The organism is Veillonella parvula (assembly GCF_018366295.1).
Lineage (GTDB): Bacteria > Bacillota > Negativicutes > Veillonellales > Veillonellaceae > Veillonella > Veillonella parvula_P.
Map to the genome: position 1 here is coordinate 115343 of NZ_JAGZIJ010000002.1, position 57671 is coordinate 173013.

Annotated in this window: 59 protein-coding genes, 1 tRNA gene and 1 riboswitch (2 of these 61 running past the window's edge); of the genes, 8 read left to right on the plus strand and 52 right to left on the minus strand. The window is 38.3% G+C overall.

The annotated features are described in order from the left end of the window. The 7 genes from KHY58_RS03525 to KHY58_RS03555 all read right to left on the minus strand — a co-directional run. A protein-coding gene (locus KHY58_RS03525) for a DUF438 domain-containing protein (protein ID WP_278472032.1) crosses the window boundary here: on the minus strand, positions 1 to 95 show its beginning. It extends 1561 nt beyond the left edge of the window; the window shows 95 of its 1656 coding nt (coding positions 1–95); the start codon lies at positions 93 to 95; the stop codon falls past the left edge of the window. Positions 96 to 433: 338 nt separating this feature from the next. Further along, on the minus strand, positions 434 to 1063 hold the full coding sequence (locus KHY58_RS03530) for a superoxide dismutase (protein WP_004694615.1): 630 nt from the start codon (positions 1061 to 1063) through the stop codon (positions 434 to 436). A gap of 369 nt (positions 1064 to 1432) precedes the next feature. Further along, positions 1433 to 1972 carry a cysteine hydrolase family protein gene (locus tag KHY58_RS03535; protein ID WP_024061509.1) on the minus strand — a complete coding sequence of 180 codons (540 nt, stop codon included), beginning with the start codon at positions 1970 to 1972 and terminating at the stop codon, positions 1433 to 1435. 214 nt (positions 1973 to 2186) lie between these two features. Further along, positions 2187 to 2699: a phosphatidylglycerophosphatase A family protein gene (locus KHY58_RS03540; RefSeq protein ID WP_008714720.1), complete on the minus strand. Its 513-nt coding sequence runs from the start codon at positions 2697 to 2699 to the stop codon at positions 2187 to 2189. Positions 2700 to 2709: 10 nt separating this feature from the next. Next, positions 2710 to 3105: a hypothetical protein gene (locus KHY58_RS03545; RefSeq protein WP_278472038.1), complete on the minus strand. Its 396-nt coding sequence runs from the start codon at positions 3103 to 3105 to the stop codon at positions 2710 to 2712. Positions 3106 to 3265: 160 nt separating this feature from the next. Further along, complete coding sequence (locus KHY58_RS03550; protein ID WP_004694608.1) at positions 3266 to 3637, minus strand: pyridoxamine 5'-phosphate oxidase family protein; 372 nt, start codon at positions 3635 to 3637, stop codon at positions 3266 to 3268. A 185-nt stretch (positions 3638 to 3822) separates the two neighbouring features. Further along, entirely contained in the window at positions 3823 to 4167 is a 345-nt protein-coding gene (locus KHY58_RS03555) for a zinc ribbon domain-containing protein YjdM (RefSeq protein ID WP_155085812.1), read from the minus strand. A 614-nt stretch (positions 4168 to 4781) separates the two neighbouring features. Between KHY58_RS03555 and KHY58_RS10025 the strand changes: the two genes are divergently transcribed. Continuing rightward, positions 4782 to 4853: a putative holin-like toxin gene (locus KHY58_RS10025; protein ID WP_219565824.1), complete on the plus strand. Its 72-nt coding sequence runs from the start codon at positions 4782 to 4784 to the stop codon at positions 4851 to 4853. Positions 4854 to 5020: 167 nt separating this feature from the next. Here the strand turns inward: KHY58_RS10025 and KHY58_RS03560 are convergent, their stop codons facing one another. Continuing rightward, positions 5021 to 5407, minus strand: a complete 387-nt coding sequence (locus KHY58_RS03560) for a hypothetical protein (protein ID WP_042986556.1) — start codon at positions 5405 to 5407, stop codon at positions 5021 to 5023. 243 nt (positions 5408 to 5650) lie between these two features. Then, positions 5651 to 6148: an ECF transporter S component gene (locus tag KHY58_RS03565; protein WP_008602085.1), complete on the minus strand. Its 498-nt coding sequence runs from the start codon at positions 6146 to 6148 to the stop codon at positions 5651 to 5653. A gap of 235 nt (positions 6149 to 6383) precedes the next feature. Here KHY58_RS03565 and KHY58_RS03570 point away from each other — a divergent pair, with 235 nt between their 5' ends. Further along, positions 6384 to 6950: an NAD(P)H-dependent oxidoreductase gene (locus tag KHY58_RS03570; protein WP_105087236.1), complete on the plus strand. Its 567-nt coding sequence runs from the start codon at positions 6384 to 6386 to the stop codon at positions 6948 to 6950. Positions 6951 to 7087: 137 nt separating this feature from the next. Here KHY58_RS03570 and KHY58_RS03575 read toward each other — a convergent pair whose 3' ends face one another. The 9 genes from KHY58_RS03575 to KHY58_RS03615 form a co-directional block, all read right to left on the minus strand. Beyond that, complete coding sequence (locus tag KHY58_RS03575) at positions 7088 to 7375, minus strand: DUF2695 domain-containing protein (protein ID WP_105087237.1); 288 nt, start codon at positions 7373 to 7375, stop codon at positions 7088 to 7090. Positions 7376 to 7398: 23 nt separating this feature from the next. Then, positions 7399 to 7905 (minus strand): YfbM family protein, encoded by a 507-nt coding sequence (locus KHY58_RS03580; RefSeq protein ID WP_105087238.1) that lies wholly within the window; start codon positions 7903 to 7905, stop codon positions 7399 to 7401. Positions 7906 to 7989: 84 nt separating this feature from the next. After that, on the minus strand, positions 7990 to 8583 hold the full coding sequence (locus KHY58_RS03585) for a hypothetical protein (RefSeq protein ID WP_038125659.1): 594 nt from the start codon (positions 8581 to 8583) through the stop codon (positions 7990 to 7992). Between the two features lie 57 nt (positions 8584 to 8640). Beyond that, complete coding sequence (locus KHY58_RS03590; protein WP_278472042.1) at positions 8641 to 9447, minus strand: hypothetical protein; 807 nt, start codon at positions 9445 to 9447, stop codon at positions 8641 to 8643. A gap of 25 nt (positions 9448 to 9472) precedes the next feature. After that, positions 9473 to 10015: a hypothetical protein gene (locus tag KHY58_RS03595; protein ID WP_120055055.1), complete on the minus strand. Its 543-nt coding sequence runs from the start codon at positions 10013 to 10015 to the stop codon at positions 9473 to 9475. Between the two features lie 36 nt (positions 10016 to 10051). After that, on the minus strand, positions 10052 to 10558 hold the full coding sequence (locus tag KHY58_RS03600) for a hypothetical protein (protein ID WP_278472044.1): 507 nt from the start codon (positions 10556 to 10558) through the stop codon (positions 10052 to 10054). A gap of 85 nt (positions 10559 to 10643) precedes the next feature. Beyond that, the gene (locus tag KHY58_RS03605; protein ID WP_278472047.1) at positions 10644 to 11075 is read right to left on the minus strand and encodes a hypothetical protein; all 432 of its coding nucleotides are present in this window, start codon (positions 11073 to 11075) and stop codon (positions 10644 to 10646) included. A gap of 20 nt (positions 11076 to 11095) precedes the next feature. Continuing rightward, positions 11096 to 11911: a DUF2262 domain-containing protein gene (locus KHY58_RS03610; protein ID WP_278472050.1), complete on the minus strand. Its 816-nt coding sequence runs from the start codon at positions 11909 to 11911 to the stop codon at positions 11096 to 11098. Positions 11912 to 11963: 52 nt separating this feature from the next. Continuing rightward, a complete protein-coding gene (locus KHY58_RS03615) occupies positions 11964 to 12794 on the minus strand; it encodes a DUF6630 family protein (protein WP_278472051.1) in 831 nt (276 codons plus the stop codon). Between the two features lie 470 nt (positions 12795 to 13264). Between KHY58_RS03615 and KHY58_RS03620 the strand changes: the two genes are divergently transcribed. After that, positions 13265 to 14020, plus strand: coding sequence for a type II toxin-antitoxin system PemK/MazF family toxin (locus tag KHY58_RS03620; RefSeq protein ID WP_278472054.1), 756 nt, complete (start codon positions 13265 to 13267; stop codon positions 14018 to 14020). 183 nt (positions 14021 to 14203) lie between these two features. Here KHY58_RS03620 and KHY58_RS03625 read toward each other — a convergent pair whose 3' ends face one another. From KHY58_RS03625 to KHY58_RS03655, 7 genes are all read right to left on the minus strand, one after another. Next, on the minus strand, positions 14204 to 14749 hold the full coding sequence (locus KHY58_RS03625) for a hypothetical protein (RefSeq protein ID WP_278472057.1): 546 nt from the start codon (positions 14747 to 14749) through the stop codon (positions 14204 to 14206). Between the two features lie 144 nt (positions 14750 to 14893). Continuing rightward, positions 14894 to 16375 carry an LlaJI family restriction endonuclease gene (locus KHY58_RS03630; RefSeq protein WP_278472059.1) on the minus strand — a complete coding sequence of 494 codons (1482 nt, stop codon included), beginning with the start codon at positions 16373 to 16375 and terminating at the stop codon, positions 14894 to 14896. Continuing rightward, positions 16372 to 18570 carry an AAA family ATPase gene (locus tag KHY58_RS03635; RefSeq protein WP_077707800.1) on the minus strand — a complete coding sequence of 733 codons (2199 nt, stop codon included), beginning with the start codon at positions 18568 to 18570 and terminating at the stop codon, positions 16372 to 16374. Before KHY58_RS03635 ends, KHY58_RS03630 begins: the two co-directional genes overlap by 4 nt. After that, positions 18563 to 19633, minus strand: a complete 1071-nt coding sequence (locus tag KHY58_RS03640; protein WP_024062607.1) for a DNA cytosine methyltransferase — start codon at positions 19631 to 19633, stop codon at positions 18563 to 18565. Before KHY58_RS03640 ends, KHY58_RS03635 begins: the two co-directional genes overlap by 8 nt. 3 nt (positions 19634 to 19636) lie before the next feature. Continuing rightward, entirely contained in the window at positions 19637 to 20353 is a 717-nt protein-coding gene (locus KHY58_RS03645; protein WP_077708639.1) for a DNA-methyltransferase, read from the minus strand. Positions 20354 to 20555: 202 nt separating this feature from the next. Next, positions 20556 to 20632, minus strand: a tRNA-Arg gene (locus tag KHY58_RS03650). A 48-nt stretch (positions 20633 to 20680) separates the two neighbouring features. Then, positions 20681 to 21673 (minus strand): 5'-nucleotidase, lipoprotein e(P4) family, encoded by a 993-nt coding sequence (locus KHY58_RS03655; protein WP_278472066.1) that lies wholly within the window; start codon positions 21671 to 21673, stop codon positions 20681 to 20683. A 270-nt stretch (positions 21674 to 21943) separates the two neighbouring features. On the opposite strand from KHY58_RS03655, the gene KHY58_RS03660 reads away from it, so the two are divergent. After that, a complete protein-coding gene (locus KHY58_RS03660) occupies positions 21944 to 22825 on the plus strand; it encodes a hypothetical protein (RefSeq protein WP_278472068.1) in 882 nt (293 codons plus the stop codon). Positions 22826 to 22978: 153 nt separating this feature from the next. Here the strand turns inward: KHY58_RS03660 and KHY58_RS03665 are convergent, their stop codons facing one another. From KHY58_RS03665 to KHY58_RS03710, 10 genes are all read right to left on the minus strand, one after another. Continuing rightward, a complete protein-coding gene (locus KHY58_RS03665) occupies positions 22979 to 24442 on the minus strand; it encodes a catalase (RefSeq protein WP_012864949.1) in 1464 nt (487 codons plus the stop codon). Positions 24443 to 24758: 316 nt separating this feature from the next. Further along, positions 24759 to 25043 carry a hypothetical protein gene (locus KHY58_RS03670; RefSeq protein WP_004694573.1) on the minus strand — a complete coding sequence of 95 codons (285 nt, stop codon included), beginning with the start codon at positions 25041 to 25043 and terminating at the stop codon, positions 24759 to 24761. Positions 25044 to 25131: 88 nt separating this feature from the next. Next, positions 25132 to 26664: a DNA polymerase IV gene (gene dinB, locus KHY58_RS03675; RefSeq protein ID WP_278472070.1), complete on the minus strand. Its 1533-nt coding sequence runs from the start codon at positions 26662 to 26664 to the stop codon at positions 25132 to 25134. Between the two features lie 2 nt (positions 26665 to 26666). After that, a complete protein-coding gene (locus tag KHY58_RS03680) occupies positions 26667 to 27011 on the minus strand; it encodes an ArsR/SmtB family transcription factor (RefSeq protein WP_004694570.1) in 345 nt (114 codons plus the stop codon). A 539-nt stretch (positions 27012 to 27550) separates the two neighbouring features. Beyond that, complete coding sequence (locus tag KHY58_RS03685; protein ID WP_278457822.1) at positions 27551 to 28834, minus strand: adenylosuccinate synthase; 1284 nt, start codon at positions 28832 to 28834, stop codon at positions 27551 to 27553. A 74-nt stretch (positions 28835 to 28908) separates the two neighbouring features. Further along, positions 28909 to 29181: a helix-turn-helix domain-containing protein gene (locus tag KHY58_RS03690; protein ID WP_012864952.1), complete on the minus strand. Its 273-nt coding sequence runs from the start codon at positions 29179 to 29181 to the stop codon at positions 28909 to 28911. Between the two features lies 1 nt (position 29182). Next, positions 29183 to 29533, minus strand: coding sequence for a type II toxin-antitoxin system RelE/ParE family toxin (locus KHY58_RS03695; RefSeq protein ID WP_278457824.1), 351 nt, complete (start codon positions 29531 to 29533; stop codon positions 29183 to 29185). Positions 29534 to 29800: 267 nt separating this feature from the next. Further along, positions 29801 to 30964, minus strand: a complete 1164-nt coding sequence (locus KHY58_RS03700; RefSeq protein ID WP_278472072.1) for an MFS transporter — start codon at positions 30962 to 30964, stop codon at positions 29801 to 29803. 230 nt (positions 30965 to 31194) lie between these two features. Continuing rightward, entirely contained in the window at positions 31195 to 32490 is a 1296-nt protein-coding gene (purB, locus tag KHY58_RS03705; protein ID WP_278467436.1) for an adenylosuccinate lyase, read from the minus strand. Positions 32491 to 32636: 146 nt separating this feature from the next. Next, a complete protein-coding gene (locus tag KHY58_RS03710; RefSeq protein WP_004698199.1) occupies positions 32637 to 33584 on the minus strand; it encodes a zinc metalloprotease HtpX in 948 nt (315 codons plus the stop codon). Positions 33585 to 33764: 180 nt separating this feature from the next. Between KHY58_RS03710 and KHY58_RS03715 the strand changes: the two genes are divergently transcribed. After that, positions 33765 to 34175 (plus strand): CAAX protease, encoded by a 411-nt coding sequence (locus KHY58_RS03715; protein ID WP_278472074.1) that lies wholly within the window; start codon positions 33765 to 33767, stop codon positions 34173 to 34175. 67 nt (positions 34176 to 34242) lie between these two features. Here the strand turns inward: KHY58_RS03715 and KHY58_RS03720 are convergent, their stop codons facing one another. The 7 genes from KHY58_RS03720 to KHY58_RS03750 all read right to left on the minus strand — a co-directional run bounded on the left by KHY58_RS03720 (position 34243) and on the right by KHY58_RS03750 (position 42606). Beyond that, positions 34243 to 35073, minus strand: a complete 831-nt coding sequence (locus KHY58_RS03720; protein ID WP_278472077.1) for a hypothetical protein — start codon at positions 35071 to 35073, stop codon at positions 34243 to 34245. 4 nt (positions 35074 to 35077) lie between these two features. Then, positions 35078 to 35482: an ExbD/TolR family protein gene (locus KHY58_RS03725; RefSeq protein ID WP_008602049.1), complete on the minus strand. Its 405-nt coding sequence runs from the start codon at positions 35480 to 35482 to the stop codon at positions 35078 to 35080. Continuing rightward, on the minus strand, positions 35479 to 36084 hold the full coding sequence (locus KHY58_RS03730; protein ID WP_278472079.1) for a MotA/TolQ/ExbB proton channel family protein: 606 nt from the start codon (positions 36082 to 36084) through the stop codon (positions 35479 to 35481). The genes KHY58_RS03725 and KHY58_RS03730 overlap by 4 nt, the downstream gene beginning before the upstream one ends. Before the next feature lie 301 nt (positions 36085 to 36385). After that, positions 36386 to 36643: a hypothetical protein gene (locus tag KHY58_RS03735; protein WP_004698152.1), complete on the minus strand. Its 258-nt coding sequence runs from the start codon at positions 36641 to 36643 to the stop codon at positions 36386 to 36388. A gap of 360 nt (positions 36644 to 37003) precedes the next feature. Next, complete coding sequence (gene meaB, locus KHY58_RS03740; RefSeq protein WP_004694551.1) at positions 37004 to 38257, minus strand: methylmalonyl Co-A mutase-associated GTPase MeaB; 1254 nt, start codon at positions 38255 to 38257, stop codon at positions 37004 to 37006. Continuing rightward, positions 38250 to 40439: a methylmalonyl-CoA mutase gene (gene scpA, locus KHY58_RS03745; protein WP_004694550.1), complete on the minus strand. Its 2190-nt coding sequence runs from the start codon at positions 40437 to 40439 to the stop codon at positions 38250 to 38252. The genes meaB and scpA overlap by 8 nt, the downstream gene beginning before the upstream one ends. Before the next feature lie 4 nt (positions 40440 to 40443). Beyond that, positions 40444 to 42606 carry a methylmalonyl-CoA mutase family protein gene (locus KHY58_RS03750; protein ID WP_278472081.1) on the minus strand — a complete coding sequence of 721 codons (2163 nt, stop codon included), beginning with the start codon at positions 42604 to 42606 and terminating at the stop codon, positions 40444 to 40446. 290 nt (positions 42607 to 42896) lie between these two features. Beyond that, positions 42897 to 43072: riboswitch (cobalamin riboswitch) on the minus strand. Between the two features lie 160 nt (positions 43073 to 43232). Between KHY58_RS03750 and rarD the strand changes: the two genes are divergently transcribed. Continuing rightward, on the plus strand, positions 43233 to 44129 hold the full coding sequence (rarD, locus tag KHY58_RS03755) for an EamA family transporter RarD (protein WP_105087261.1): 897 nt from the start codon (positions 43233 to 43235) through the stop codon (positions 44127 to 44129). Positions 44130 to 44275: 146 nt separating this feature from the next. Here rarD and KHY58_RS03760 read toward each other — a convergent pair whose 3' ends face one another. Next, complete coding sequence (locus KHY58_RS03760) at positions 44276 to 45175, minus strand: DUF3829 domain-containing protein (RefSeq protein ID WP_278472084.1); 900 nt, start codon at positions 45173 to 45175, stop codon at positions 44276 to 44278. Between the two features lie 280 nt (positions 45176 to 45455). Between KHY58_RS03760 and KHY58_RS03765 the strand changes: the two genes are divergently transcribed. Further along, positions 45456 to 45833, plus strand: a complete 378-nt coding sequence (locus KHY58_RS03765) for a type II toxin-antitoxin system HicB family antitoxin (protein ID WP_278472086.1) — start codon at positions 45456 to 45458, stop codon at positions 45831 to 45833. Between the two features lie 425 nt (positions 45834 to 46258). Here the strand turns inward: KHY58_RS03765 and KHY58_RS03770 are convergent, their stop codons facing one another. After that, positions 46259 to 46906, minus strand: a complete 648-nt coding sequence (locus KHY58_RS03770) for a tetratricopeptide repeat protein (protein WP_278472089.1) — start codon at positions 46904 to 46906, stop codon at positions 46259 to 46261. A gap of 118 nt (positions 46907 to 47024) precedes the next feature. Here KHY58_RS03770 and KHY58_RS03775 point away from each other — a divergent pair, with 118 nt between their 5' ends. Beyond that, positions 47025 to 47099, plus strand: a complete 75-nt coding sequence (locus KHY58_RS03775) for a type I toxin-antitoxin system Fst family toxin (protein ID WP_229039624.1) — start codon at positions 47025 to 47027, stop codon at positions 47097 to 47099. 283 nt (positions 47100 to 47382) lie between these two features. Here the strand turns inward: KHY58_RS03775 and KHY58_RS03780 are convergent, their stop codons facing one another. The 8 genes from KHY58_RS03780 to KHY58_RS03815 all read right to left on the minus strand — a co-directional run. Continuing rightward, positions 47383 to 50205: an FAD-binding and (Fe-S)-binding domain-containing protein gene (locus KHY58_RS03780; RefSeq protein ID WP_278472092.1), complete on the minus strand. Its 2823-nt coding sequence runs from the start codon at positions 50203 to 50205 to the stop codon at positions 47383 to 47385. 468 nt (positions 50206 to 50673) lie between these two features. Then, the gene (locus KHY58_RS03785) at positions 50674 to 51468 is read right to left on the minus strand and encodes a sulfite exporter TauE/SafE family protein (RefSeq protein ID WP_128114253.1); all 795 of its coding nucleotides are present in this window, start codon (positions 51466 to 51468) and stop codon (positions 50674 to 50676) included. Positions 51469 to 51493: 25 nt separating this feature from the next. Next, positions 51494 to 51943, minus strand: coding sequence for a GNAT family N-acetyltransferase (locus KHY58_RS03790; protein ID WP_128114254.1), 450 nt, complete (start codon positions 51941 to 51943; stop codon positions 51494 to 51496). 52 nt (positions 51944 to 51995) lie between these two features. Beyond that, the gene (locus tag KHY58_RS03795; RefSeq protein WP_278472095.1) at positions 51996 to 53540 is read right to left on the minus strand and encodes a ClC family H(+)/Cl(-) exchange transporter; all 1545 of its coding nucleotides are present in this window, start codon (positions 53538 to 53540) and stop codon (positions 51996 to 51998) included. Between the two features lie 369 nt (positions 53541 to 53909). Continuing rightward, a complete protein-coding gene (gene fucO, locus KHY58_RS03800) occupies positions 53910 to 55061 on the minus strand; it encodes a lactaldehyde reductase (RefSeq protein WP_004694531.1) in 1152 nt (383 codons plus the stop codon). Positions 55062 to 55315: 254 nt separating this feature from the next. Continuing rightward, the gene (locus KHY58_RS03805) at positions 55316 to 56464 is read right to left on the minus strand and encodes a glycoside hydrolase family 3 N-terminal domain-containing protein (RefSeq protein ID WP_278472097.1); all 1149 of its coding nucleotides are present in this window, start codon (positions 56462 to 56464) and stop codon (positions 55316 to 55318) included. 284 nt (positions 56465 to 56748) lie between these two features. Then, positions 56749 to 56982, minus strand: coding sequence for a (2Fe-2S)-binding protein (locus KHY58_RS03810; RefSeq protein ID WP_004694527.1), 234 nt, complete (start codon positions 56980 to 56982; stop codon positions 56749 to 56751). Between the two features lie 392 nt (positions 56983 to 57374). Beyond that, a protein-coding gene (locus KHY58_RS03815) for a site-2 protease family protein (RefSeq protein WP_004698228.1) crosses the window boundary here: on the minus strand, positions 57375 to 57671 show its end. 330 nt of this gene lie beyond the right edge of the window; 297 of the gene's 627 nt are visible here — the last part of the coding sequence; its start codon lies off the right edge, out of view; its stop codon occupies positions 57375 to 57377.

Below are 57671 nucleotides of genomic sequence, written 5' to 3' on the forward strand. Positions count from 1 at the left end.
TCGCTGAATCCTAATTTCTTCATAATCTCTGTTACTTCAGGATATTCTTTTACCAAATCATATACAGATTTGGATAAATCTAATTTCTTTTCCATTTTGTTCCCCTCGTGTCAAAATCTTTATAATATACTTACTGATATTAATCAGCCCCTATACGTAAAAATCTCGTATACAAGGCTATCTATTTACTGTGAAAGGTCTGTATATAATGACCTATGGTTCTATGATAAACGATATCGATTAGAAAATCTGTATCCGTGGCTATACTTTTGAAAGTTATTTATAAGAATGAATAACAGTAATAAAACACCGGATAATCGATCATGTAGACCAACTATCCGGTATTTACGTTACATTATATTATTATGCCTGTTTCTGTTTCTGTTTCTGTTTCTGTTTCTGTTTCTGTTTCTGTTTCTAACAAGTGTACCCCTTAATCATGGTGTGGTTTCAATGCTTTTTCGTAGTTTTCAGAAACTTTGTCCCAGTTAATAACGCGGAAGAATTCCTTGATATAGTCTGGACGACGGTTTTGGTAGTGCAAGTAGTATGCATGTTCCCAAACGTCTAAACATAAAATTGCTTTTTTACCTTCCAATAAAGGATTATCTTGGTTTGCAGAGGATGTCACTTCTAGCTTGCCATCTTTGTTAACTACAAGCCAAGCCCAACCCGAGCCAAAGCGTGTAGCTGCCGCAGTAGAAAAGCTTTCAACAAACGCATCGTAGCCACCAAGTTCAGCGTCAATAGCCTCTTTCAAAGGGCCTTGCAATTTAGAAGTATCTGGTTTTGTCATAATTTCCCAGAACATGGTGTGGTTCTTGTGACCACCACCATTATTGATAACTGCTTGACGGATATCTTCTGGCACATTAGCAATATCGCCGAGAATGCAGTCTATACAACCATACGCAAGATCCGGATATTTCGCGATGGCCGCATTCAAATTATTAACATACGCTTGATGATGTTTGTCATGATGCAATTTCATTGTTTCAGCGTCGATAACAGGCTCTAGGTAATCATAAGCATACGGTAATGGTGCAAGTTCGAAAGGTTTCATAGTAGTCCTCCTTATAATTAGGGCATAGAACAATGCTAATTATTTCGTATCATCGTTCTTGTGAAAGCGATTCGATGCACCTGCATCGGTAGTATAGAATCAATCTACTAGCATAGCATATATACTTTAAGAAGAGACGTATTATCCTAACTTTAACCAGAAGTTAAGATATACTTTTCAGCCAATAAATTGATATGAATTATCATTCTTTATCTAATTGTACACATTATATAGAAAAACGTCAATATAAAAGGCTAACATAAAAAGGCCATGGGAGCTCCCACAGCCTTTCATTAGTTGATTGTTATGTGACTTTTGCTCAGCAATAACACATAGTTCTACATAAAAACATATACCAGTATATACAAATTATTCGACAATGCACTGACACATTTTCATGGTTGTTAATGCCGCTTGATGGGACTCCTCTGTTACGCCAGCACAACAGCTCGAATCGATGTGAATCGGAATCTCTGGCAAGCCTGCTTTCAACATAATCGCATTGGACACAACGCAAATATCTGTACATAAGCCGATGAGCGTAATAGACTCAATAGGATTTACTTTATCCATGCCCTCTAACCGAGTGAGCAACTCAAAAGAGGCAAAGTTTGGTTTATCTACAAAGGACACAGGACTCATAATTGATCGACCTTCTGCAGCCTCAATCAAACCATCCACAATATGCCAGCCCTCGGTATTTTTAACACAATGTGGCACTGGTAAAAGCTTTCCTTCTTGGTGTTCCAAGTAATCTCTATCATGCGTGTCACGCGTAAAGATAATAGGGCCATCAAAGCTTTCAATTTTCTTACGCACATTATCTACGATTAACTGTGCTTGCGATGAACCAAGGGCACCATCTACAAAATCATTTTGCATATCGATTACTACTAGAACCTTTTGCATAGCTCCTCCTGTATATAGGCTACAAAACAAAGTACTTATTTCCAATCAATATTATTTATACTCTTTATTCTTTATACCATCAATAGTATCTAGCAACTCTATAAATTGTTATCAAGTTGTTGTGAAAGTGTCATCAAGTTGTTGTGAAAGTGTTATTAATGAGTCATCGAAGCCCTCCTCATACTTTACCGACAAGTAGATATATAATGGACTTCTATTCTTCTGCTATAGCATGTTGCACGCGATTTGGTTCATTATGTGCCAGTTTTCCTGCCGCTGCTGCCGCTACAGCACCTACCAAATCATCGAGGAATGTATTACAGCGTCCCCCTTCTTCACTATCCAGCTTTTTGATGATACCTGGCTTTACCTTGTCTAAATAGCCATAATTTGTAAAGCCAATAGACCCATATAAATTAACGATGGAAAAGGCTAAAATTTCATCAATCCCATACAGGCTTTCATCATTAGCAACAATGCGTTGCAATGGCTGAGATAGTTTATTTTGCTCCGTTAACTTATCAAGCTCTATGCCCGTAATAATCGCATTATGCACCTCCCGTTTAGATAGTACAGAAGCCACACTTGTGCGACACTCTTCTAGTTTTAAATTCGGCATATACGGTTTTTGTACGTAAAAAACAAGCTCTGCAATGTCATCTAATGTGACACCACGCTCAGCGAGAAGATCATAAGTATATTTCTCTAAATCTTTCGTAGTTTCCATAAGCCCTCCTTTATCGTTTCTTTGAATTAGTATCAGATAACATGACTATACTAACGGGAATCGTTACAACAAGTGCTTCATCAGTATCAACATGTTTAGTATTCCAAGCCGCTTCTTTTGCAGCCTCCTCAAAGATAGGGTACGCTTCACGATCTAGTTTCCAATTATTAGGACCTGCTTCAACAGCTACAATATTACCCTTATCATCCGTCTTAACCTCTATAGGAACGATTAATGTTCCATCTGCACTCGTTTCAAAAGCCTCTGGTGGAATGATCACGTTATAAGAAATCTGTTGTTGCAATTCATAATTACGCTTGTCCGCAGGCTTTATATCTGCAGCTATAGAACTAATAGGACTCATCACAGACACTAATAAAGCCAACAATATAACACGGTTAAACATAGTTTCCTCTCATCTAAATACTCTCATACTATATGCATTATAAGTTGATTATACCACGAAAAAATCCCTACCGAACGTCTCGATAGGGATTTTTATTAGGATTCATTATATAAATATATTCTATGAAAGTCCTAAATTATTATAATTGATACGCTTTCAATTATAACAATTGTTTAGCAGATTGTACGTGTAATACTAGAACACGATTGATAAAAGGATATTCTGCGTACATTTTATCAAAGATTTCACCTTCAGTTAGGAAGGATGTAGTACATTCCAAACGGAAACCCGTACCTTGATAACCGTTAAAGCCTTCTACTTCACGAGCACCCAATGTAACGATAGCGCGATTATTCACTTTCAAATCGTTCTCTGAGCTAGTCAAACCGGCTGCAGGCACCCAAAGATCATCGCCATCAACCTTCAAATATGAATTCCATGTATTAGTAACATGCGCTTCATTATTCGCCCACGTTGTAATCGATACAACACCTTCATGCTTTAATACTTCTAATAATTTTTCTGGTAACATGGATACATTCCTCCATTATAAAATCAAATGTTATACAGTCATTACACCATCATCGTACCATAATACACTCTTAATTAATAGTGATTTTCATTACGACCAGGATTTATAGTATTGGAATATACAAAACCTCCGCCCCATGAGAGGCGGAGGTACTCATAATATACATCATATAAAACTTGGTTACATTATATCTTCTTAACCATTTCGGATTTTAATGCCATCGCACCGAAGCCATCAATTTTACAATCGATATCGTGACCATCGCTTGCATCGGTGATGAGGCGAATATTTTTTACACGCGTACCTTGTTTTAATACGCCAGCGCCTTTTACTTTGAGGTCTTTTACAACAACCACTGTATCGCCATCAGCGAGCTCATTGCCGTTAGCATCGCGAATGATACCCGCTTCAGCTGCAGCTTGCGCATCGGCCGCTGTCCATTCGTTGCCACACATAGGGCAGATAAACATATGACCGTCTTCGTATGTGTACTCGTCGCCACACTTAGGGCAGTTAGGTAAATTTACCATTTAGATCTCCTTTGTTTATTACATAATGAAAGTATTATACCATACCTTGGAAACCGGGCTCTATATTAATATGATGACCATTGACTCCAGATTGACGATATACGCCAATCTCATTATAATGTAATAAAGAGATAGTCGACGAGTGGTTCCGTCAGGCTCATCCCAAAACATTATAAAGCACGAAAAAATGGCCTTTCGTTTTCAGCTACCAGTTGGTAACGAAGGGCTATTTGTCGTTATTACGACAAATCAGCACTATCAATGCTCCAAAGGAAATAACGACAGTTAAGATCCCGAGGACAATCATGATGACTTCATAAGCATTCATAGGCTTTCACCCCCTTCAAAGAAAAAGGGTGGCCCAACCTCGTTCGACTATCTTACGTTCATTATAAACCGAACTTATGTTCTATGCAATAAAAAATCTATTAATAAATATTAGTCTATTTATAACTAACAAAGGGAGACTCTTGATAGAGTCTCCCTTTTATTCGTGTACAAGTTGTACGAAATTAATCCGTGTTTTTCAATCAATAATTTCTGCTATATACTAATAACGAAAGAGCCATTAACGTGAGTTAGGTTCATCTCCGTCTTTTGAGGGAGGTGACATTATGACTGTATACGAAGCATTATCATTAATGATTTTATTCGCTACCCTCGTAGTGTTAATTCTTAAGAAATAATCAATATATTGATTATAAAATAAGATAAACCTAACGTTTAAGACTAAGTACGGCAATACTTAGACACGTTAGGTTTATCAAATTCACAATTCTTTGATGAGCCTAACGCCTAGAACACGTTAATTGGCTCTTTTGTACTTATAGTATAGTCTGAATTCTAAAGACTGTCAATTTACATCGTCATTAGAGGATATTATAAAATTAATGGGAACATGAAAAACAAGTTCTTCTTTAACATCAATATACCCTATATTCCAAACGGTATCCTTTGCGGACTGTACTAACTCTAAATATATCTCATCATTAGAGGTACTCTCATTTGGATCTAACTCAACAGAAGTAATACGACCTTGAGTATCCGTTTTTATCTGTAAGGCAAAACTATAATCTCTATTAAGCTTCGTTTTAAGGACTTTTGCCGGAATCTTTAACTGAGACTGTATCTGCTCATTAAGAGAGCGTTGTATATCAAGCGTGTCCCTCTGATAATCAGCAAAAGCATTAATAGGACTCAAAACAACTAGCAATAAAAATAAATATAAAACTCTAACCATAAAATTTCACCAATCATAACACACAACATAAAATTATTATTGAGTTTTATATTAACAAAACAAATAAAATATGTCCATTTATCTAAGCATCAATACTTTAAGGAAAATAATGACAATTAAAAGTTCATGGATAATTATAATAAAAACAAAGAAAGCACAGCGCTACTAGCGCTGTACTTTCTTGAGTGTCATCATTAACTATACTAACATCTTTTTCTACATCGTATACCAATAAGTATACTATTACGCAAGTCGTCTCCGTAATATAGCATATAAAATCATGCTAATAATGACACTCATAACGGCTTGAATGGCGTTCGTCAATATACTAGCAATGGCTACGCCTAGGTCGAATACAAAGTATTCAGCGATAAAGTAGCCTGCTACGATGATAATACCACCTAGGATAGTTGCCGCTAAGGCAGAGGTAGTTGTCTTATTTTTATAGACAGTACCGACAAGATAGCCTTCAAGTCCTTTCACCACGAAGGTGATGGGTACAAAGACTACATAGCCGAGAAATAAATCGGCTAGCGCCGGGCCGATAGCACCAATATAGGCGCCATATTTTCGACCTAATAATAGAGCTGACGTCATAATAACGACATCTCCTACATTGAAATAGCCGCGAATGCCAGGTACTGGAATTTTCGTGTACATGGTAAACAATGTTGCGAGGGCAATCAATACGGCTGTGAGTACTAACGCAGACGTAGTACTGCGGGTTTGAACGTGTTGCATAGCGTCCTCCTTATAAAGAAAAATAGATATGCGATAAAATACACCGCATATCTATACTATATACCTTTATAACAACACCCGCAAACAGAAGGAATTAATAATACACTCTTCCCAACATTTATCGTTATTTACGTTTAGAATAGGTGCTCTTCACTAGACTTTAACTTAATATAGCTACCATTTTACTATACAGATTCTCTCAACCTGACGATGATTAAATAGAAAGGAACTAGCCATGAATATTTTAATCATTTACACCTATCCTAATCATCAAAGTTTTAATGACGCTATTCTGAAAGTAGTGCAACAGAATCTTTCAAAAGACCACAATGTGAACACCTTGGATTTATATGAGGAGCAGTTCGATCCCATATTGCGATTTGATGATACGCACAAACGTCGAGATTTAAGCACTGTGCCGGACATGGAAAAGTATCGCAACTTAATTACTTGGGCAGACCAAATCATCTTTATCTACCCAATTTGGTGGAGTGGTATGCCGGCAATGCTCAAAGGCTTTATTGATCGCGTATTTACAGCGGGCTTTGCCTATTCATATGGAAAAAGAGGGCTTATAGGTCATTTACAGGGAAAATCCGCCTGGATCATCACCACCCACAATACTCCCGCCTTTTTGACGCCGTTTATTCAGGACTATGGCAAGGTGTTAAAAAATCAAGTTCTGAAATCCTGTGGCATTAAACCGGTTACACATACCCAGTTGGCTGGCACAGAAAATAGCTCAGACGAAAAACGCCGGCGCTTCTTAGACAAAATCGCTAATATCGCCGGCAGTATTTAACATTTCTAGTATACTATGATTTTTTACCAAAGATTACTTGGTTACCAAAATCACAAATAAATTTACATTAGACTGCTTACAGTTTGCTCTAAGTCAAAAACAAGCTGTATACGAAAACCTTCCCAATTACATAGATATTACTCTTCAAATCTCTCTTCTACATTGTAGAGAACCTCGCAGTCACAACCGCCACCTTCGTTGACGATCCAGTCTAATACGATTTCTACATCTACCTTTTGTTTTTCCAAGAATTCCCTAGTGAAAGTCAAACTATGATCGCAACCGTCATTTTCCTCTAATTTCTCGTCTACATAATCAAAGAGATTCCAAAACAACTCTTCATCCATAGGTAAACTATCTTTAAACGATTGCTTTTGCTCGTCTGCATAAGCTTTCAGCAACTCTTTTTTACGTGCTTTATCCATGATAATAATTTCCTTTTATGAACTTAACAAATCGATACAAGCACATGCCTATTAGCTTCAAGCACTTGTTTATAAAAGCGTTTCATTTGCTCGAAATCATGAAGAAGTTCGTCTCTGATTTCTTCCTCTTCCTCATCGTAGTCCCAGATATTTGGATATAATTCTGCCTCTTTGCAGGCTTTCATATCAAAAGATTCCAGAGCATTTTCAATATCAAACTTCTCTAAGGCCACCACGATATTGGCTAAATGATTGTGTTCTGTATATGCTACATAGTCTGATACATCCTCCACAGCCGTTACGCCTAATACCGCTTGGCTAAGAGGGTTATTATCGTCCTTATGGTCAGTTCCTACTCCGGTAAGCACGAAATGGAGTACATCCCACATCTTGTCGATATCAAGCAATAACTCATCATTTTCTCCCCACTCTTCAACGCTATCAAGGATTCCCTCTTCTTCTGAGCCCATCGCCTTAAGTTCTTTTAAATTCGCATCGCTTAAACAGTTATAATTTGCAATTAATCCCATAGCCCATAACCTCCTAATCCTGTAATCTCAGTAGATATGTAATAATCTGCTATCCCTTTAGATATTTAGTACTCTATCTCTCATTTAGTACTCTATCTCTGTCAGTAAGTCTAGTAAATTAGCTTCTCCTTCATGAGATTTATCTAATAACGGAATAGCTAATAAAAGCACTTCCAGGGAGTAGTAATAGAAGCTAAAGAATAAATCATCAGGAAATACGTCTTCTTCCTCATATCTAAGAACATCTTCGTCTTCATCGTATTCTTCAGACCAAAGGTATTCTTCGTTAAGCATATCCACAAAATGAGGTAATGGATCTGCATGCTCTAGCACGAGACCATCTCGGATGCACTCAGCAATCACAGTAAATAGGTCTACCAATTGTTCTGCTAAATAATGAGCTACTTCATTCTGAGTTCTCTCTTCTAGGGCTTTCTTAAAAATACGAAGCAAGAAAATCATAGCAAATGGTGTAGCATGCCACAATGTCGATTGGTGCTCAATATTCATTGCTAACGCCTCACCAGCCGCATCAACAGCATCAATACTTTTCATGCTCCACAACACATCAAGCTCTGTAGGAAAATCTGTGGCACGACCGTAAGTTGTGGTTAACCGATGCCACGGTATATCACTGACTTTCACAGTTTCTATATATTGTTTCGTCACAGTATCCATTATAGTTATACCTTTAGCATTATATATACGCCACCTATTAATGCGTTTACCCCATAATTATTTCTGAATAACCTTTTTCACCAGTTCATAGGTGTCTATGAGACGCAGTTTTCCTATCCTAGGATTATCTGTAATCTCCTCATAAATATCTTCCAACGTGCCTGCTGGTGCTAGTTTCCACAATTTACACGGATATAGTTCGACGTTCCCTATGATTTCTAAATCGTCTAGCAATAGGCCTAGGTCTTTATGATTAAACCAACAATCTGTATCGATACCGAAATTTGTATTATCTTTCCGGCAGGCGATTTTACTATTTAAAAACTGCTCCATTGTAGGTTTTTCTTCTTGTAAAAGTCGCGTACAGGCTAAATGATATTCGATTTTCCGCGGTGATTGATCCACGTCAGATACAAAGACAGCACCATAGTCATTTTCAAACTTAACAGCTAATACGTCGCCCACCTTAAAATGAGGTTCTCGCTTTGTTTTAGATTTACGAACCTTTAGAGGCTTTGGATTTTCACTTTGTAGTTGTACGGCTAATGTATCTAACACCTTTTGCCGTTGTTTGAGCGCCTTACTATCAATTTCTAGCCAAAACTCATGAGCGCCCTTCGCGATTATGTCTAATGCTTTCTCTTTGATATCCTGCGGCAGATGACCTATCTTCCACAGCGAATAAGCTACGGCAGTCCAATAAATTTCTGTATAGAATTCGTCAGTACAAAAATTCTGCTCTTCAGCCAGAATTTCTGAAACAATGGTATCAATACTGATACCATCTCTATAGCGCTCAACAATCAAATTATAAATATCATGGCCATCATCACTATCTATGATTTTTACTCCATCAATAGCCATATAATTCTCCTTTTAAACAATACGTCTAGAAAAACAGATTATGTGATTCTGTAACGGTTCCATCATCTTCATGGAAATAACAAATATATAAAGGAGCTCGATGTGCAGCGTCATAGAATTTTTGTAATTCAGCAGCCACATTTGCTTCTAAAGGCATGCCTAGCACCTGAACAACGGTTTCCCATACATCCATTTCTGTATAAGAAGCGATTTGATCATGTCGCTCATTGGCATAGGCTTCAAGAGTAGATATGTCCGTATATTGGCTGGCGTCACAATAATCATGCCAGCAAATGCTATACACCAACAAATGGATTAAATCATCTACACTTTCAGCTATACGACCACATTCCCCTTCGCTACTCATATATCCGATAGAGCCATCCTCTAATTGATGATATTCGCCACCGGCACCATCACGAGCAAAAGCTACTCCGTCCACGGAAAAGGTACATCGCCCCTCTACCTCATCACGTTTTGTAGGTTCATCGAGTAAAAAGAAATCAAATAGAGCATCAAAATTTGCTGCCAAGCTAGAATCTTCACACAATAGTTTTAAATAATCCATATTCTTCCCTCTTATTGATTCTCTCATCTCTCTATTTCATCTATTATTTTCTCGTAATTCTAATAATGCAGAAACTTCATCCATGTCGAGATTAAACATATTACTTTCAAGATCAATTGGCTCAAAATAGTAGCGAACCGTATCCGCCCCAAATTCATCGTCTAATTTGGACCATTCTGCCCCTGAAAGCACGGTAAATCCGAGCGTATCATTTCCAAGGCTTTCAACAAACCAACGCACCTCATAATCAGGTTTAACGAAGTCGTTGAAGTATTTGATGGTCACATCCCGATCTTTCTCATCACCGTAAGGAATTAAGAGTTCTTTATCGCCTTTTTGTAGCATAATATCGTCACCATAGGGCTTGCCATTACTAACGGGTTGAATGTCGATAGGCTCATCCATTATGTCATTAAAATAGTTCACCACATCTTCGTCATCCTCGCGCCAGTCAATCCAGCTGATAGCTTCGGAATCAAATAAACCATATACATCAATGTCATTGGCAAAGAAACTTCTTACTTGATTATATATATCTTCCATTATCTCTCCTGTATATCGTTTATATCTTAAGCTAGGCTACTACACCCATATCGCCACTTTAAAATAACTCTATAATATTTCAACTTTATAATGCTTCATAAATCACATCTTGTTGAGCCGTAAAGTTTTCATCAAAAGAAACCAAAACATATAGATGTCCTGCTGGGGATTCACCTATATCATAACCTAGTGCAAATGCATCGTAACAACCTGACTTATCCAGCATTATATCCATTAGTGTTAGCACTTTATCCTCTTTTGGCGATATATCCTTTAGTATGACTTCCTGAGCCAATCGATCTAATTCATCTAATTGAACATATAATTGTCCCCACATTGGTAGTGAAAGCACCTCAGCCTCAGTATAATCGGTACAACTAATATTGAGATTTTGAAAGGCTTGTCCTATATTCTCTAAGCGATTAGTACCAAATCGGCGAGATACAAAGTAAACCCCATACGGTTCTACAGACCAGCTTTCAATATTCCATAATGTCATTAATTCCGATTTTCTCATTAGGATGCTCCATTAATTGATTATCCTGCAATATCTGCATCAACAGGGTTCCCATCCGCATCAATATGGGCTATGATACAGTGTCCCCAGAAGATATCATCGTCGTCATAATAGACCTCTATGGTGCCATCATTACGAAACGCCAATTCGCCCATAGTAATACGCTTGGCAAATACGTCCGCTGTAATCGGGTCTTGGTCATCGTTATCTAGCCAGTCATTAGCAAGATCTAGCAATGTCTCACTAATATATGCACTAATTCGTTGTTCAAATGCTTTGAAATTCTCGATTGTATTGAAAGCCGCCAATGCTACGGTACAGCTTTCATCAGAACCCTCATCCACATCAAGGGTGAAAGCATAATCATCAATTCTAGATGTATAGTATTGATACTCTCGATTTAACAGGAAATCGCCCCTGTCAGTATGAAGGTATTTAGGGGTTTTCAAATAAGCTGACAACACCTCCAACTCGCTATGTTTAGCATGTTCCTCTAACACCGCAAGCACATAATAGCGATTATTCCAAGAAGGGCGCATATAGCCTAAATCCTCTATAGGTTTTGCTTTCTTAACTAACAATTTGTAGACCCCATGAGGCTCAAAAGAATAACCCCATCTATCTTCAAGACCATCAATAATCCACGTCAAAATACCTTCGCTGCGGTCAAGTACTCCAGTTCGTGTATCTAGGATAGCATCGGTGGATACTAATGGTCTATGGTACTTATCCAAATAAGGACTAGCCCCATTCGCATCACTGCGCGGCAATGCATAAATTTCAAACTCTTCCGATTCAAACTCTGCTTCATATTCTGGTAGACGTACAATACTCATATGACTCTCTCCTACATTATAATCACGCTACTCATCATAATTTTCTGTTATATCACGAGCGTTCAGCTACATCGATTCTATGTAATAATTCTTTCGCTAGTTCTTGGGCTGTTTTGAATTCCTCATTTGAAAGTACCATGAGCACAAAGCTATCTGTTCCTATGTCCATATCTACTAACTTATAGTTTTTCCACGTAGAATTAAGATCTGTACTCCAATCTGTAATGCATTGCTCTTCATCTAGTGTAGCGGTATCAACAACTAAATCTTCGCCAGCATCTAAAGACTTATTACGTATTAACATCTGTACATAATAAATAAAGTCCTCTAGTTCACATTTATAGTCTAACTCTACGGCATATCCTTTAGAGACTAGTTTCTCATAGAGGTTCCACCAGCTATCTTCTAATTCTTCCATGGAGCGCAACTTAGCCTCGGTCATAAAAGATTTAGCTTGTTTAGCATCGCCTAGCAATAGCGTTGCCAGCTCTGTAAATGTCGATTTCATCTGCTCTATATCTAGATACGCTACTTCTACACACAAACTACAATCAGGTACTCTGCGTTTTTTCACAAAGGCCCGCATTATCTTCACTGCATCAGGATAACTTACATCAGCCATACGATACGTCTTACCATCTATATCTAAGAATAAATCTACTGCATCCTGCGTTTTACTTACACGTGCTTTCATGGCTGTACATCCATCGATGGCATGAGGTGGGTATACCTCCACGTACATAGAAAATCCATCATGCATAGCCTTTAAGGTATTATCTATTCCTACTATATTAAAACCATTTCGATTATAATCAGAGCACTTCAAACGCCATTCTTCGTAATCATCAAACAGTTTTTCTTGAATCCAATTGTAAAAGCTCATATACACTCTCCACTCTCCACTCTCCACTCTCCACTATACACTGCTACTTATATGTAATACATATCTTAATAAATGTCTTAATATGTATCTTAATTATATCATTATTAAGGAATACTTATAATAAAAGTACAGCCCCTTCTATACTGGTGCGCCTAACCGGAATCGAACCAGTGATATCTATTAACTATAAATAGATATACAATTTTCATCATATATCTATTTAATACGAGTGTATCTATTGATTATAATTATAACTTAATAATAAGAAGACTCTCCTTTATCTTGTATTTAATATACTCATCTTACTTTCCCTTTATATTCAAAAGTATAATTTTTAGGAATAACACCAGTATCATAAATTAGTACCCGCAAAAGATTTTAAATACATATTGAAATGTGATAAATAATCCGCTACTATAACAATATAATATTCTTAATACTATTTTCAAACTATAAAATAGGTGATGAATATGTCTATTCAAAGTATAGTTCAGAAGTTAGATTCCATCTCCCGAAATTCACATGTGCATTTTAAAAAACTCGACGATTGGCTAAATACATATCTTGATTTTATTCCTCTAGAAAACAAAAATTGTGAAACAAAGCTTCCAAATATAAAACGCGGTCAAATTCTTTATGTTAATTTTGGGTATAATGTTCTAAGTGAATTCAGATATAAACATTATTGTGTAGCACTAAATAATAGTCCCAAAAACAATCCTAAAGTAACAGTAGTTCCAATAACATCTAAATACCATCCCCATCAATTATCCATCAGTTACGAACTCGCAGATAACTTAGAAACTATAATTAGAGATAAAGAACGCTCTAACTTTTGGAAACCATTTAGAATGATATATCCCGAATTACAGACTAGAGGCTTTACAGCAATTTCACCAGCTATAGGAGCATATGATACAATACTTCCTAATTGTACTAACTTCATCAATCATGCCATGACATATTTATCAGATGAAGATATTGAATTACGAAATACTCTAAAACAAATACTAATATCACTAAAAAAATTTGATAACTTTTACAAATCCTCCCCTAAGCTTTTACAGTCTAGCTTTTTAAAAGTAGAAGATATCACGACTATTAGTAAAGCACGAATTATTTCTCCTCAGTATAAATCACACCCTTTATACCAATTAATGTTATCTACATCTACATTAGATCGACTTGATCAGGAGATTATTTCTAAATTCACAAAGCCGAATTGACGTTTGAGTAAAGCCCATTTATAATATAGATATAGACAAGGGCTAGCCCCTTACAGATATCTGTTTCTTAAAGAGTAGCTTGCCTACAAAAGTAGCTGTCATTAGACTTTCCTAATGACAGCTACTTTATTTTATAGCTTAAATACATAAATTATAATTTCAATTTAAAATTCTTAAACGCAATCATCGATTATCTATTTTATAAGGATATGGTGGAGTTATTAACTTCAATTTAGAAAGTTTTTCTTTATAACCGTCCCCCACCTTCGTTATTCCATAACTATCTCTATACCATTCATTTCCTTGAAAATCTCTAAAAAATACGCCAACCACTAAAAATTTAGACATTCCTAGTCCTCGATATTGCATCGTAAAGTATTCTCGGCACTGCCCACGTATCTCCCTAATATAGCAAGCTTTTGAAGTGCATTGCCCATTAAATATATCCATATTATTCAAGCCTTGAAGGACAATAACATCATATACTTTAAAATCAGATTTATTATGAATCATAATTAAACTTCTATTTTCATCAGGAAATATATTGTCATAGCTAGACTCTATCTTTACTGCTTCACTAAGTGATTTATAATACTGTTCTTTCAGCCAAAACTTTTCATTGTTTGTACGAGATCTCCAACTATTGTACAAGCTTACTACCGAAATAAAACAGCTAAATATTGCTATAATAAGAGTCCAATTAAAATCATAAATAATACTTTCTATCATATTAATCACCCATAATAACAATATACTCCCTCTAAAATAATTGATCATGAAATATAAATATGGCCTTTATGCACTCAGCTAAAAATCAAACTAGGAACACGTATTAAGAATAAAATATCTCAATATCAAGATATAATTTTACTTTTACAAATGCAATCTGCTAATAGCCATTTTTCTTCTTTGCAAATAATATTCAAACATTATATGCGCAGGAATTTCTCGCGCTTGAATACATTCTAAACCTATTTTATTGAGCATCTCTAACTGAGCATAGCCTATATGAGTAATATCATCTTTTTCCGTAGGCATCAAAAAACAGTTTTTTACATGTTGTATTTCATTTAACTCAATAAAATCTTTATAGGCTAATTGATATAAATATTGTTTTGTGATATCCCCAATTCCTGGTTGACCATTTATCTTATTATTTTCTAATCGTATTGTATAGTACTTAGCATCTAATATAACAAAGCTATATCCATTCCCATATTGCTCTACAGAGATCAAATCAGGTATAAGAGTATCTGAAAAAGCAATATTATTCTTTGTAGATATCCATTTGGGGCGTTCTATTAAATCCTGTAAAGTCTTAGGTTTAGTATCTAATATATTATTAGGAATCTTTACCGGTTGTGGTAAAGGTAATGATGATAAAGGTACTTTCAACTTATTATCAAAAACATCTGCACAAACACATTCCCATACTAGATTAAAACTATTAGTCCCAAATAAATTGATATTATTAGCCTCACTTACAGATGAGTATTCCATTATCAATGCTGACATGAGCTTCAGTACATACTGTTTTCTCGAATTAAATTCAATATTAAGTTCATTAGAAATACGATGAAGAAGATATTCTTTATCGCCCAAATCCTCTAACAAAAGATCTGTCAAATCAACACCTTGTATATCTAATAATTCAAGTAATGTTAGTTCTTCAAGTTCACGACTACAATGAGTAAGCAAACACTCATGAATTCGTTGAATGAAGTTTTTATCATCAATTGTATTTTTGCGTGTCCATAAATTTATATAATAAGGCTCTTCCTCTTGCCACATGGGGTGAATAAAGTTAATAGTTCGATTCCAATTAATTTCTCCAACACCATTAAATTCATGTACATTCTGTGTATTAATATAAATTCCATTTTGGAAATAATCATCTAACAAAGCTATAATTAGTGATAATCTACTAAATGATGATGCTTGGAGACCTTCACAATATAATTGTATAGACTGAGTATTTGTATTATATCGATGTAATACCTTAAGAACCTGTTTTAATAACTGCCTACATTCAGTTTTATCCTCTATCTTATCATGTGAAAGTAGATACTTGGGATAACAACATAACAAATACCCATCAACAATTATAATTCCTACATAGTTAAAGATATAACAAGAACTATCTTGATTATCACTTTCCCAAAATAAATAATCATCTAAAATAACAAGATTAGATAATTCTAAATGCTTAGATATTCCTTTAACCAGCTTTAAAATCCCATAAGCCTTAAGATTACTTATAAATATATTTAATTGATTAGCATCTAACTCAGAAAACAACTCCATCAGTTCTGACTTTGTATAAAGTTTTCTTTCGCGGATGTAAACCGACTTCATACTTCTACAACCTTCGATTCACTATTTTCAGTTATTGTTTCTTCTGTGTTCTTTAACCATTTAGAATTAACAACTCCCTCGGGGAAAATTCCAATTCCAACTTCATCAAAAGCACTACAAATAGAAGAATATCTACTACTAGTTTCACATTTAAAAAATAATCGACGTTTTTGTTTAACTACATCATCAAACAAGTACATTAACACCTTATTTTTAAAGGTTTTATTAAAGCTATCATTATCTTGTAACGCAGATTCTTTCAAAAAAAATGGCCCCATTAATTTATCTTCGTTAATGTTATAACTTTCAGTAGACAACTCATCATTAATTGCCTTACGCAACCCATTCCAAGAAATCAACTTGTCCGATTTTCCGACTTTAAATCTTGGCCGTACCCCAAGATCAGATAGCTTATCTTCTCCATCATCAAGTCCATAATAGGAAAACTCCCAACGCCGTTTAAACGCTGTATCCATAGGATATACACCTTGATCTGCACTATTCATAGTTGCCCAGACGAACATATTCGAAGGTATTTTGATAGTATTAACATCATATTTGCCCACAAGCTGGCTTTTTAAAAAGTGTCTCATATCATCACTTGTTGTTATACTATATTCACTTTCCCCATTATCATTTCGATCAAGCAATTGGAATATATCTCCAAACACAGCTGCAACATTAGCACGATTAATTTCCTCTACAATTAATACGTAAGGTTTATGAGGGTTTTTTAATGCTTTTACTAAGAGTCGCATAAACGGACCCGGCACATATTCATATGAAATTTTTTCTTTATATGAATCTTTTGATAACAACTGGACATATTTTCTTAATGCTCGTCCATGATTTCGTTCAACTGAATTATTCTTAGCAGCCTGAGTCCCATCTTGCTTAATCGTTGTAAACTCATCATCAAAATATAATCCTAAAAGAGCAGGTAACCGTGTCAAATCATTATTATTTTGAAAGGTTTCTACAAGAGTATCATATTTTTCTTGTGTAGTCTTAGTCTCATCTAGTAATACTGAGATAACATTTTTCGTATCTTCATCTAATCCATCAAATTTACTTGTCTTCATAATCGGTTTATAAGAACCTACAAAATTTGCATATGTATAATCTGGATGAAATGTTATTCTTTCAATCTGTTCATCATTATTGCTAACTAGAGCCTCTGCTTCCAGCTTTAATGCATAAGATTTCCCTGTCCCTGGTGCGCCAAAAAAAATTCTTTGTCTAGATATATTATTATCTATATAGATAGGCTCATCTAATTTTGAGCTAATAGCTGAGTCTATATTAAATTGATTGGAGTAACTAATATTAATATTGTTAGAAGATAACCGCAAAAAACATCTAACTCTGCTCTCATATTTCTGTAAATCAATATCTTTATCAGGCACAATATCAACTACATTATTGGAATACTCTAAAAACGAATTTAAGTTATCCTTTAACAATGACTTTAATATTCTTAATGAGCCCTTAGGCTCTTCATCACCATTAATATCTATTGGTCCATTAGCATCGAGAATTTTTCTATATATGCTATCCAAATTAAAAATAATATCCTTATTATTATCTACAAGTTTAAATACAGCAGGTTCAGATAATACCGTTATTAACTCTATCAAATTCTTTTCTGCTTGTTTCAAACGGTTAGCATAATTATCTTGTTGACTATAATCTTTTTCAATACCCAACCAATATAACAACACACCTAAATATAACTCTCTATCAGTTTCAATCAAAGAATTAATAATGTCTATATTGATTGTATATATTAATTTTTTAGGGTATCTAACCCTTCCAGTTCTTTCAGCACTATAAGGCTTAGAACTATCTAAAAATTCAACTTTAGCCAATCTCCAAATCAACTCAAAAGCAACAATTAAAGATTCTATTTGCGCTGTAAATATTGGGTTTGCATTAAGATTACTCAATAGATTATCTTTATCAATACTTATAATTTCAAAAGTATCTATCATACTAATTATTTTTTCATTTAAATCATTAGTTAAAATAATCTGATCCTTATCCTGAACTGAATACTCTAATTCTCCTGGAGAATCAGAAACGACCCATAGGAAAATAATCATAGCTAAAGCACTTTTAATATTAGGGAATGAAGATTTTATACCTAATTTTAAATCAATATCAGGATATATATTCAAGGGGTTTGGTCTATTCATTATTATCTCTCTTTATATCATTCATAATTACACGTGCTATTTTTCTAGCTAATAACGGCGGAACAGCATTTCCAACTTGCTTCATTTGGGACATTTTACTGCCAATAAACTTAAAAGTATCAGGAAAAGATTGTAATCTAGCCGCCTCTCTGACGGTAATAGCTCTATTTAAAAATGGGTGAGTAAATTTTCCAGAGGAAGGAGTATCAAATCTAGTTGTTATTGTTACTGCTACATCATTCTGTTTCATTCTACTCCAAGTCCCACTATATACAGACTTCGTAATATGTTCCTTCGGAAGTATTTCTTTCCCCGCATTTGGAGGAATCAATGATAAACGCTCTAATGCCAATGCAGAGTGTTTTGTTGCCATATGATTATATAGGATTTTAGATCCTTTACGCATTTTCTTTTCATAATCACTCTTAGGTGAATTTCGATATTCCTGTTCAAATTCACCTTCACCAGATTCAAGATATGCTAAGTCACTTATCGCATCCCAAATAGTGACCTTTTGCTTACAAGGTAGGGGCAATTCAGGTGGAGTCGCTAAATATTTTCCAATAATAATGGCTCTTCTACGATTTTGTGGTACCCCATAGTCTGCTGCATTCAGAACGCCATATCGTATAGAGTATCCATAGCCCTTAAACAACCCCTTAATTTCATTAAGAAAGAAACCTTTCTCTGCTGTTAATAAATTAGGAACATTCTCCATTACAAAATACTTAGGCTTTACGAATTTTACTACTTCAACATAATGTTTAAATAAAAAATTTCTTTCATCATTTATTGTTTTTCTTTTACCCTTTTGTGAAAATCCTTGACAAGGTGGTCCACCTATTACTACATCTATTTTATTAACATATTCTCCAAATACTTTACTCAAATCTAAAGACGTTATATCGCCCACAACAACGTTTGTACTCTTATGATTCTCCTTATATGCAGTCGCAATTGATTGGTCAAACTCATTTGCTAATAATATATCAAACCCTTCCATCTCAAATCCCAATGAAAGTCCTCCTACGCCTGCAAATAAATCTATAACAGTTGGTTCCATAAGTCATCCTTTTATTCTAGAAACAGCTATATCAAAATACTTTTTATCTAACTCAATTCCAATAAATTGTCGATTATTTTTCTGTGCTACAACACCTGTAGTTCCACTTCCCATAAATGGATCAAGTACACAATCCCCTTCATTAGATAGAACATCAATAAAGTGTTGTATTAGAATTTCGGGTTTCTGCGTAGGATGCTTCCCATATCGTCTCTCACCATTAGGGGTAACCGAAGTTTCGATAAAATCATGAATAAGTCTTCCCTGATTATTAAAAATACCCGTTCTCTTTTTATACGTAAAATATATCCAAGCCTCTGTAGAATTCACAAAATGTAGGTTCATATTTCTTGGCATAGGATTAGTTTTATGCCAAATCCCCGTTGTTTTATAATAAAATCCATGCTTCTGAGCTAATCTTATAATTGTCTCTACCTTTATAATAGCCATAAAGACAATCATTGAACCGCCCTTTTTTATAACTCTAGCTGACTCTTCAAAAAAACAATCCATAGATTTTTCCCATTCCGAAAAGTCCATATCATCCCAGCCTGCTGATCCAAAAAAATTATCTCTCATTTTACTAAGATTCGTATCGCGGTTTCTCATAAAATTTCCCAAATTATAAGGAGGATCTGTGATAATTAGATCAATAGAATTTGTATCAATTTTTTTCATTGCTACTATACAATCTTCATTATATAACTTCGTTTCTAACACTATATTATCCTTCCTAAATGGGTCCATAATAATTAATTGTACAAATTGTTTATTTACACCCTTCATTATACAAAAATACTATCAATCTTTTTATAATATAAAAAATAGACTATAAATACAAGGTTACCTATTTATAACAATATTAAATGGTAAAACAAAAAGACACAAGGCATTTAAAGCCTTATGTCTAATAGATTTTAATTGGTGCGCCTAACCGGAATCGAACCAGTGACACGCAGTTTAGGAAACTGCCGCTCTATCCAACTGAGCTATAGACGCATGTACACTTTATTATATCGTTTTTAATAAAGTATACGCAAGACGTCCTTATTGTTGTAAATATTGATTATTCACTTGTTTTTGTTCTTCTGGGCTCAGGTTTTGGTAGCCTTTAGCTAATGCACTTACCCAAGATCCGTAAGCAGGGTTTGGGAATACCACAAAGGTAGTACCAAAGTCTTCTTTATGAGCATCGATGATGCTATTTCTTTCAGCTAGTGTCTTACCTTTTGTGCCGATTGGGAAATCACCAGCGTTATCGCCCATGTATAGAATGACATAATATTTTTTAGCAATCATATCAAAGCGAGGTTGTTTGTCAGAGTCTTTTTCGAATAGTAGTACATGGTCTTTATCGACAGATGGGAATCCTAGTTCTTTAAAGTTCTGTATCGTTACATCAAGGTTTACAGGTGCGTAACGGTTTGAAACATAGAAGATTTCTACCCCTTGTTTATGTACTTCATTTAGGAATTCAACGGCGCCAGGCATGGCTTGCGATTTGCCTTGATGCACGGCTTGACGCCACCAGGGAGCATCAAAACGGCCATTACCATTTACAATGCTTTCACCCATCAACTTGGTATTATCCACTACGGTTTCGTCCGCATCAAGAACGATAGCTAAAGGTTTTCTTTGATGAGATGGATCAGTAACGGCCATCTTAACGGTATTCATTGCCACATTATACCCTTGATACGCTAGCGCTCTGTACTCTGCAGAGATACGCATCCATAGCAAGCCCATCGTTTCAGTTTCGGCTTGGTACTGTTGCTTTTGCTTGAGGGCTTCCTGTGCCGCTACATCATTAGTTACTGCATTATTAGTTACTGTATTATTAGTTGTAGCACTAACTCCATCATTCTTAACTGCGGTAACAGTAACAGGCTGAGCTGGTTGAGCCTGCGTTACAACAGCAGTAGAAACAGGACTATTTGTTTTTACATTAGTCGGAGAATCCGCTTGTACCACAGGCCCCATACAAAGGCTTCCTCCAATACAAGCCACCGCCACATACCATGCCAAACTACTAGATTTCATAACTGCCTCCTATTCACATGTAACATTTCGTGTAAATTCAACACATCATATAATTCTACATAGTTATACTAAAATCCTTTTAAAATTTGTATATTTCTAAAAGCAAAAAAAGATCCTATGCACCATACCATAAATCGATTCGATTCAGATAGTTGCTTAGGCTCTTTTAGGAGTTAATAAGTACAGTTTTAAATCTATCTATGCAAAAACTATGCTATAATACAGCTATTGATGGTATTAGAGATTTCTTACTAAAGAGAGGTATATGTAATGAAACTATGTAAACGATCAATTATTGCCAGTTCACTATTAGCTATATTAGCTATATCATCTGCATATGGTGCTACCCCTATGCGATCTACTGAAAACACAGATACTGCTATGGTTGATATGGATTACTCCAATCTTCCAGAGCTAAAAAAATCTATCGAAAGTGCAACACCGGCTATGGTCCAATCTACTCTTGCTGCTTCTAAGGGAAAGCCTACTAAAGATAAGCCCATCTATTCGACAGTCACTATGACCGGTAACCGTGTTGTATCCGTAAAGACCTACAAAACTAAAGAAGAACAAGAAAAGGCCATGTTAAAGGAGCGTGAACGCTTAGACAAGGTCAGTGCGGAACGTCGTGCTAAACGAAAAAATGAAACTCGCGCGGATATGCTAAAAGGTTTAAAAGCAATACCTATGTATCCACCTGTTAATGAAACACGAGCATTACAAAGCGAAATGTTCTCTCAACCATTTGGGAGACAACTCGATTTGCGTTTAGTAGAGGCCTACACACAAGATTACGACAAGGCCAAGCCCGGCGATATTTATGTCTATGCAGATTATGTGGACTATACATCTAAGCAACTATTAGGTGAAAAAAATGATACTACTGCTATTTCAGCCATGATTCTACGTACAATCATGAGAAAGGACGAAAATAAAGCTTTCAGCATCGATGTAAATGCGTACTTCATAAACCCAACAACGCATACGATTTCCATAAGTCGTTCTGAAGATGTAAAAGGCATCGATATCAAGAAAAGTGAAATAGCTGAAACCGTATTTAAACTACCGACACACCAGCTACAACCGGGTGATCCACAATATGAAATTGCTAAGCTCATGTATCAAGACTTAACAAGTAAAAAATTTGATTAGTAATATTTAAATACACTCTCCACAACAAAAGCCCCTCCTTACTATGAGCTATATAGCAAGGAGGGGCTTCGTGTTAGTTTAAGGGAGTTCTTTTATCGCATTAGTATTGTTTAGATAAACTATTTTAATATTGTTTAAATAGTATCATTAATCTTATTTTACATCGCTGAAATCAATATTCATACCCAAGGCTTTAGCAACGCCTTCACCATAAGCAGGATCACATTGGTAGCAATGTTTTGCATGACGTTCTTTGATAAAATCAGGTACGCCATTCATAGCTGCTGCGGTGTTATCAAATAAGACTTGTTGTTGTTCAGGGCTCATGAGGCGGAACAGTTTACCTGGTTGTGTAAAGAAGTCAGAGTCGTCTTCATAGAAGTCATATTGGTAGGCTGGGCCAGATACGTCGAGAGGAGGATTTTTGAATTCCGGTTGTTCAGCCCATTCACCAAAGCTATTTGGTGCGTAGCCAATTGTAGACCCATGGTTTCCATCTATACGTCCTTGACCATCACGATGATAGATATTTACAGGACATTTAGCGGCATTAACAGGGATTTGATAATAATTTGCCCCTAGACGATAGCGTTGCGCATCCGCATAGGAGAACAAACGACCTTGTAGCATTCTGTCAGGAGAGAAAGAGATACCAGGAACGATAGTTGTTGGTGCAAATGCAGCTTGTTCTACATCTTGGAAATAATTTTCTGGATTGCGATTAAGTTCCATCACACCAACTTCAATCAATGGGAATTCGTCATGATACCATACTTTAGTTAAATCGAATGGATTGTACGGCATATTGTTAGCTTGTTCTTCCGTCATCACTTGGATGCATAATTTCCATTTAGGAAAATCGCCTTTTTCAATAGCCTCAAAGAGGTCACGTTGGTGACTTTCACGGTCACTAGCTACCACATTAGCCGCCTCAGCATCGGAAAGATTTTCAATCGGCTGTTGGCAAACCCAATGGAATTTAACCCATACGCGCTCATCGTTTTCGTTGATAAGACTGTATGTATGACTGCCGAAACCATGCATTGTGCGGTAGGATTTAGGAATACCACGGTCACTCATGACGATTGTTACTTGGTGGATCGCCTCTGGCAAGCTAGTCCAGAAATCCCAATTTGCTGTCGCATCGCGAAGATTTGTTTTCGGATTCCGTTTTACAGCGCGGTTCAAATCAGGGAATTGCAATGGATCGCGGATAAAGAATACAGGTGTATTGTTACCTACGAGGTCCCAGTTTCCTTCTTCCGTATAAAATTTTACGGCAAAGCCACGAATGTCGCGTTCTGCATCGGCCGCACCACGCTCACCGGCAACGGTGGAGAAACGCACGAATAACGGCGTTTGCTTGCCTACTTCAGAGAAAATTTTTGCTTTCGTATATTTTGTAATATCGTTAGTTACTGTGAAAGTACCAAATGCACCGGATCCTTTAGCATGCATGCGGCGTTCAGGAATCACTTCGCGCTCAAAATGAGCTAATTTCTCCATGAGCCAAACATCTTGCATCAATACAGGACCACGTTTACCTGCTGTAGCAGAGTTGCGATTATCTGGTACGGGAGCGCCAAAGGCGGTTGTTAGTTTCTTTTCATTATTCATGTTACAAACTCCTACTTAGAGATCAAAATGAAAGTAATTTACTTTACATAATTTTTAAATCATATATCTCAATTACGATAAAAATTATTAACGGATAATTATTATTCATTAATCTGTAATTAGAATATCATAATTTTTTTAACAGAACAACCCTAAACCTTTATAAATTTTGTATACACGATATCATTTATAATTTTAAAATGAGAATTTCAATGCTATATATTTAAATGCTGTTAAGATGTACCTACAAAAATACGCAAAACAAAAAACACCTTGTTTCTACTAACTTGTAGATCACAAGGTGTTTTCATTCAATTTATGCCGGACGACTCCAATCAACTTGTACGTCGATTGCTTCCCACATACGTGTTAAAGCTAACTTAAGATTATCCAAAGATTCTAATGGTTTTACGGTCAATCGTTCATACGTATCAAGACCTGTAGCATGCTCAATAGCATGTTCATTATTCAAGTAAGCGATTACCTTATCCACCCACTCTTGTTCAGGTAAATCTACGGACACTGTTTTTGTTTCTGTATCATAGGACAAGAAACCATTGCTGTTTACGCCATAATGAATGGCCACACGAAATAAACTCATATCTATACCTCTCTTGCGGTAATTTATTAACACTACACCCATATTGTAACACGAACAATTATATTAGCGAAAGTATTCAATATAATCTTTATAAGTCCTTTTTGACGGTCTTTTTAGGTCCTTCAATAGATGGGTGTGTGTCTGCAATTGTAGACCGATTAGCCTCTTTAGTTGAGACTACATCAACATTAATAGACTCCCCATCCTCTTGATCAGGCTGTGCATCCACTGCCGCTTTCAACTCTGACCATTTTCTGCGTATTCCATTGTCTCCGTGAAAGCGTTGCCATAACGCCCCACTCATGACAGCGGTTTCACCAAATTTAGCCTCTAAGGAGTCTAACACACTAGATAGCTTATCCTCTGTTTTATCCTGTGGGGATTCAAAGAGACTGTCCTGCATAGGAACCTCCTCATCGAGGCCACTCACAGTAAGGCCTAATAAACGGATAGGACCAGGCGGATCCATAAAAGTAATCTCACTAGAACTACTATATTTAGAAGTACTATAATTAGAACCAATATGGTTAGAACGATTATCTTTAGAACTACTATATCTAAAATCAGTAGATTTCACTTTCATAGTTGCCCCTAGTGCTTCTACGTCTTTCTTTGTACCTTTCGGGTTCTTACTCGTTTTATCTTGCATGAGCTTATTCCACAAGAGCAGCGCAGTTTCAAAAAATACATGCTCATGATCTGACGGCGTATCTAGCCGCTTCTGCCGTGATACGGTAGTGAAATCATCATACCGAACCTTGATAGATACAGTATGTCCATAAAGGCTACGTCTACGAAGCCGTTTCGATAAACGGTTTGCAAAGTACCTAAATTCTAATTCAATAGCACGGCCTTCTGTGAGATCTTCTTCGTAGGTTTCCTCAGCGCCAATCGATTGTATCTTTCGGTCTGTTTCAACAGGTCTATCGTCGATACCATTCGCAAGTTCCCATATGCGCTTTGCCTGATTTCCCACAAGAGGAATTAAAGTGCTTTCATCAGGCAAAGACTGAATATGACGTATCAGATGAAAGCCACCAGCTTTCAAAATTTTCTCTGTCCGAGGGCCAACACCCCAAATACGTTTAATAGGCAAAGGAGCTAGCACCTCTTTTTCACGACCGTATGGGATGACCACAAGACCATCTGGCTTATCTAAATCAGAGGCTAATTTAGCAAGAAATTTATTGGGTGCTAAGCCTGCAGAGATAATAAGTCCTGTTTTCTCGAATACACGATCTTTAATGGCTTGTCCTAGAGCTTTAGGACCACTATACATGGTAGACATGCCGCTCACTTCAAGAAAGGCTTCATCAATAGATAGAGGCTCAATATAAGGGGTGAATTCTTTCATGATGGAAAAAATTTGGTTCGACACTTCTTTATATCGATCCATCCGAGGATATACATAGATGCCATCAGGACAGAGTTTCTTAGCTCTCGAGATTGGCATCGCAGAGTGAATACCAAATTTTCGAGCCTCATAGGAACAGGTAGCTACAACACCACGTGAAGAAAGACCACCCACGATTACGGGGTGGCCTTTATACTCTGGATGATCCAGTTGTTCTATGGACGCGAAGAATGCATCCATATCAACATGCATAATCCAACGTCTCATTGTTATGCTTCTTTTTCGTGCTCAGAAATGCGGCAGTATTTAATCTGCGCACAAATGCACTCATCTTTAGTTTTATATAATTGAGGGAGAATATCTAAAATATCGGCAAATGTAGCTTCATTAATGGAGTAACGCGTCCATAAACCATTACGTTGAGAGTTGACTACACCTGCATCAATTAAGATTTTCATGTGGTAACTCAACGTAGATTGAGACAAATTGAAGCTCGCTAAAATATCGGCTGCACATAATTCATTGCAAGACAACATATCGATGATGTGTAATCTTGTTTCATCACTTAATGCCTTAAAAATCGTCGCTAAACGTTCGTAAGAAACTTCAACCATATCTTTAACTCCTCAGATCCTTATCAAAAAATATCAATCTACTTCTTGGTACTATTATATACTATTTCTTAATGTAAATCTATTTTTTTCTTTATATTTGTATCTTAATAATTTATTATGAATACAAAAAAATTATAGATAAGTAAATTTCGTCTTATTATAAACTAATTTAAGCACGTATTTCTTTGTATAAAATGAATATTTTAAACAAATTTTCATTTTATAGATTTATCTGAATATACATTTTTCTGTATATATAACAATTGCATTCTATTATTTATTATATATTTCTCGATATACTCACACTTTAATAACTATATAGCATACTTCGATATACCGCACTACTGTAGCAACCTAAAGGATTAGATATAGAGTATCCACGTTTATATTCTACATCTATTCAACACAAAAGACCCCTCTACGAGGGGTCATATCTGTATAATTCTATAAATCGATTGCATAGCAAAAAATATTAAAATGTATAATATTATATCAATGCTACCAAATACAAATTTCCTATTATATCAAATTAGTATAGCTTAGAATACATTTACTAAGTCGATAGTTTGGCTACGGTTAGGGCCAACGGATACGATACCCAAAGGTACACCTGTTACTTCAGCAATGCGTTCTACATATTTACGAGCATTTTCAGGCAATTTATCGTATTCACGAATACCAGAGATATCAGTTTCCCAACCTGGCAATGTTTCGTACACTGCTTCGCATGCTTCAAGATCTTTCAAGTTAGCTGGGAAGCCTTCTACGTCTTTACCATTTAATTTGTAGCCTACGCAGATTTTCAATTCTTTGAAAGTATCAAGAATATCCAAGCGAGTAATAGCCAAATAATCAAGGCTGTTAAGACCTGCTGCGTATTTTACAACCATGAGGTCTAACCAACCACAACGACGAGGACGACCCGTTACAGTGCCGAACTCATGACCAAGTTCACGAAGGTTATCGCCAGTTTCGTTAAGAAGCTCTGTAGGGAACGGACCTGCACCAACGCGCGTAGCGTAAGCTTTTACTACACCGAAGATGTTTTTCAAGTAGTTAGGACCCACACCAGCGCCTGTGGAAGCACCACCTGCAATTGGATGAGAGGATGTTACAAATGGATATGTACCATGATCAAGGTCGAGCATAGTAGCTTGAGCACCTTCGAACAATACCTTTTTATCCTCTTTTACAGCTTTAAGAACAGCCGCATTAGTATCTGTTACATAAGGTTTCAAGGCTTCAGCGTATTTGATGTAATCCGCTAAGATTTCATCATAGCTAACAGGTTCAGCATCGTATACCTTAGTAAGCATTTTATTTTTGAACTCTACATTGTACGCTAATTTTTGTTTAAATGTTTCCATATCATACAAATCACAGATACGGATGCCGATACGATTGATTTTATCAGCGTAGCAAGGACCAATACCATTTTTAGTAGTACCGATTTTAGCATCCCCTTTAGATGCTTCTTCCGCAGTATCTAGAGCGATATGGTATGGCATAATGACATGTGCACGGTCAGAAACTTGAAGGGTTTTAGCAGATCTGCCTTGCTTTTCAAGGCCTTCAATTTCTTGTAACAAAACTTTAGGGTCGATAACAACACCAGTACCCACAATATTTTGTTTATTATCGTATAAGATACCACTTGGCAAAAGGCGAAGTGCAAACGCTTTATCATCAACTACAACAGTATGACCCGCGTTATTACCACCTTGACTGCGCACCACAACATCCGCACGTTCTGCGATCCAGTCAACAATTTTACCTTTCCCCTCGTCACCCCATTGAGTGCCGATAACCATACTAGTTGCCATATCTATATCCTCCATATAACAGTCGAAACAATTCATTTTTATTATACAACAATGTTCGGATTCTGTGAAAGTATTTATACAAATTCAATCTTTAGTTTCTTCCCAAACGCATGGGCTATTTTCTGCAATGTTTTCAAAGATGGATTTCCATTGCCATTTTCAATCTTGCTAATATCAGACTGTGTAATACCTGTTAACTCAGATAATTGCATTTGCGTCATATGTGCTGCTAATCGCGCCTCAACTATATTCTGAATAATTTGGTATTCATCATCTAAAGCATCCCACTCTTTTTTAAACTTCGGATTTTCTAATTGCTTTTCTAAATATTGATCTAACGTTTCCATATTATCTATACCTCTCAATATAATTATTTTTATATTTAATAGCTAGTTCAATTGCACTTTTAGGTGTTTTCATAGATTTCTTTACAAAACCATTAGTTAATACAATTCGCCTTCCCACAAAGAAGAAATACAATATTCTTGAGATATTTGAACCTTGCTTCGTTCGCAACTCATAAATACCATCCTCTAAATATTTAGACTGCGGTTCCCTTAAACGATTGCCATATAATTCAAGTATCTTTAAATCTCGAATTGTTTTAGCCCGTTGTTTATCTGAAAGTTCATTTAAGAATACTTTTGCTGGCTTATCTCCACTTAGGGTTTCATAAAAAACAACAGAAAACGTATCCATGTCATTCCTCCTAATACTAGAAGAAATCTTTACTTAATTATATGTTAAAACATATATCAAGTAAAGATATTGAGATATAGAAAATCAAAGTCTTACTATATCCAATATAGATAACTGGTTTATTAAAGTAAACAAATGGGAGGTGACCAATGGTCACCTCCCATGTATTGACATTTTATCGAATCAAAATATTCTATTTTAGTTCTTTTATACGATTTTGCTACTTACATGTTATTATGTCTTTAATATGACCCTATTGCATTGATGTTATTTTGGTTCTTTCAACCAGAAGCTCATAAGCAAGCCTATAACCCCTACAGGGATCAGTGTCATCAATGCCGTTTGTACGTCATAAATATCTGCTAGATGTCCTACATAAGGTGCCACAAGGCCACCTAAGGTAATGCCAAAACCTAGCGTAATACCAGATGCAAAGCCCGCATTTTTAGCAAGGTATTTTTGACCTAACACCGTAATTGGCCCGTATTGTGAGAACACACCAAAGGCCATCGGTATCATGGCGCCAAAGAAGCCCCAAATATTAGACACAAATATAAATACTAAAACAGAAGGCAAGAAAATCAGATTACCTAAGCGTACAGTTTTAAGAAATCCAAGTCTATCAGATAAAGCCCCTCCCATATAGGTAAGAACGGCCCCCATCGCAAAGTACGCAGTAAGGGCCAAACTAGATGCACTAGCTTCACCATTAATAACGGTAATATACAAAATAGGAATAAAGATAGCCAATACAGAGAAGAGTATAGATCGAGAGGCAATCACAAAAAATAACTTACCAAAGCTCGCCCAATCATTTGTAGCAGTACTAAGAACCTTAGAATGACTTTCACGGTTACCAGTATCAGCAGTATCAGCGGTATCAGCTTCACCCTCGCCCATAAAGGCATAGAGATATAGCAATACGCCGAGTAGCGCGATAATCGTAAATACCCAAAGGAATTGTCCCCCAAAGACATATACACCCCCAGCGAGGAGAGGTCCAAGTGCAAAGCCAGCGCTACCACCGACTGCAAAGCGCCCCATAGCATTACCAAGCTCATGAGATTGCGTACGATTTACCAGTAGAGCTGCCTCAGGATGGAATAACGCAGCACCTACCCCGGCCAAGAGCGACAAAGCAAGAATCATTTCGTAACTCGTAGCCAATGCCATAGCGCTAATCGACACAAGAGTCACCGTAAACCCAACGGGAATAAACCAGGGTACGCGCCACCGATCTGCCACATAGCCCAATACGGGCTGTGCCACGGAAGCCACCACGGTATTACAGAAAATGATGGAAGCCGATTGATAATAATTAAGGCCAAAGTTAGCGATAAAAAACGGTATGAGGGCCGCCAGCGAACCTTGACCAAAGTCATTAATACAGTGAAAAATAGGCGGTCCGTACTTCCGTATAATACGTTTCATATAACCTCCTAAAACAAATAGATGGTTTCCTAATGTAAGACGAGTATATAAAAGCCTGCTAGAAAACTAATTTATAATTATCTGTTAAAATAATATACTTCTATCTAAAATGGCATATTGCTTTCAAAACAAAAAAGGTAGATATAGCCAACACCTACTGCATGTACCATAGGCTTGTTGGTCTATACCTACCCTAGTCTTTCATATGTTATGTGGGAAGTACCCTACAATTATAGGCCAAAGCGAGCCATGATTGTATCTACATGTCTTAGCAATTTATACGGATCAAAGCATGCATCGATTTCCTCATCAGTCATGTACTTCTTAATGTTTTCATCAGCTTTTAAACCTGTTGCGAAATCTTTGCCTTCAAGCCAGCGTTCCATAGCATGTTTTTGAACCCAACGATATGCTTCGTCACGTACCGCACCTTTGTCTACAAGGTGTGTCAAAATTGTTTGGCTAAATACGAGGCCCCCTGTAAGGTTAAGATTTTTAAGCATAGTTTCAGGGTATACCAACAATTTATCAATGGTTCGGATTGTTAGGTGCAACATATAATTTAACGAGATTGTCGCATCCGGCAAGATAACTCGTTCTACAGAGCTATGAGAAATATCGCGTTCATGCCACAATGCTTGATCTTCGTAAGCAGATTGTGCATAGCCACGAAGTAAGCGAGCCATACCGCAAATTCTTTCACATGTAATAGGGTTGCGTTTATGAGGCATCGCAGAGGAACCCTTTTGTTTAGGGCTGAAATATTCTTCTGCTTCGCGTACCTCTGTACGTTGTAAGTGACGGATTTCCAATGCGATTTTGTCTAATGTACCGCCTACAACAGCGATGGTAGACAACAACTCAGCATGGCGGTCACGTTGCACCACTTGCGTAGCAATTTTAACAGGCTCAAGGCCTAATTTTTCACACACATATTGTTCTACGAATGGATCGATATTGGAGTATGTACCAACAGCGCCAGACAATTTACCAACGGCAACGCTTTTACGCGCATGCTCCATGCGTTCAATATCACGTTCTACCTCTGCCATCCACAACGCCAATTTCAAACCGAATGTAGTTGGTTCGCCGTGGATGCCGTGGGTACGACCGATCATAGGAGTATATTTGAACTCAGCTGCACGACGACGCAATACTTCGTGCAAACGCTTTAAGTCACCAATTAAGATATCGCAGGCTTGTTTCATCATGTACCCAAGCGCCGTATCTTTCACATCTGTAGAGGTAAGGCCAAGATGGATGTATTTAGCCGCTTCAGGACCTACGTATTCGCCCACTGCTGTTACGAAGGAAATGATATCATGGTTCGTTTCCTTTTCGATTTCATGAATGCGCTCAACGTCGAAATTTCCCTTTTCCCGGATTGTTTTCGCCGCTTCTTTAGGAATAACGCCCAACTCAGCTTGTGCCTCAGATGCGAGGGTCTCCACCAATAACATTGTGTCGAATTCGTTGCGTTCGCTCCAAATATGGCCCATTTCTTCTCGTGTATAACGTGGTATCATGATGTCTCCTTTGCATGATAAAAGCTAGATTTATAGGATTATTGTACCATATGTGAAAGCTCCATTCAACGAACGGAGCTAAATTTTCCGAATGATAATTATATTAATTTTACTTATCGTTCGTGTTTATTAAATTAATTATCACTTTAACGATTTTCTTTAAGACTTTGCTTGAGATTATATACCTCTATCCCTTCATTGATACGTTGTATTCGCTTAATCATTTTTGGATGAGTAATAAACAAGCGACTGAAAAATCCTGTACTTTCACAATCATATAATTCACCATTCTCTAGAATACCAATTTGTTCAGTAGCAAGTCCTAATGAAACTAGACCATCACGCAGCTCCCGCCCCAAACCAATCGAAACGGCATAGGCATCAGCAGCATACTCTCGACGACGGCTATCAAAATAATAGGTAATCCACTTCGGTAATAGAAGTACATATTTCACGATTGCAATCATAACGATAAGAATTAATTGAATAATACGTACTACGATATTAACAATTGGTATAATAGCCAGTATATTTAAAGCAAAATTTAGATATATTACAAGATTTAAAATTAATTGCCCTAGTCGATCCATAGCATAGGTAATGGTTAAATAGATAGTATCACGATGTCGTAAATGGCCTAATTCATGGGCAAGAACACCTAATAAATGCCGTTTATCTAACGAATACAAGGCTCCTGTATAAATCGTAATGTGATTTAATCCAGATGCAAAGGCATTAATTTCCTCATCTGTACGCATGCGCAATATCAGTGAGTTACGTGCTACACCGCTAAATGCACATAATTCCTCAAACAGCGGTTCAATATATTCAGATTCTTCTGCATTTGGTTTTCTTTCACCTTGCAATACATGGACAATCCAACTAAAAGGTGGCAAAAATAATCCGATGGCCACAATAATAGGCAACGCAAAGGATATAATAATATATACATCGAGCTTATCCACTAAATGTAGCGGTTTTATAAGCCAGTCCCATGAAAACGGATACACATATTGAACTACAGATTCTAAAATAGGAAAAAATACAAATACAATAATAACATTAACAATATAGGTAAGAATAACTTGAATCATAATCTCTCACTCTAATTTCTCATATAGTTATATAGTAATAAATTAATCAATACTATATCATAGCTATACATTGTGATATATAATAAACATACAGACTAAATGTACTGCGAATAATTGCTCAATCTATACACGAGCTTTATACTAATAGTAACAAACATTTCTACTATGGGGGAGGCTTTCATGGCAACTTTAAATCGTAAGGAACGCCGCGCACAGCGCAACGAATCTAATACTATAGGTATTCTATTACGTCTATTCTTTGGGCTCAGCTTTATCGGCTTGGCGGTAGTCCTTTTTGGCGAGTTTGATTACAACTTTATCTTCTCCATCTTTACGGCAGACATCGTAGTATCTTTAATTTACGTAATGATGAATAAATCGCGTATTACTACATCCTTAGCAGTAAACACAAATGTACGTGTTATCATCGCATTTCTCATCATGTTAATTACTATGTTCTTCTACGCTTTTGCATTGTGGCGAGCTGATCAATTCAGCACACCTATGCAAGTCACATTATTCATCGGTGGCCCCATCGTATATCTAGCGGTCTTCAACTCTACGAAAACGATGCTTACCAATCAAAATTAATACAATCTTTTTTTACAACCATAACAAAGAGGCATATCCCATACTAATGTATGTAAGATATGCCTCTTTATTGTCCTAAAACAACAGGGACTGCTAGATATACAGGTTCCCCTCTTCGATTGATAATAGAACCACTGCTTTTAACGATGCGCATTGCTTCCTCTTTGACTGGTTGCGGTACATCCTCTGCGATGAGCGGTGTATGTTCTCCCACGATGACATGTCCATTAACGTCAAAGTTAACACGCACTACAACCTTACCTGTTACGATTGACCCCTTCCCCTGTTCTTGTACCGTTCGTAAATATTCTTGAGGGTTGATATCCGACTTTTGTAAAAGCGCTTGTTGCCCTGGTGTTAAGAGCCCCCACGCAAGATCAGATAGGAAGGATAAATCACTAGCTTCGGCAAAGCCGTTTCCATTGGCATTCGGATCAGATGTTATATCCTTACCCTTAGGAGCATTGTCAGGCTTAGAGGATTTTCCGTCTTTGGAATCATTTCCACCCGTAACTACAGCTTGTTCATTATTAGTCGTTTCCGATTCTATGGCCTTGGGAACGGCCCATTCGCGACGAGCATTAGATGTAGTCTTATTGGCATTTAAATTATGAATACTTTCATCACCTGTATTTTCCGTTACAAGAGGATCTGCCTTAGGCGCAGGGCCTTCTGGAGTCGGAGGTTCAACCGGTGGCTTATCCTTAGGTATAGGCTCAATAGCCGTAGTTTCCGCATCACTTTCACTATCCTCAGGCAGATGAAAGCTAACCTCTGCGGCATCATACGCCACACCGGTTCCAACGATACCACGCAAAGAAAGCCCCATGCCAGAGATAAGCATGATGGTAATGCCTAAAGATACAATAAAAGGTTTCAGATAATGTGATTCAAACATGGAATCACTTCCGTTCCGTAGCGACGCTAATATATTTAGCACCGTTCACCTTGAGCATGTCCAAAAGCTCGATAACATCGTTATAATATACATCTTTTGAAGCGCGAATCACAAAGGCCTGTTGAGGTGCTTGTGTAACGATAGATTTGACCTCTTGCGCCAAGCGATCCGAAGAAATTTCCTGATTATCGATATACAGCGTGTGCGTTGTAGTCAAGGTAATGGTGATAGGTTCGATAGATTTCGCCGTAGACGACGATGCAGATGGTAAATTAAGCGGAATTTGTTGCTCTGTATTCATGTACAGCGTGCCTACCATGAAAAATACTAATAAAAAGAATACGATATCAATCATAGGAATAATCATGATGGTAGGCTCTTTTTTAACCCCTAACGTGCGTCGTCTCATATATCATGTTCCTCGTTGTACGCATCAAGGATGTTGCCGCACTCATGTTCTAATGTCGCCACAGAATCATTGACCTTTGCTGCACAGTAACTGTGAAAGCCAAGGGCAATAATGGCCACGGTCAAACCTGTAGCCGTTGCCACTAAGGCTTCAGAAACACCACCTGTAATAATGGTCGGAGCCCCAATATCGCCGCCTACCACAGCAAACGCACGAATCATGCCGAAGACCGTCCCCAGCAACCCCAATAACGGAGCCATTGTTACAACCATGCTGAGCCAACTAAGGCCGCGTTTTAAACGTTCATCAGCGTACGACACCACATCTTGAAGGCGATTTTCCAAGCCATTATAATTCTTTGCATTGCGGATAGCACGGGCAAATAAAGAACCAAGTTCCTCTGTATCCCGTTCCAAAACACTTGGTAACATAATCCAAGATTGATTCTTCTCTAAGACCTTATTAAAACGGCGCAAATCCTTTGTAAACTTGCGATATAGAAAGATACGTTCAATGCCAATCATCAAGGTAAACAGTAAAAAAATCACCAGCGGATACATAACAAATCCACCAGCTACAAATAAATGCGCTATACTACTCATACTAACCTCCAAAAGCCACATACTTTTAGGCTCTATCCGGGTTAATTATACCACGTTTTATCCCACCGAAAACAGATATAGAGCGTAAAACCACAACATAAATAGATATAGGATGACTTGCAAGATAAATATAGACTAATTCGCTAGATAGACATAAGCTAGCTAAAGTCCACAGGATAAAATTAGGGTTATAGGGCAAAACCAACACGTTTTGTCCTATAACCCTAAAATTAAAATACAAAAAGGCTGCACTAGAAATGATATACATTCTAGTACAGCCTTTGATACGTTCCTAAATAGATTAGTCTTTTTTAATAAAGCCTACAATGAAGCCACCTACTGACAGTGCAATGCCTAAACCGCTACAGAACATACCAATAGAATACCACAATGTGTAAGATTGGTTATTCTCAGAAATCGCCTTTGCTGCCGCTTGAGCATTTGTAGCATTTCTCGCAATTTCCAAATTAGCCGCCCCTGGATCTGGATTTAATAATAGAATCGCAATACCAATAATTAGAACGACTACACCTACAGGTAATAATAATTTTTTGTTCATTTGAATGCCCCTCTCGTAACATTAAACGATTAATAAATAATATAACTTAATTATACACTGATTTTTGCATTTTAAAAAGATGAACTTATATATTAATCATCTTTTATTAGACAATTAATAGCAAATAATTAGTCGCAATTAGTTATTATGACATAGAAAAAGGCATAGTATGCAACTACTATTGGTCCAAATCCAACAGTGAACATTGATACTATGCCTTTTACAAATACATCTGTAGTTATATCGAAATGCATACGATTGCTAGTGGAGTGCGTATTAAGATAAGTTATGCCGGCTTATCTAATATATATTTAGCAATACGATTATATTTAATAATACAATATGTATTTACCGATCTACTTATTGTAAAGACTTATCGAAAACGCCAATAAGTTCTTCAACGGCTTGAGATTCGCTCATTTCACCGTCTAAGACAGCAGCTTCGACTTCGCCCATGCGACCTTGAATGACTACATTGTTAAAGAATAGGTTGTGCAAGTGTTCGTCAATCATATCGCGTACCCAACGAAGGGATTGTTCTTGACGGCGTTTTAAGAAGACCCCATTTTCTTTGCCTTGTTCAGTAAACTCTTGGATGACATCCCACAATTCATCGAGGCCATCCTTTGTGACAGCTGAACATGTATAGGCTTGAGTCTTCCATTTTTCCGTAGCCGGACGGATGTAATGCAACATCCGGTCATAATCGCTACGAGCAATGAGAGCTCGTTTGAGGTTATCCCCATCGGCCTTGTTGACCACAATAGCATCCGCAAGTTCCATAACGCCTTTTTTGATGCCTTGCAATTCATCGCCTGCCCCCGTTAAAACGATGAGCATAAAGAAGTCTACCATGGAACGCACGGTAACTTCGCTTTGCCCAACCCCAACGGTTTCAACGAGAATAATATCGTACCCAGCAGCCTCACAAAGTAGCATCGTTTCTCTACTTTTACGAGCTACACCGCCTAGTGTACCACCAGCTGGCGATGGACGAATATAAGCCTCTGGGTGTTTCGTCAACGTTTCCATCCGCGTTTTATCACCCAAGATACTGCCTTTTGTGACTTGGCTCGTAGGGTCTACAGCCAGTACGGCAACCTTGTAACCCGCTTCAATGAGCATGTTACCGAAGGCTTCAATAAACGTACTTTTACCGGCCCCAGGCACACCAGTAATACCGATGCGCAACGCCTTGCCCGTACGAGGCAATACGGCTTGCAACACCTGTTGAGCTAGTTTGAAATGGTCCTTATTATTACTTTCTACTAATGTGATAGCCCGTGAAAGTATAACGCGGTCCCCCTGCTCGATACCGCGTACATAATCAGCGACAGTTAATTTCTTTCGCCGCTGTACGGGACGTACCGCTGGAGCCAGATGAGCTGAACTAGATAAGAGGCCATCATGCATTTCCTTGACGCCTTTCATTACGTGACACGCGTAAGTGTCATCTTTCTTCGCTTCTTCTGGCACCCAGTCGGGACGATAGGTACTACCCTCGGTGCTTGCGTTTTTTACACCTAATTCAGGGGCTTTGCCTTCACCAGTGGTGAAAGTTGCGTCCTGTGTATTGCGCAATTCATCCGGAGTAGGCCGTTTGTTATCAGTCATGAGACTCGTCTTGAACGTGACTAGTCAATGTTTCTAGTAATTTTTTCGCCGCTACTGGCAAAACTGTACCAGGGCCAAAGATAGCCACTGCGCCATGTTCGCGTAGGAATTCATAGTCCTGAGCAGGGATTACGCCGCCGATGGCAACTAAAATATCTCCACGGCCCCGCTTGTTGAGTTCCTCTACAAGTTGAGGCAATAATGTCTTATGCCCCGCCGCAAGAGAACTAAATCCGACAATATGAACGTCATTATCCACCGCATCTTGTGCTGTTTCTTCTGGAGTTTGGAACAAAGGTCCGATATCCACGTCAAAGCCCATATCCGCGAAGGATGTAGCGATAACTTTGGCACCACGGTCATGACCGTCTTGGCCCATCTTCGCAATCATGATACGAGGACGACGACCTTCGAGTTCTTCAAAGTTATCTGCCATTTGGCGTACTTCTTTGATTACATCGTCATCTTCAAATTCGCTGGAGTATACACCGGAAATAGAGCGAATAACCGCTTTATGACGACCGCATACCTTTTCAACAGCAAAGGAAATTTCACCCAAGGATGCACGAGCACGAGCCGCTTCAAGTGCAAGGGCAAGTAAGTTGCCTTCACCCGATTCTGTAGCCTTTGTGATCGCTTCAAGACAGGATTGAACCTTTTCTTCATCCCGGTTAGCACGCAATTGTTCGAGACGACGAATTTGCGCTTCCCGTACAGCTGTGTTATCTACGTCGAGGATATCCAATGGATCTTCTTTATCTAGACGATATTTATTGATACCAATAATTGCTTCACGACCAGAGTCGATACGAGCTTGGCGACGTGCGGCAGCTTCTTCGATACGCATCTTAGGAAGCCCTGTATCGATAGCTTTCGCCATACCGCCAAGGGATTCGATTTCTTGAATATGACCCCAAGCGCGACGAATCAATTCGTCTGTCAATGCTTCTACATAATAGGAACCGCCCCATGGGTCGATAACCTTACATACCTTAGTTTCATCTTGGATGTAAAGCTGAGTATTACGCGCAATACGTGCAGAGAAGTCCGTAGGCAATGCAATGGCTTCGTCAAGCGCATTCGTATGTAGAGATTGCGTATGACCTAACGCGGCACCCATCGCTTCCATACATGTACGAGCCACGTTGTTGAACGGATCTTGTTCTGTTAAAGACCAACCAGATGTTTGGCTATGGGTACGAAGTGCCATGGATTTAGGATTTTCAGAGCCGAAGCTATTGATAATCTTAGCCCACAACATACGAGCCGCACGCATTTTTGCCACTTCCATGAAGTAGTTTTTACCAATTGCCCAGAAGAAGGACAACCGTGGTGCGAACTGGTCAACATGAAGGCCTGCATTAACACCGGTACGGATATATTCAAGACCATCGGCCAATGTGTAACCTAATTCGATATCTGCAGTAGCGCCCGCTTCTTGCATATGGTAACCAGAAATGGAGATACTGTTGAACTTAGGCATGTATTGGGAGGTATACGCAAAGATATCACCGATAATACGCATGGATGTAGCTGGAGGGTAAATATAGGTATTACGTACCATGAACTCTTTCAAAATATCATTTTGGATTGTACCAGCCATAACCTTTTTATCTACGCCTTGTTCTTCACCAGCCAAGATATAGAATGCCATTACTGGCAATACGGCGCCGTTCATTGTCATGGATACGGACATTTGATCAAGAGGGATACCAGAGAATAGAATTTCCATGTCGAGGATGGAGTCTACCGCAACACCCGCTTTACCAACGTCACCTACTACACGAGGATGATCGGAATCATAACCACGGTGAGTAGCAAGGTCAAAGGCGATAGACAAACCTTTTTGGCCCGCTGCCAAGTTACGACGATAGAACGCATTGGATTCTTCAGCTGTGGAGAAACCAGCGTACTGACGTACTGTCCAAGGACGAGTAACATACATTGTGGAATAAGGTCCACGCAAGAATGGAGGTACACCAGCCATATAGTCAAGGTGTGTCATTCCTTCATAATCCATCTCTGTATAGAGAGGCTTTAGTTGGATTTGCTCCATTGTTGTATTATATAAATCTTCAAAGCTTTTTCCTGTTTCTTTTTGAAGTTCAGCAAGCCATGCATCGCGAGATGTTGCTGTCTGAGATCCCAAGCCAAGAGAGGAGAAGTCTGGATTTTTAAACATGAGCTCACATCCCTTTCTTATCTTGTAACGTATTCAAGATTTCGTAACAATTTGCACGAACAGAAATGAAGTCGTCCACGCCAGCTTCACGGTATACAGGTTCTAAGTCCTTAGGAGGTGCCCCTGCTAAAATAACCGTTACATGCGGCATAGTTTCTTTCAATTCCTTAGCGAGTGGTGGTACCAATTCTGGATAGGTATCATCTGTAGAACAGATAACAACTACATCAGCACCACTTTCACGAGCAGCTTTTGCTGCATCAGCCGTTGTTTCATGGCCATCATTTTTGATAACTTCAAAAGCCCCTACTTCGAAGAAGCCTGTGGAGAAGTCCGCACGAGGTTTATGTTGAGGGATTGGCCCCATGTTAGCCAAGAATACCTTCACATTATCTTTCGTACGTTGTTTATAATTCTCAGTGCGCATACGAAGTGCTTCAAACTGTTCAGTCCAACGATGAGCTGCAATGGATTCAATCGTTTCGGAAGCAATATCGCCAGCATCTAAAGCCTTCCGGATTTGGCGTATTGTTAATTTTTGTAATGCACCGAGTTCAATAAGGCCAATCAAAGCGCCTGGCTCTGTCGTACCTGCTTCTAGGGTAGCCTGTGCTTTCACAACCGCATCTGGCTCCGCACTCGCCAAGTACTCTTCGATTTGAGCAACTCGTTTTTGACGCAATGTTTCTTGATTTTCTGGTTTTGGATCAAGCAATTCTTCAGTCATGTTCGCATACATGTTGTTACCTACAGCCACATCTCTGCGGAATGCAAGGTTTTTGAAGCGTTCATCAAGAACCGTTTTAACTTGAGCTTGTGGATAACCTTCTTTCAAGGCTGCTATTATACCACCTTTAGCCTCAATAGTTTGGAATTCAGCCCAAATTTTTTCGCATAATTCGGCTGCCAATGTTTCCACATACCAAGAGCCACCTACAGGGTCCACTGGTTGACGCAACTCGAATTCAGTTTGCAACATAACTTGAATATTACGGGCAATACGGCGAGAGAAATCGTCAGCTTTGCGAATTGGTTGGTCAAATGGGGATACTTCAAGGCTATTCAAACCGCCTACAACGCCAGAGAATGCTTGTGTTGTATTGCGCAACAAGTTTACATATGGGTCGTATACAGTTTTTGTGAAAGCCGATGTTCTGCCGTGTACATGAACAGCACGGTCAGCTTCTTCGGCACCGAACGCTTCCATGATGCGCGCCCAAAGCACACGTAATGCACGTAATTTAGCAATTTCCATGAAGAAGTTTGCACCCAAAGAGAATGTAAACATCATGCTGTTAGCAATAGTGTGAATATCGATGTTCCGTTGTGCTAATTGACGCACATAGCAAACTGCTGTTGCCAATGCATACGCAACCTCTTGCACATCGTTCGCGCCACCATTAGCGTATACATCACCAGATACGAGTACAGTTTTAAGCTCTGGAGCTTGTTCTTTAGCCCATACAACAGTATGTGCCATTTCATCAAAGGCTGTATCTAAAGACATATGCAATGTACCATCTTTAGCCCAAACACCAATAGGGTCTGCACCAACGAGACCTTTCAAGTCAGAGGTTTGTTTTTTAGAGCCTTTCACCGTAGCGGCTAACATACCGAGCAAGATAGCTGCAGAAGCACCTGTTTCAATATATAAAGGATTTTCCTTTAAATTAAAGCGCTCAATCAATTGGCTACAATCATCCATAGTAGACAGAGATGTACCGCCGATACCAACAGCTGCGCCTACTTGCACATCTTGATCATGGCGTGTTGCTTCATCAAGGCGAATATTGTGAATGGTGCCACCTTTTACAATTTCGTATAAACTTGCATGGTTAGCATCCTTAGGAAAAGATTCGTCTACATATTGGGATACGCCCCAAGAGTCTTTAATATAACCACTTGCCTTTGTGCCACGTAGGAACTCACCTGCCCCAGGGTATACACCCTTTGGAATTTTTTCTCCATGCAATGCAGGCGTATAAATTGGTTGTAACGTAATTCCCTCATAGGTTTTAGTGAACATCTTCTTATGGAAGTCGCCACCTTTTAACGCTTTTTCAACCTCGGCCTGCCATTGTTCATACGTAGGTTTCTTAAACTCATCAAAGGATACAGGTGCTAATAAATCGCGTTCAGCATCCTTTGAAGTCTTTTTGTCAGACATATATGTGCCTCCTTTTCAACTCGAAACCATACCGAGAAACAGCGCACCGTACCTGCGAATTGTTAGATATATGAATCACTCGAGCTTTATCTTATTGGACCACATCAACCTCAAAATGTGTCCATCTGTTTAATATCTATAAAACCTGATTCCTATACTCAACATCCACTCTAAGGGCAATAAAAAACGTGCCACCTAAAGTGACACGTAAGGTTTCTTATTGAAAGGTACACTAAAAAATACTGTAGCCAGCATACCCCAATCCCCTTCCTATCGCTCGTAGGTACATAACGGTGATTATCAAATAGGCAGTTCTCCTGGCTCGGGATCATCACCTCGCTTTCGCCTTCCCAGATTACTCCAGTGACATGTATGAAAGCAGGCTCATCCTTACAGTGGCGGGACCGCATCGGCTTATACCGATTTCTCTATTAAGTCTTGCGACACCTATTCTCTATATTCGTTGTTCTAAGTCCAATATAGTGTAACAATATGCACAAAGTCAATGAACATAACATTTAATCATAAGTGCCAAAATCAAAGTTATAACTGAAAATCATACGTAATAACTAAAACGCATGACTTGAGTATTAGTGATATAATAAGTACTATCACGAGGAGGCATTATGGAACATACAAGTAAAAAAGGGTTAATCACAGCCCTTAGTTGTTATATAATTTGGGGCTTACTCCCTCTATATTGGGCATTATTAAACCATGTTTCGCCGTATAATATACTGGCACAACGCATTATCTGGTCAGGTGTTTGCATGGCTATCGTTGTATTTGGCCTACACTTTAAACAATTCAAAAAGGACTTTCAATTACTAAAAGAACAACGTTCACAATTATTCCTACTTTTAGTTGCGGCAGTCATCATCAGTGTAAACTGGTTCACCTACATTTGGGCCATCGCCAATAATCAAGTTATGAACACGAGCCTTGGCTATTACATCAACCCACTCTTCAATGTAGTATTAGGTGTTATCCTATTTAAAGAGGTTCTATCGATACCCAAAAAGCTGAGTGTCCTTATCGCTACCATCGGCATCGCCTTACTCACCTATCAAGTGGGATCCTTGCCATTAGTATCGATGATTCTCGCCGTTTCCTTCGGTCTCTATGGGGCTGTAAAAAAGAAACTGCTCATCTCTCCCTTTACGAGCATCGCCTTTGAGGCCTGGCTATTAACACCGCTAGCCTTACTATATACGACAATGGTCGATAATACCGTGTGGTCCTATTTCGGCACAGACTGGTATACAACCATGTTGCTCATAGCCTGCGGTCTAACTACATCTGTCCCATTGGTGCTATTCTCCTATGGTGCACAGCTATTACCGCTCAATCTACTAGGCTTCTTGCAATATGTATCCCCTACCATTGCCTTGTTGCTAGCCATCTTTTATTTTGGTGAAAGCTTTGGCACACCACAGATGATCGCCTTCGGTTGTATCTGGATAGCCTTAGTATTATTCTCGTTATCAAGCCAAATTACAACGCGCATTAGCCTAAAAAAGTAAGGTATATCCTATAATATCAACTAAAAAGCTGTATCAAATGATACTCTCATTTGATACAGCTTTTCTTTTATATAGACGTATTAATCTAACTTATTTTAATCTAATTTATTTTAATCTAATTTATTTTAATCTATCTCATTCATATTTTAATCTAACTCATTCATATTGGTCGTATTCAGATTAGAAATGTAATGGTTATAGGCCTCAATCATACGATTATAATCGTTATCTTGTTTTGAACCCATATAGGTACGGATTGCACCAATCGTAGAGTTTACAGAGGTCTTAACAGAATCATACTTAGGACTAGCAATACCATTTGATACATCACCAATAGCTTGCAACTCTTGATTGATAGCATTTACATCTAGTTGTTTTTCACTATCGATCTTTTCTAGGACCGCAGTAAGTCGCAAATGAACCTCTTGTGCTGCAGCGGCATTTTTCTTGCCTGCATCACGCAATTGTTGCAACCGTTGTTGCAAGCGGTCTGTATTAATTTTATGCATAACATTATCAAAGTCAGCATAAATAGGAACAAATTGTTCATATAATTGAACATATTTAGGGCCTAATTGTTGCTCCTTAGCATAGTTGTCTGTGGTATACCCTTTAGATTTATAATATGCATCGAGCTCTTCCGCTACCGGTGTAATTTCGTTCAATTTTGAAAGCAGCTTATCTAAAGGCTCCTTCATTTCATCATACGGAATACCTGCTTGCTTAGCCTCTTCTAATTCTTTTTGTAACTGCTTAAAGTTCGGTGCACTAAATACAGTTAAATGCTGCCCCGCTTTTAACTCATTAAGAGTTGGCGTATTCGCATAATCAAACATGACAGCCATGCGATTGTATCGGCTTACAGCTTTCACATATTGATTAAATAACTGCACCTGATCCTGCTCAGACCGCTGCGCAATTTCCTTACGGCTCTGTTCAGTACCCTGCCATAGCTCTGACATACTACAACCGCTCAACAACAATGGGGATGTCAATGTCGCCGCACACAATACAGCCATTGCTACCTTTTTACCGAATAGTTTCATGATGAATCCTCTCCTTCCATCAATACACAACCTAATTTATATATATTAATTATATACTAATATGATTTTTATGAATAGAATTAATATATAAAGGTCATTTATCAATTTTGTCAAGTGACTAATAGAATCAAGGGTGACCAATGGTCACCCCTATTTTCCTTTATATACTGTTAGACTATAAATAAGAATGTATAACTCCTAATAATTGTTTTGTACGTATACACGTGTTATCATGAAAGGAGAGAATATGAAGGATAAGGATTTACTATTAGGAGGACCTATGAAATTTATATACCCTGCCATAATCCATGATGATACCGATGGTTTCTGGGCCGAATTTCCAGATCTCGAATACACTAGTAGCACCGGCTCAACACTAACAGAATTAATAACCAATGCACAAGAGGCTATGGAACTCTATATATTAGGCGCTTTAGAAGATGGACAAACTCTACCTACCCCCACATCTATTCGCAGCTTACCATGTACCGATACAACATATCCTACATTAGTGCAAACAGATATTGATTTAGCTAAAAATAGTAAGTCCGTAAAGAAAACCCTAACGATTCCTGCATGGCTTAACGACAGAGCATTGGCTAAAGGAATTAATTTTTCTCAACTTTTACAAGAAGCATTAGTAGAGAAAACAATGTAATTTACATCATCAATTGCTCAGTAAAATTAGAACTATTGTCCATGCAATAGATGCTAAGGTTAGTAATAGTATACAGATCATCCACAAGATTATTACAAAATAGAGCAGTAGCTTGAGTACATATAGTACATCAAACCATATACTATGTTGGTCCTCTAGACGGTCCATATAGGCACTAAGACATCGCACCAAATAGGGCGGTTTAACATTAGGATTCAGTTTTTTCCAATAAAACACCAAATAAGGCATAACAATACACCCTACCACCACTATATAGCTAAGGAAAATTGGTGTTTCAATATTGTACCGAGTCATAAACCCTGACCAGTCTACGACCATTAGACCACCAAGGTATAGAAAAATAAACCAATATATAAATCCTATCACCTTTATAATAAGGCGAATCATCTGTTTCACATCCATGTCTATAATTCTACCAATGTTTTAAATCGTCCGTTATTGTGAAAGCGTTCAAAATGGTCTTGTTCCGCTGCAACGGATTTTACAGAGGGATCAATTTTTATAGCCTTTTCTAGCCAATCAAGGGCCTTAGTATCATCCCCTTGGTCTGCATAAATGGTAGCAATTCCATACACAGACCAGGTGTTGCTAGGGTCCTTTTCTAATACCTTTTCAAACCATTGTTTAGAATCGTTTAACTGCCCTTGCAACTTATAGACCATGGCCATGTTATAGTAATTAGCCACATTGTTAGGGTCTAAATCATAAGCCTTTTTAGTATCTGTCAAACCTTTAGCCGCATCACCGTTTAATGCTGTTGCAAAGCCACGTACAGAATAGGCTTCTGCATTATTAGCATTATCCTTAATGGACGCTGTAGCTTCCTCTATAGCTTTCGCATACTCACCAGCGGATAAGGCTTGCTTTGCTGTAATTAGATGTCCATCTTGCTTGGTAGTCGCTTGGCTGTTTCCCTCAGCAAATGTAGAGGAACCAGTTGCAGTAGCAGAACTAGTTGCATTTGATTCTGTTTTATTACTATTCGTATTTTGATTCAATCCACATCCCGTAAGGGCTGTTATTAAAAGAAAGAAAAGCACAACCTTCTTCATTAGAAATTCTCCAATCATTAATTATATACGAGACTCCATAACATGGTGATATAATATAAAATACCTCCCGAAAGGAGGTGGTATATTGCAGGAGCTGTTTTATGCACTCTGGGGCACCTTGCTTGCCCCTATTATTGTTGCCTTAGTTGTAACTACCTACAGCTACTGGCTTAACAATAAAAACAAAAAATAAGCAAGAAAAAGGACGAGCTGCCACTCGTCCTTTTTTTGGTTATATTGCAGGTAATTTCATACACTCTACTACCTACGTTTAGTATACCACATTTCTTAGAAAAATAAAGAATTAGCAATAAATCTCATAAAACTCCTAAAAACTATTAGTAGTTTTAACATAATTTACGAGCAATATTAAAGCAACATTAACATAAACTACCAGTTATTTTAACCCAACCTACTAGTAACCTTAGTGTAAACTACTAGCAACATTAACATAAATAGCAATAGATATACAAGACTTATTTCTTAGCCTTAGAGCAACGGTCCAATAGGAATGCAACACCAATGAATGGGATGCCGCCGTTTTCGCCAAGGCCGATTTCACAGGTAGAGCTGGAGCTTACGCCTAGTGTTGCACCATATTCAGCGATTTCAGCTGCAAGGTCTTTGGTAGCACATTTGTTGAGTTCTGGTGTGAAGAACCCTTTTTGACCAGCAAAGCCATCGCATGCAAAGGATTTAATGTTGAATACATGGTCTGTGCATAGACGAGCCAAATCTTCAATATATTGAGATTTATTCAAGGATTTAATCTTACATTGTTTATGTACGATGACCCGTTCATCGCATTTTTCAATGTCGAGATGAGGCACAACGTATTTGCACAAGAATTCAGAAATATCGTTGATTTCTAAGTCTGGCATATGTTTGAAAGCATGATTAAAGCATGCACTATGGTCAATCACGATTGGGTATTTACCATTTTGAGATGCTTTCATCAACGCATCGTGTAAGTCTTTTACAGCACGCTCATGAACGTCATCGTAGTTTTCAAAGCTCAAGCCACAGCAGAGGTTTTCGATATGTTCAGGGTAGATAATATCGATATGGGCCTTGTTGCAAAGGCTTTCCACTACTTGTTGCAAGCTACGTTCATCGTCGTAACCTTGATTAGGTTTGAAGGCGCGATTCGCACAGGTACTAAAATATACAACCTTTTCAAAATTAGTCGGTTTAATGCGACTTCTTAATCTGTAACGATTAGCCTTAGGCGTAGTCTTAGGAATGTACGGAGTAATACCAGTTACACCATGTAAGCCTTCTGTAATCTTGGAAATCGCTTTTTGTGTAACAATAGAGCCTGCAATACCTTCGAGACTTACGCCGGCACGAGCCATTTGAAGTGTAGTAGGGAAATTATCGTAAATCTTCTTAGCCAATTCTGGTGCTGGAGGATCGATGCGACGCATGGATAATGCAATTTGAGCCGTATCGATGCTGAGCGGGCAAAGACCTTTACACATGGAGCACGCAGCACAGGTATCTACACCAAAGTATTCATAGCCTTTTTTAAGTTCTGCAGCCAATGTAAAATTGCCTTCGTTTTCAAGGCGTTTTGTTTCGCGCAACAATGCGATACGTTGACGAGGAGTCAATGTTAAATTGCGGCTTGGACAATGTTTTTCACAGAAACCACATTCCATACAGATTGTGAAAGCATCATCGATAACGCATTGAGCTTTAAGGTTTTTCTTATACACATCTGGGTCATCAGTAATGATAACATCAGGATTCAAGATACGTTCAGGGTCAAAGATAGCTTTAATACGACGGTTGATTTCGTACGCTTTACGCCCCCATTCCATTTCAATAAACGGTGCCACCATACGGCCTGTACCATGTTCAGCTTTTAAAGAACCACCGAAGCCAGAGACGCGTTCAGACATTTCTTTTACCAAGTCACCGAAGTTCTTAGTATCTTTAGGATCGCTGAAGTCAGGTGTAATGTTAAAGTGAACATTACCAGATAACGCATGGCCAAAGATCACGCCACCATCTACGAAATCGTATTTATGGAATAATTCGGTAAGCATTTCGATGCCCTTAGTGAAGTCTTCGATTTGGAAACATACGTCTTCTGTAATAACAGTGGTGCCTTTTCTACGTTGACCACCAACGATTGGCAAAATGCCTTTACGGATAGCCCACCAAGAATCGTATTCTTTAGGATCTTGGGAGTAAAGACTTGGAATAGCTGTTGGAATATCTTTCAATTTATCTTTAATAAAAGCTAAGTTTTCATCGACAGTTTCTTTGGAGTAGCTTTCAGTTTGGAACAAAATAGCACTTGTACCTTCAGGAACTTCGCGAACGAAGTCAGGCACATTGTCTAGCGCTTGAACGGCCTTAAGGGATTGATAGTCCATCATTTCCGCAGCAACAACCTTGTCACGACCCATATTAGCCAAGGCTACAACAGCAAGAGATGCATCGTTCAATGTTTTAAAGAACATGAGACCGCAGCCTTTATACGGTACGTCCTCAACAGTGTTATATACGATTTCAGACACGAAACCTAATGTACCTTCAGAACCGATGAACAAGTGGTTGATGATATCAATAATATCTTCAAAATCAACAAGGGAGTTCAAGCCGTAACCTGTGGTGTTTTTGATTTTGTACTTATGGTGAATCAAATGTGTCAATTCTTCATCGGCCAAAATATCCTTACGCAATTGTAAGATATCCTCTACCATTTGAGGTTTTTCTTTAAGGAATTGATTAATACTCTTTTGGTCAGACGTATCAAGGATGGAGCCATCTAATAATACAACGCGAATGGACCGAATTGTTTTATAAGAGTTTTGCGCCGTACCACAGCACATACCAGAGGAGTTATTATTCAAGATACCACCTACTAATGCGGTGGCAAGCGTTGCAGGATCTGGACCAATTTTACGATTGTACGGTTTCAATAAATCATTCGCATCGGAACCGATAACACCGCATTCACATTTCAAGGCTTTCCCATCATCAATAACTTCCATTTTCTTGAAGCCATCATTACATACGATGAGCACATCTTCACTGGAGCATTGACCAGACAAGGAGGAGCCGGCCGCACGGAATGTAAATGGTGTCCCACATTGTTGACACAAACGAATAAGTCGTCTTACTTCTCGTTCATCTTCAGCTTTAACAACTACCTTTGGTAAATAGCTATAGCAAGACGCATCAACGCCATATGCATAACGACGTAAATGATCGGTGTATACGCGACCTTTACAAATCTCATTTGCCTCCTTGGCAAAACGTTCATAATCTCTAATAAGTGTACTCACTTCTATTTCCTCCTATCCTTTCTTAAGGAATCTATTACTTTTAGTATACGCCGTTCTCATTCTCCTCACTATAATTATGCATAATTTATATCTCTTCTAATAAAAATCGATATGCATTACCCTTTTATTCCCTCAGTTGAAAGTACATCTCATTAGCATTATCATGTACCCATTTTTCCTCATATACAATCAAGAATCCTTATTTATTAAGCATGTATAGATATAGTCAGTAATTATATGCTAAAACCTCTCTAAATAACGATTCGTACTACCTATAATTCTATAGTAAATACATTACTAACATTATGCATAAAAATAGTATGATTTATATATTTTAAATTTTTCATTCTCATTTATAGTTCTCTATGACTTTTAGTTATACCCTTTTATAAAATGCTGAAAATCCAGAAAGCCCTCTAATGGTAACATGCTTACGAATCACCATTAGAGGGCTTGTATTAAATTATATCATCCCAAGATACCAGATTTAAGAATGAGGCGTACCGCCAATGCAAAGACAGCTACGCTCATGAGGGCGAGGATAGCTTTTGCTTTGAGACGTTTTGCAATACGGGCCCCCGCTTGAGCGCCAAAGATAGCGCCAATACTAGTAGGGATAGCAATGCTAAATACAATATGACTTTCAATCAAATGTGTAATAACCCCCACCGTTGTTGATACGGCGAGAATAGATTGACTTGTAGCCGTTGCCATATGTGTAGGAAATCCCATGAGATAAATCAAAGCCGGCACATGAATAAGTCCTCCACCAATACCAAAGATACTAGAAATAAAGCCTACAAAGAAGCTAATACTAATACCGATGGGCTTACTATAGCTCAACTGCTCAAGAGTCAGAGACTCTTCCTTTCGTTCCCCTTTTCTAAAATTTTTAAAACCAATCAATACAGATGCACATAACATAAAACACCCAAAGGCAAACATAAAGCCGTTACCAGAGAACCACCCAGACATTTGAGCCCCTAAAATGGCCCCTGGGAAGGTAGCAATGCTAAAGACGAGCGCAGCGCCAACATACACCTTTTTCTGCTTAAGATACGCTATCGATCCAGAAATAGCATTGCACATAACTGAAAAAAGCGATGTCCCTACGACCATGGACGGAGACCACTCTGGGAACCAGTACATAAAGAGAGGTACAAAGACAAGTCCCCCACCGGCACCGATGATGGTGCCAATCATAGCCGCTAAAAAGCCAACTATGGTAAAGAATATATAGAATACCACTATATTATCAAGCACATTAAGACCTCCCATGCCGTTTGAATTATTGCTTCTCCATATATACAAAGGATAATCCCGTGTCATCCTGTATTTCTCTAACGGCTTTATACCCCATTTTTGTATATAACTTTATATTAATCCAGCTTTTCGTACATGTATATAATACGCGCCGATCTTGACTGCATTGTTCATCTACGAAAGCTAATAATTCCCGAGCCAGCCCTTGTTGCCGATAGTCTGGATGCACCATCAAGCGACCAACCTCTACCACTCCATCGTCATATTGATAGCGAATACCTCCGATGATTCTTCCCGCATCATCTACCAGTTTATAGGTATGCCATTGGGTGAAAGTAGCTTTAAACTCCTCTTCCGACTCCATCAATGCAGGAACCATTCGACTGCCAATCATCTCCGCTTCGCTTTCAAAGGTAAGCAATTGCAATCGATACAATTCTAATATATCTGACTCAGTAGCGTTCACAATTTTCATAAACTACTCCTAATATATACCACGAATCAACGATTAACTTTACATATAATGGCTAATTTGATTGGAAAAATTCTTTCGCCGCCTTCAATCGGCCCCGTTCACAAGAGACTTGTAATTCATCCCCCGGTTCGAGTTTCACGTCTCCTAGTGGCACAATGTAGGTACCGTTACGCCGAATGCTTACGATGAGTGTACCATCTGGTAATGCTAAGTCTTGTAGTTGTACATCTGTATAATTTGCCACCACAGGCACCTTCGTTTGAAAGAAGGTTTGCACAGACTCTAGATTGCTTTGACCACTCATGGCTTGCAACAAGGAATCGTAAATAGGTGGTTCTTTTAAAAGCTCCGCCACAAGGTATGCTACGAGGGTAACAATCCCGATGGCATAAATATTAGAGAAACTATTCGTCATTTCAAGAACGAGTAAAATCGCCAAAATTGGGGTCCGCATAGCGGCTGCTAGCATGCCACCCATAGCACAGATAACAAATTGCGGTACAAAATCAGGAGAAATGAGTCCTAATGTTGAAAGTAAGCTTTCACAAAAAGCACCTGCAGAGGCCCCTATAACAAGCATAGGCAAAAATATACCGCCTTGAGCACCACTGCCATAGCAGAAGGTGGTGAGCAAAATCTTGCCTAGCACAATGCCCGCCAAGAGCAATACGCCATGAGATTGAAAGGCAAGCTGACCCACGAGGTCATTGCCTCCTCCCAAGAGGAGCTGCGAATCAAAGCCAATGGCCGCCACCGCCACGAAGGTAAGAGTTAATTTCAAGAATCGAGAACATTTGAGCCAGTCAAAGAACCTCTTGAAAGCAAAAATCATACGGCAAAATAACACGCCACATAGCCCCATGATCACACCCACCATGAGCAGTATCGGAAAATATTCAAGAGGAACCCCTGATGTCACTGTAAAGCCCAGTGCTGGTGTAAGACCAAAGATACTCACCGTAATATAGTTAGAAATCAAGGTCGCCACAAAGGTGGGCACAACAAGATACGGATAAAAGCTTTTATGTACCTCTTCAAAGACGAACATCGCCCCCGATACGGGCGCACTAAAGGCGGCTGTTAAGCCTGCCCCTGCACCTGCAGATGTCAAAATACGCTGTTCTCGTAGCCCCGAATTCATCCAATAGGACACGATTTTCCCAGCAGAGCCACCAATCTGTACGGCTGGTCCTTCACGACCTACGGAAAATCCTGCAAAGCCGGTCAGTACGCCACCAATCATTTTAGATACTAGTGTCCGATAGGGTTTCATGTCAAATAGACCTAGCATTTCCCCTTCAATTTGAGGAATACCAGAACCACCGGATAATGGGGCCCACACGAGCAATCGATCTACAATAAAAGCAAAAATGACCATGGCCACAAGCCAACCTATGGCCCATTCCATAGTAATGCCATCCATCAGATGCCACCTGATATGCTCTGATTCAAGTATCAAATAACGGTATGATGCCCCAAAGAAACCTGCAATCACCCCAACAAGGGCCCCCTTTGCAATGAGCTCCGTTAAAAGTACACGATTCATAGACATATCTGCCAAGGTAGAACTACGCTTATTAAATTTCCATAATTTCATAAGATTCTCCTTAGCATTACTATCTAACACCTATCTAAACATCACATGTAACCATCTCAGCGATTTAACGAGTTGAACTAAGCACCTAGTCATAGAGTGCCATCTACCAAAATCGCTCAGCGCTCAGTCAAACTATCTATTCATATCCTTAGTATACTTATGTAAACCACCATTTTCAAGAAAGGATTATGTATAAAAATAGCTTTCTCACTGAACACGAGGTCAAAGGTCCGAGTCATAAAACAATAGATAGCGCTTTAAACACAAAGCTAGCCACCTCTAAAAAGAGATGGCTAGTTTTGTTAAACAAGTGTGTAAATGTATTTTCTTTACACATTCGGAGGCATTTGAAATATGTAAAGACGCTAATTAGAATATGGATTCATAGATGCCGATTATTTCTTCTAAAGAGGCATCCCGTGGGTTACCAGGAGTACATGCATCGTTGAAAGCAGATTCAGCGAGGAATGGAATGTCTTCCCGTTTTACGCCTGCTTCGCTAAGAGATTTAGGAATACCTACGTCATCAGCTAATTTCTGAATTACGTCGATAGCCGCTTGACGATAGGTTGCTTCATCCATAGCATCTACATTAGGAACGCCCATAACGCGAGCGATTTCACGATATTTTTCACCTGTAGCAGGGGCATTGAATTTCAATACTGCTGTTAACAGCATCGCACAAGCCTTACCATGAGGGATATCGTACACAGCACTCAATGGATGAGCCATGGAGTGAACGATGCCGAGGCCAACGTTGGAGAAGCCCATACCCGCGATGTATTGACCTAAAGACATGGCTTCACGGCCTGCATAATCGCCAGCCACAGCGCTACGCAAGGAACGACCAATAATTTCTATAGCTTTCAAATGGAGCATATCAGTTAGCTCCCACGCACCTTTTGTGATATAACCTTCTACGGCGTGTACGAGGGCATCCATACCTGTGGCAGCGCAAAGGCCTGTTGGCATAGACGCGGACATATCAGGATCCACGATGGCAACGATTGGGATGTCATGAGGATCAACGCAAACGAATTTGCGGTTCTTTTCAACGTCTGTAATAACGTAGTTGATAGTAACCTCTGCAGCCGTACCAGATGTAGTAGTAACAGCGATGATTGGCAAGCACGGATTCTTAGTAGGCGCTAAACCTTCAAGGCTGCGTACATCGGCGAACTCAGGGTTCGTAATAATAGTAGCAATCGCCTTGCTTGTATCGATCGGGCTACCGCCACCAACAGCAACGATAACATCGGCGCCAGCCGCTTTACAAGCCTCAACACCAGCCGTTACGTTTTCGATGGTAGGATTTGGTTTGATACCGTCGTAGACTTCATAAGCAATACCTGCCGCATCAAGCAAATCCGTAACCTTTGTAGCCACTTTAAATTCAAATAAATCTGGCGTAGATGTAACGAGGGCTTTTTTGAAATGGCGATTCTTAATTTCGTTCACAATCTCCTGAATCGCGCCTTGTCCAAAATAGGACGTACCGTTCAACATTATTCTGCGAGCCATATACTTCACTCCTAACAAAACAAACTATACAATAAAAAAATAAACCGACAGAGAATCACTTTACTTATTAATTCTCTATCGGTTTAATAAAATCCTTGATAGCACGTTATGTATACACTATATATTTTTCTATTGTAACGATTCTAAAGTTTGTCTCCATTAAGTGTCAACTCAGATTCGCCGTCCATGAATAGTATTTCCACTGTCTATATTCGTGATATACTCTTAAAATTCCTTCCTTAAAATAAGAAATTCTAAGAAATTTTATTCATTTTCATAAGCAAAATCCGTTTCACCGATTCGTCGAGTCGTTCTTTCGAGATACGACCGTCTTTCACGGCTTTCATAAGACCGTTATAAGCCTCTTGCATGTGTTCGTATTCGTGACATACGAGCAAGATATCACTGCCGGCGAGGATGGATTGCACCGCCATATCGCCAAAAGTATAGTGATTTGCAAGGGCCCCCATGTCCATATCGTCCGTTACCACAACGCCATTATAGCCTATGTCCTTGCGCAACCAATCGGTAATGATTGCTTTCGATAAACTAGCAGGATGGTCTGGATCGATTTGTGGGTACATCGCATGAGACACCATGATTGTATAGGTATTTGGTTTAGACTGTTTGATGAGGTCTATAAATACCTTTGTGTCCTCTGAAAGCAATGTTTCTTTAGATACAGGAATGATGCTTGTATCCGCGTGCAAGTCTACATCGATCTTACCAATGCCCGGAAAGTGCTTATAGGAATACCACAAGCCCGCTTCATCGTAAGCCTTGCCAACGGCGCCTGCATAGCGAACGACCTCATCAGGGCTCGTACTATAAGAGCGACCATAGGTTAATCCTAAGTCCGCCACAGGAGCAAAGTTAATGTTAAAGCCCAAGTCTTTTAGTTCTGCACCAGACTGTTTTGCCAAGGATACAGCTTGCTCAACGGGCATTTTGCCTACCTCCTCAGCGGGAGGAACCTTGATGAGCTTATCATCCATGCGCGCTACTGCACCGCCCTCTTGGTCGATGCCGAGGAACAATGGCGTTAAACCGGCGCTTTTACCAGCCTTATTAATATCTGCAATGAGCGTTTTAACTTGATCCTTGGACTCCATATTTCGATCAAACAAAATGATGCCCCCCACGCGGTACTCGTTGAGCATGAATTTAGCATCATCATTCAACGTCTTGCCGTGAATGCCAATCATCAACAATTGGCCCACCTTGTCTGCATCGGACATATTAGCCACTAACTTGTCCACCTTTTGCTCTGGTGAAAGCTCGCTTTGTGCCACGGACTCATAGGTCACAGGCTCTGCCTTTGAAGTAAATGGATTATGTAAACCGCAACCCGTTGTGACTGCTAATGCACCAATCATAATGGCTGCTACGAAACGTCGAAACATGCATACCTCCCTTAAATCTCTAAAAAGTAATATGTATAGTATATCAAAAAATATAAACGAGCCCAACATAATCAATACACGACAAGCAGCAGTATAGTACATGCATCTTACAAAACAAAAAGATTGTTACTCGAAAACCCAACGGGTATATCCATTGAGAGAATCAAATAACAATCTTTATATGTTTCATTTTTGTTGTGTAAACATTATAGTTTACATTTTAGAGTATAAACTATGTATCTTACATTTTGGATGTGTAAAATGTGTATGTTACATTTTGCAAATTAAATTTTGCCTTGCTCTTTCATTTCCGCTAAGAGCTTTACGATACGAGGTCCACAGCCTTTGCCACCGCAAGCGCCCGTGCCAGCACGAGTTGCTTCTTTTACTTGTGGAAACGTGTGAGCACCATCTAAAATGGCTTCCTTAATCGTTTTGCGCGTAATGCTACGGCAAGTACACACCTTTGTAAGCTTGTCCAGAATCGCCTCTGGCACTTGATTTTCTTCAAAATTCATATGTAATTCCTCATTTATTCACTTGAATATCTATATACAGTATCAATTTAGTGTATCGATTTAATATATCGATTTACGTGTCAATTTAGTGTATTGATTTACATATCGATGTAGCAGATCAATTTACTCTATCGATAGTATCTAATAATACACTGTAATATTAATATATCGAAAATTTACGATCTTTGTATTTATTATAACACAATTGAGGAACTATATCGATAGTTTTTAATATAAAATCCAAAGAACAGTCAAAAGTAAAATTGTTACTATAAAAAACGAAAAAAATTTACAAATACATTATATGTAAAGATAAGCTAAATCTATCTATAAACTATAAAAAACTACCATAAAGATATTATCTTTATGGTAGAAACTTTCACAAAATATAATTATAGTATGAGCCCAATAATGGCAAAGTAGATTTTAAATATCGTTTGTTGTAATGGACGAATAACCATAGAAATAATGGGTGTGTTAATAAGGATGATAAAGAATAATAAATTAAGCATCCCTAATTGGTAATATCTCATCTGCCACTCTGTAGGCAACCACGGCAAGATAATATTAAAACCAGGCAATGGTGGGAACGGAATCAAACAGAAGATTGATAAGCCAATACTATATAAAATAATATATTGCATAACCATGGCAAGACCTTGGGACTCCATGAGGCCTAATTTTCCAAG

Excerpts from the sequence above, each read along its gene's own strand:
- KHY58_RS03530 (WP_004694615.1), bottom strand. The coding sequence starts at position 1,063 with ATGAAACCTTTCGAACTTGCACCATTACCGTATGCTTATGATTACCTA.
- KHY58_RS03535 (WP_024061509.1), bottom strand. The coding sequence starts at position 1,972 with ATGCAAAAGGTTCTAGTAGTAATCGATATGCAAAATGATTTTGTAGAT.
- KHY58_RS03540 (WP_008714720.1), bottom strand. The coding sequence starts at position 2,699 with ATGGAAACTACGAAAGATTTAGAGAAATATACTTATGATCTTCTCGCT.
- KHY58_RS03545 (WP_278472038.1), bottom strand. The coding sequence starts at position 3,105 with ATGTTTAACCGTGTTATATTGTTGGCTTTATTAGTGTCTGTGATGAGT.
- KHY58_RS03550 (WP_004694608.1), bottom strand. The coding sequence starts at position 3,637 with ATGTTACCAGAAAAATTATTAGAAGTATTAAAGCATGAAGGTGTTGTA.
- KHY58_RS03555 (WP_155085812.1), bottom strand. The coding sequence starts at position 4,167 with ATGGTAAATTTACCTAACTGCCCTAAGTGTGGCGACGAGTACACATAC.
- KHY58_RS03560 (WP_042986556.1), bottom strand. The coding sequence starts at position 5,407 with ATGGTTAGAGTTTTATATTTATTTTTATTGCTAGTTGTTTTGAGTCCT.
- KHY58_RS03565 (WP_008602085.1), bottom strand. The coding sequence starts at position 6,148 with ATGCAACACGTTCAAACCCGCAGTACTACGTCTGCGTTAGTACTCACA.
- KHY58_RS03570 (WP_105087236.1), top strand. The coding sequence starts at position 6,384 with ATGAATATTTTAATCATTTACACCTATCCTAATCATCAAAGTTTTAAT.
- KHY58_RS03575 (WP_105087237.1), bottom strand. The coding sequence starts at position 7,375 with ATGGATAAAGCACGTAAAAAAGAGTTGCTGAAAGCTTATGCAGACGAG.
- KHY58_RS03580 (WP_105087238.1), bottom strand. The coding sequence starts at position 7,905 with ATGGGATTAATTGCAAATTATAACTGTTTAAGCGATGCGAATTTAAAA.
- KHY58_RS03585 (WP_038125659.1), bottom strand. The coding sequence starts at position 8,583 with ATGGATACTGTGACGAAACAATATATAGAAACTGTGAAAGTCAGTGAT.
- KHY58_RS03590 (WP_278472042.1), bottom strand. The coding sequence starts at position 9,447 with ATGGCTATTGATGGAGTAAAAATCATAGATAGTGATGATGGCCATGAT.
- KHY58_RS03595 (WP_120055055.1), bottom strand. The coding sequence starts at position 10,015 with ATGGATTATTTAAAACTATTGTGTGAAGATTCTAGCTTGGCAGCAAAT.
- KHY58_RS03600 (WP_278472044.1), bottom strand. The coding sequence starts at position 10,558 with ATGGAAGATATATATAATCAAGTAAGAAGTTTCTTTGCCAATGACATT.
- KHY58_RS03605 (WP_278472047.1), bottom strand. The coding sequence starts at position 11,075 with ATGAGAAAATCGGAATTAATGACATTATGGAATATTGAAAGCTGGTCT.
- KHY58_RS03610 (WP_278472050.1), bottom strand. The coding sequence starts at position 11,911 with ATGAGTATTGTACGTCTACCAGAATATGAAGCAGAGTTTGAATCGGAA.
- KHY58_RS03615 (WP_278472051.1), bottom strand. The coding sequence starts at position 12,794 with ATGAGCTTTTACAATTGGATTCAAGAAAAACTGTTTGATGATTACGAA.
- KHY58_RS03620 (WP_278472054.1), top strand. The coding sequence starts at position 13,265 with ATGTCTATTCAAAGTATAGTTCAGAAGTTAGATTCCATCTCCCGAAAT.
- KHY58_RS03625 (WP_278472057.1), bottom strand. The coding sequence starts at position 14,749 with ATGATAGAAAGTATTATTTATGATTTTAATTGGACTCTTATTATAGCA.
- KHY58_RS03630 (WP_278472059.1), bottom strand. The coding sequence starts at position 16,375 with ATGAAGTCGGTTTACATCCGCGAAAGAAAACTTTATACAAAGTCAGAA.
- KHY58_RS03635 (WP_077707800.1), bottom strand. The coding sequence starts at position 18,570 with ATGAATAGACCAAACCCCTTGAATATATATCCTGATATTGATTTAAAA.
- KHY58_RS03640 (WP_024062607.1), bottom strand. The coding sequence starts at position 19,633 with ATGGAACCAACTGTTATAGATTTATTTGCAGGCGTAGGAGGACTTTCA.
- KHY58_RS03655 (WP_278472066.1), bottom strand. The coding sequence starts at position 21,673 with ATGAAATCTAGTAGTTTGGCATGGTATGTGGCGGTGGCTTGTATTGGA.
- KHY58_RS03660 (WP_278472068.1), top strand. The coding sequence starts at position 21,944 with ATGAAACTATGTAAACGATCAATTATTGCCAGTTCACTATTAGCTATA.
- KHY58_RS03665 (WP_012864949.1), bottom strand. The coding sequence starts at position 24,442 with ATGAATAATGAAAAGAAACTAACAACCGCCTTTGGCGCTCCCGTACCA.
- KHY58_RS03670 (WP_004694573.1), bottom strand. The coding sequence starts at position 25,043 with ATGAGTTTATTTCGTGTGGCCATTCATTATGGCGTAAACAGCAATGGT.
- dinB (WP_278472070.1), bottom strand. The coding sequence starts at position 26,664 with ATGAGACGTTGGATTATGCATGTTGATATGGATGCATTCTTCGCGTCC.
- KHY58_RS03680 (WP_004694570.1), bottom strand. The coding sequence starts at position 27,011 with ATGGTTGAAGTTTCTTACGAACGTTTAGCGACGATTTTTAAGGCATTA.
- KHY58_RS03685 (WP_278457822.1), bottom strand. The coding sequence starts at position 28,834 with ATGGCAACTAGTATGGTTATCGGCACTCAATGGGGTGACGAGGGGAAA.
- KHY58_RS03690 (WP_012864952.1), bottom strand. The coding sequence starts at position 29,181 with ATGGAAACGTTAGATCAATATTTAGAAAAGCAATTAGAAAATCCGAAG.
- KHY58_RS03695 (WP_278457824.1), bottom strand. The coding sequence starts at position 29,533 with ATGGATACGTTTTCTGTTGTTTTTTATGAAACCCTAAGTGGAGATAAG.
- KHY58_RS03700 (WP_278472072.1), bottom strand. The coding sequence starts at position 30,964 with ATGAAACGTATTATACGGAAGTACGGACCGCCTATTTTTCACTGTATT.
- purB (WP_278467436.1), bottom strand. The coding sequence starts at position 32,490 with ATGATACCACGTTATACACGAGAAGAAATGGGCCATATTTGGAGCGAA.
- KHY58_RS03710 (WP_004698199.1), bottom strand. The coding sequence starts at position 33,584 with ATGATTCAAGTTATTCTTACCTATATTGTTAATGTTATTATTGTATTT.
- KHY58_RS03715 (WP_278472074.1), top strand. The coding sequence starts at position 33,765 with ATGGCAACTTTAAATCGTAAGGAACGCCGCGCACAGCGCAACGAATCT.
- KHY58_RS03720 (WP_278472077.1), bottom strand. The coding sequence starts at position 35,073 with ATGTTTGAATCACATTATCTGAAACCTTTTATTGTATCTTTAGGCATT.
- KHY58_RS03725 (WP_008602049.1), bottom strand. The coding sequence starts at position 35,482 with ATGAGACGACGCACGTTAGGGGTTAAAAAAGAGCCTACCATCATGATT.
- KHY58_RS03730 (WP_278472079.1), bottom strand. The coding sequence starts at position 36,084 with ATGAGTAGTATAGCGCATTTATTTGTAGCTGGTGGATTTGTTATGTAT.
- KHY58_RS03735 (WP_004698152.1), bottom strand. The coding sequence starts at position 36,643 with ATGAACAAAAAATTATTATTACCTGTAGGTGTAGTCGTTCTAATTATT.
- meaB (WP_004694551.1), bottom strand. The coding sequence starts at position 38,257 with ATGACTGATAACAAACGGCCTACTCCGGATGAATTGCGCAATACACAG.
- scpA (WP_004694550.1), bottom strand. The coding sequence starts at position 40,439 with ATGTTTAAAAATCCAGACTTCTCCTCTCTTGGCTTGGGATCTCAGACA.
- KHY58_RS03750 (WP_278472081.1), bottom strand. The coding sequence starts at position 42,606 with ATGTCTGACAAAAAGACTTCAAAGGATGCTGAACGCGATTTATTAGCA.
- rarD (WP_105087261.1), top strand. The coding sequence starts at position 43,233 with ATGGAACATACAAGTAAAAAAGGGTTAATCACAGCCCTTAGTTGTTAT.
- KHY58_RS03760 (WP_278472084.1), bottom strand. The coding sequence starts at position 45,175 with ATGAAACTATTCGGTAAAAAGGTAGCAATGGCTGTATTGTGTGCGGCG.
- KHY58_RS03765 (WP_278472086.1), top strand. The coding sequence starts at position 45,456 with ATGAAATTTATATACCCTGCCATAATCCATGATGATACCGATGGTTTC.
- KHY58_RS03770 (WP_278472089.1), bottom strand. The coding sequence starts at position 46,906 with ATGAAGAAGGTTGTGCTTTTCTTTCTTTTAATAACAGCCCTTACGGGA.
- KHY58_RS03790 (WP_128114254.1), bottom strand. The coding sequence starts at position 51,943 with ATGAAAATTGTGAACGCTACTGAGTCAGATATATTAGAATTGTATCGA.
- KHY58_RS03795 (WP_278472095.1), bottom strand. The coding sequence starts at position 53,540 with ATGAAATTATGGAAATTTAATAAGCGTAGTTCTACCTTGGCAGATATG.
- fucO (WP_004694531.1), bottom strand. The coding sequence starts at position 55,061 with ATGGCTCGCAGAATAATGTTGAACGGTACGTCCTATTTTGGACAAGGC.
- KHY58_RS03805 (WP_278472097.1), bottom strand. The coding sequence starts at position 56,464 with ATGTTTCGACGTTTCGTAGCAGCCATTATGATTGGTGCATTAGCAGTC.
- KHY58_RS03810 (WP_004694527.1), bottom strand. The coding sequence starts at position 56,982 with ATGAATTTTGAAGAAAATCAAGTGCCAGAGGCGATTCTGGACAAGCTT.